Annotated in this window: 59 protein-coding genes, 1 pseudogene, 1 riboswitch and 1 other annotated feature (2 of these 62 only partly in view); of the genes and pseudogenes, 13 read left to right on the forward strand and 47 right to left on the reverse strand. The window is 43.1% G+C overall.

Going from position 1 to position 57,671, the window contains the following annotated elements; all coding sequences use genetic code 11:
• The 4 genes and pseudogenes from IGJ15_RS10420 to IGJ15_RS10435 all read right to left on the reverse strand — a co-directional run.
• Positions 1-1,952: the 5' portion of an alpha-galactosidase gene (locus IGJ15_RS10420; protein WP_142967149.1), read on the reverse strand. 241 nt of this gene lie to the left of the window's left edge; the window shows 1,952 of its 2,193 coding nt (coding positions 1-1,952); it begins with the start codon at positions 1,950-1,952; its stop codon lies off the left edge, out of view.
• A 40-nt stretch (positions 1,953-1,992) separates the two neighbouring features.
• Positions 1,993-2,808 (reverse strand): annotated as a pseudogene (locus IGJ15_RS10425) (carbohydrate ABC transporter permease); the annotation flags it as partial.
• A 2-nt stretch (positions 2,809-2,810) separates the two neighbouring features.
• Positions 2,811-3,686, reverse strand: a complete 876-nt coding sequence (locus IGJ15_RS10430; protein WP_005225588.1) for a carbohydrate ABC transporter permease — start codon at positions 3,684-3,686, stop codon at positions 2,811-2,813.
• A gap of 61 nt (positions 3,687-3,747) precedes the next feature.
• Entirely contained in the window at positions 3,748-5,037 is a 1,290-nt protein-coding gene (locus tag IGJ15_RS10435; protein ID WP_005234924.1) for an ABC transporter substrate-binding protein, read from the reverse strand.
• 168 nt (positions 5,038-5,205) lie between these two features.
• Between IGJ15_RS10435 and IGJ15_RS10440 the strand changes: the two genes are divergently transcribed.
• Both IGJ15_RS10440 and IGJ15_RS10445 read left to right on the forward strand, forming a co-directional pair.
• A complete protein-coding gene (locus tag IGJ15_RS10440; RefSeq protein ID WP_086294912.1) occupies positions 5,206-6,729 on the forward strand; it encodes a response regulator transcription factor in 1,524 nt (507 codons plus the stop codon).
• Entirely contained in the window at positions 6,726-8,429 is a 1,704-nt protein-coding gene (locus IGJ15_RS10445) for a sensor histidine kinase (protein ID WP_086294911.1), read from the forward strand. Before IGJ15_RS10440 ends, IGJ15_RS10445 begins: the two co-directional genes overlap by 4 nt.
• 106 nt (positions 8,430-8,535) lie before the next feature.
• On the opposite strand, the gene IGJ15_RS10450 is transcribed toward IGJ15_RS10445, so the two are convergent.
• From IGJ15_RS10450 to IGJ15_RS10490, 9 genes are all read right to left on the reverse strand, one after another.
• A complete protein-coding gene (locus tag IGJ15_RS10450) occupies positions 8,536-9,963 on the reverse strand; it encodes a 6-phospho-beta-glucosidase (RefSeq protein WP_121261845.1) in 1,428 nt (475 codons plus the stop codon).
• Positions 9,964-9,980: 17 nt separating this feature from the next.
• Complete coding sequence (locus tag IGJ15_RS10455) at positions 9,981-11,852, reverse strand: beta-glucoside-specific PTS transporter subunit IIABC (protein WP_121261847.1); 1,872 nt, start codon at positions 11,850-11,852, stop codon at positions 9,981-9,983.
• 116 nt (positions 11,853-11,968) lie between these two features.
• Positions 11,969-12,805: a BglG family transcription antiterminator LicT gene (licT, locus tag IGJ15_RS10460; protein ID WP_074535051.1), complete on the reverse strand. Its 837-nt coding sequence runs from the start codon at positions 12,803-12,805 to the stop codon at positions 11,969-11,971.
• Between the two features lie 227 nt (positions 12,806-13,032).
• Positions 13,033-14,079 carry a hypothetical protein gene (locus IGJ15_RS10465; RefSeq protein ID WP_185953266.1) on the reverse strand — a complete coding sequence of 349 codons (1,047 nt, stop codon included), beginning with the start codon at positions 14,077-14,079 and terminating at the stop codon, positions 13,033-13,035.
• A gap of 241 nt (positions 14,080-14,320) precedes the next feature.
• Positions 14,321-15,136: a carbohydrate ABC transporter permease gene (locus IGJ15_RS10470; RefSeq protein WP_015509354.1), complete on the reverse strand. Its 816-nt coding sequence runs from the start codon at positions 15,134-15,136 to the stop codon at positions 14,321-14,323.
• 21 nt (positions 15,137-15,157) lie between these two features.
• Positions 15,158-16,042 carry a carbohydrate ABC transporter permease gene (locus IGJ15_RS10475; RefSeq protein WP_185953265.1) on the reverse strand — a complete coding sequence of 295 codons (885 nt, stop codon included), beginning with the start codon at positions 16,040-16,042 and terminating at the stop codon, positions 15,158-15,160.
• A 30-nt stretch (positions 16,043-16,072) separates the two neighbouring features.
• Positions 16,073-17,383, reverse strand: a complete 1,311-nt coding sequence (locus tag IGJ15_RS10480) for an ABC transporter substrate-binding protein (protein ID WP_121261851.1) — start codon at positions 17,381-17,383, stop codon at positions 16,073-16,075.
• Between the two features lie 170 nt (positions 17,384-17,553).
• Entirely contained in the window at positions 17,554-18,666 is a 1,113-nt protein-coding gene (locus IGJ15_RS10485; RefSeq protein WP_010747833.1) for an NADH-dependent flavin oxidoreductase, read from the reverse strand.
• 172 nt (positions 18,667-18,838) lie between these two features.
• Positions 18,839-19,210, reverse strand: coding sequence for a MarR family winged helix-turn-helix transcriptional regulator (locus tag IGJ15_RS10490; protein ID WP_010747832.1), 372 nt, complete (start codon positions 19,208-19,210; stop codon positions 18,839-18,841).
• A gap of 308 nt (positions 19,211-19,518) precedes the next feature.
• Here IGJ15_RS10490 and IGJ15_RS10495 point away from each other — a divergent pair, with 308 nt between their 5' ends.
• Positions 19,519-20,175, forward strand: coding sequence for a hypothetical protein (locus tag IGJ15_RS10495; RefSeq protein WP_034868420.1), 657 nt, complete (start codon positions 19,519-19,521; stop codon positions 20,173-20,175).
• A 43-nt stretch (positions 20,176-20,218) separates the two neighbouring features.
• On the opposite strand, the gene IGJ15_RS10500 is transcribed toward IGJ15_RS10495, so the two are convergent.
• The 10 genes from IGJ15_RS10500 to IGJ15_RS10545 form a co-directional block, all read right to left on the reverse strand.
• Complete coding sequence (locus tag IGJ15_RS10500; RefSeq protein WP_121261853.1) at positions 20,219-21,595, reverse strand: TrkH family potassium uptake protein; 1,377 nt, start codon at positions 21,593-21,595, stop codon at positions 20,219-20,221.
• A 78-nt stretch (positions 21,596-21,673) separates the two neighbouring features.
• Positions 21,674-22,303: a V-type ATP synthase subunit D gene (locus IGJ15_RS10505; RefSeq protein WP_010747829.1), complete on the reverse strand. Its 630-nt coding sequence runs from the start codon at positions 22,301-22,303 to the stop codon at positions 21,674-21,676.
• Entirely contained in the window at positions 22,284-23,681 is a 1,398-nt protein-coding gene (locus tag IGJ15_RS10510; RefSeq protein WP_010747828.1) for a V-type ATP synthase subunit B, read from the reverse strand. Before IGJ15_RS10510 ends, IGJ15_RS10505 begins: the two co-directional genes overlap by 20 nt.
• Positions 23,665-25,452: a V-type ATP synthase subunit A gene (locus tag IGJ15_RS10515; RefSeq protein ID WP_121261855.1), complete on the reverse strand. Its 1,788-nt coding sequence runs from the start codon at positions 25,450-25,452 to the stop codon at positions 23,665-23,667. Before IGJ15_RS10515 ends, IGJ15_RS10510 begins: the two co-directional genes overlap by 17 nt.
• Before the next feature lie 15 nt (positions 25,453-25,467).
• Entirely contained in the window at positions 25,468-25,776 is a 309-nt protein-coding gene (locus IGJ15_RS10520; RefSeq protein ID WP_005225570.1) for a V-type ATP synthase subunit F, read from the reverse strand.
• Positions 25,766-26,752 carry a V-type ATPase subunit gene (locus tag IGJ15_RS10525; RefSeq protein WP_121261857.1) on the reverse strand — a complete coding sequence of 329 codons (987 nt, stop codon included), beginning with the start codon at positions 26,750-26,752 and terminating at the stop codon, positions 25,766-25,768. Before IGJ15_RS10525 ends, IGJ15_RS10520 begins: the two co-directional genes overlap by 11 nt.
• A gap of 3 nt (positions 26,753-26,755) precedes the next feature.
• A complete protein-coding gene (locus tag IGJ15_RS10530) occupies positions 26,756-27,340 on the reverse strand; it encodes a hypothetical protein (RefSeq protein WP_005225568.1) in 585 nt (194 codons plus the stop codon).
• Positions 27,341-27,353: 13 nt separating this feature from the next.
• Positions 27,354-27,824, reverse strand: a complete 471-nt coding sequence (locus tag IGJ15_RS10535; RefSeq protein ID WP_005225567.1) for a V-type ATP synthase subunit K — start codon at positions 27,822-27,824, stop codon at positions 27,354-27,356.
• Entirely contained in the window at positions 27,821-29,782 is a 1,962-nt protein-coding gene (locus IGJ15_RS10540) for a V-type ATP synthase subunit I (protein ID WP_142964363.1), read from the reverse strand. Before IGJ15_RS10540 ends, IGJ15_RS10535 begins: the two co-directional genes overlap by 4 nt.
• Positions 29,760-30,092 carry a hypothetical protein gene (locus IGJ15_RS10545; protein WP_015509344.1) on the reverse strand — a complete coding sequence of 111 codons (333 nt, stop codon included), beginning with the start codon at positions 30,090-30,092 and terminating at the stop codon, positions 29,760-29,762. Before IGJ15_RS10545 ends, IGJ15_RS10540 begins: the two co-directional genes overlap by 23 nt.
• 110 nt (positions 30,093-30,202) lie before the next feature.
• Positions 30,203-30,256: a sequence feature (sodium ion sensor (DUF1646 type); this cis-regulatory element may regulate processes involved in with the transportation of sodium ions), on the reverse strand.
• A gap of 675 nt (positions 30,257-30,931) precedes the next feature.
• On the opposite strand from IGJ15_RS10545, the gene IGJ15_RS10550 reads away from it, so the two are divergent.
• The 9 genes from IGJ15_RS10550 (at position 30,932) to IGJ15_RS10590 (ending at position 36,152) form a co-directional block, all read left to right on the forward strand.
• Entirely contained in the window at positions 30,932-31,144 is a 213-nt protein-coding gene (locus tag IGJ15_RS10550) for a hypothetical protein (protein ID WP_005225563.1), read from the forward strand.
• A 24-nt stretch (positions 31,145-31,168) separates the two neighbouring features.
• Entirely contained in the window at positions 31,169-31,696 is a 528-nt protein-coding gene (locus tag IGJ15_RS10555; RefSeq protein ID WP_074535043.1) for a GNAT family N-acetyltransferase, read from the forward strand.
• A 57-nt stretch (positions 31,697-31,753) separates the two neighbouring features.
• A complete protein-coding gene (locus IGJ15_RS10560; protein ID WP_121261859.1) occupies positions 31,754-32,239 on the forward strand; it encodes a tetratricopeptide repeat protein in 486 nt (161 codons plus the stop codon).
• A gap of 226 nt (positions 32,240-32,465) precedes the next feature.
• Positions 32,466-32,837 (forward strand): hypothetical protein, encoded by a 372-nt coding sequence (locus IGJ15_RS10565; RefSeq protein ID WP_074535041.1) that lies wholly within the window; start codon positions 32,466-32,468, stop codon positions 32,835-32,837.
• A complete protein-coding gene (locus IGJ15_RS10570; protein ID WP_231434972.1) occupies positions 32,780-33,289 on the forward strand; it encodes a YybH family protein in 510 nt (169 codons plus the stop codon). The genes IGJ15_RS10565 and IGJ15_RS10570 overlap by 58 nt, the downstream gene beginning before the upstream one ends.
• Positions 33,290-33,373: 84 nt before the next feature.
• Positions 33,374-33,958 (forward strand): AAA family ATPase, encoded by a 585-nt coding sequence (locus IGJ15_RS10575; RefSeq protein WP_060793076.1) that lies wholly within the window; start codon positions 33,374-33,376, stop codon positions 33,956-33,958.
• 103 nt (positions 33,959-34,061) lie between these two features.
• Complete coding sequence (locus IGJ15_RS10580; protein WP_074535039.1) at positions 34,062-34,484, forward strand: glyoxalase; 423 nt, start codon at positions 34,062-34,064, stop codon at positions 34,482-34,484.
• 223 nt (positions 34,485-34,707) lie between these two features.
• Positions 34,708-34,896, forward strand: a complete 189-nt coding sequence (locus IGJ15_RS10585; protein WP_005225554.1) for a hypothetical protein — start codon at positions 34,708-34,710, stop codon at positions 34,894-34,896.
• Positions 34,897-35,300: 404 nt separating this feature from the next.
• Entirely contained in the window at positions 35,301-36,152 is an 852-nt protein-coding gene (locus tag IGJ15_RS10590; protein WP_081116612.1) for an Rgg/GadR/MutR family transcriptional regulator, read from the forward strand.
• A 73-nt stretch (positions 36,153-36,225) separates the two neighbouring features.
• On the opposite strand, the gene IGJ15_RS10595 is transcribed toward IGJ15_RS10590, so the two are convergent.
• The 4 genes from IGJ15_RS10595 to IGJ15_RS10610 all read right to left on the reverse strand — a co-directional run bounded on the left by IGJ15_RS10595 (position 36,226) and on the right by IGJ15_RS10610 (position 39,953).
• The gene (locus tag IGJ15_RS10595) at positions 36,226-37,452 is read right to left on the reverse strand and encodes a glycoside hydrolase family 3 protein (RefSeq protein WP_194186024.1); all 1,227 of its coding nucleotides are present in this window, start codon (positions 37,450-37,452) and stop codon (positions 36,226-36,228) included.
• A 130-nt stretch (positions 37,453-37,582) separates the two neighbouring features.
• Positions 37,583-38,113 carry a folate family ECF transporter S component gene (locus IGJ15_RS10600; protein WP_121261863.1) on the reverse strand — a complete coding sequence of 177 codons (531 nt, stop codon included), beginning with the start codon at positions 38,111-38,113 and terminating at the stop codon, positions 37,583-37,585.
• 26 nt (positions 38,114-38,139) lie between these two features.
• A riboswitch (THF riboswitch) is annotated at positions 38,140-38,241 on the reverse strand.
• A 232-nt stretch (positions 38,242-38,473) separates the two neighbouring features.
• On the reverse strand, positions 38,474-38,656 hold the full coding sequence (locus IGJ15_RS10605; protein ID WP_005225550.1) for a hypothetical protein: 183 nt from the start codon (positions 38,654-38,656) through the stop codon (positions 38,474-38,476).
• A 31-nt stretch (positions 38,657-38,687) separates the two neighbouring features.
• Positions 38,688-39,953, reverse strand: coding sequence for an MFS transporter (locus tag IGJ15_RS10610; RefSeq protein ID WP_074932126.1), 1,266 nt, complete (start codon positions 39,951-39,953; stop codon positions 38,688-38,690).
• A 222-nt stretch (positions 39,954-40,175) separates the two neighbouring features.
• On the opposite strand from IGJ15_RS10610, the gene IGJ15_RS10615 reads away from it, so the two are divergent.
• Positions 40,176-40,832, forward strand: a complete 657-nt coding sequence (locus IGJ15_RS10615) for a Crp/Fnr family transcriptional regulator (protein WP_061054390.1) — start codon at positions 40,176-40,178, stop codon at positions 40,830-40,832.
• A 144-nt stretch (positions 40,833-40,976) separates the two neighbouring features.
• On the opposite strand, the gene IGJ15_RS10620 is transcribed toward IGJ15_RS10615, so the two are convergent.
• The 20 genes from IGJ15_RS10620 to IGJ15_RS10715 all read right to left on the reverse strand — a co-directional run.
• Entirely contained in the window at positions 40,977-41,582 is a 606-nt protein-coding gene (locus tag IGJ15_RS10620; RefSeq protein WP_430599067.1) for an SIS domain-containing protein, read from the reverse strand.
• 14 nt (positions 41,583-41,596) lie between these two features.
• On the reverse strand, positions 41,597-42,091 hold the full coding sequence (locus tag IGJ15_RS10625; RefSeq protein ID WP_121261871.1) for a PTS sugar transporter subunit IIB: 495 nt from the start codon (positions 42,089-42,091) through the stop codon (positions 41,597-41,599).
• Entirely contained in the window at positions 42,088-43,170 is a 1,083-nt protein-coding gene (locus IGJ15_RS10630) for a PucR family transcriptional regulator (protein ID WP_016608203.1), read from the reverse strand. The genes IGJ15_RS10625 and IGJ15_RS10630 overlap by 4 nt, the downstream gene beginning before the upstream one ends.
• Before the next feature lie 72 nt (positions 43,171-43,242).
• On the reverse strand, positions 43,243-44,139 hold the full coding sequence (gene dapA / locus IGJ15_RS10635) for a 4-hydroxy-tetrahydrodipicolinate synthase (RefSeq protein WP_121261875.1): 897 nt from the start codon (positions 44,137-44,139) through the stop codon (positions 43,243-43,245).
• 4 nt (positions 44,140-44,143) lie between these two features.
• Positions 44,144-44,536 carry a PTS sugar transporter subunit IIA gene (locus IGJ15_RS10640; RefSeq protein ID WP_228074079.1) on the reverse strand — a complete coding sequence of 131 codons (393 nt, stop codon included), beginning with the start codon at positions 44,534-44,536 and terminating at the stop codon, positions 44,144-44,146.
• Between the two features lie 21 nt (positions 44,537-44,557).
• A complete protein-coding gene (locus tag IGJ15_RS10645) occupies positions 44,558-45,484 on the reverse strand; it encodes a phosphoglycerate dehydrogenase (RefSeq protein WP_121261879.1) in 927 nt (308 codons plus the stop codon).
• Positions 45,485-45,496: 12 nt separating this feature from the next.
• Positions 45,497-46,330: a PTS system mannose/fructose/sorbose family transporter subunit IID gene (locus tag IGJ15_RS10650; RefSeq protein WP_016621554.1), complete on the reverse strand. Its 834-nt coding sequence runs from the start codon at positions 46,328-46,330 to the stop codon at positions 45,497-45,499.
• Positions 46,327-47,076 (reverse strand): PTS mannose/fructose/sorbose/N-acetylgalactosamine transporter subunit IIC, encoded by a 750-nt coding sequence (locus tag IGJ15_RS10655; RefSeq protein WP_016608209.1) that lies wholly within the window; start codon positions 47,074-47,076, stop codon positions 46,327-46,329. Before IGJ15_RS10655 ends, IGJ15_RS10650 begins: the two co-directional genes overlap by 4 nt.
• Positions 47,077-47,094: 18 nt before the next feature.
• Positions 47,095-47,574, reverse strand: a complete 480-nt coding sequence (locus tag IGJ15_RS10660; protein ID WP_016608210.1) for a PTS system mannose/fructose/N-acetylgalactosamine-transporter subunit IIB — start codon at positions 47,572-47,574, stop codon at positions 47,095-47,097.
• The gene (locus IGJ15_RS10665; RefSeq protein ID WP_016608211.1) at positions 47,571-48,221 is read right to left on the reverse strand and encodes a KDPG and KHG aldolase; all 651 of its coding nucleotides are present in this window, start codon (positions 48,219-48,221) and stop codon (positions 47,571-47,573) included. Before IGJ15_RS10665 ends, IGJ15_RS10660 begins: the two co-directional genes overlap by 4 nt.
• A gap of 178 nt (positions 48,222-48,399) precedes the next feature.
• Positions 48,400-48,792 (reverse strand): OsmC family protein, encoded by a 393-nt coding sequence (locus IGJ15_RS10670; protein ID WP_121261883.1) that lies wholly within the window; start codon positions 48,790-48,792, stop codon positions 48,400-48,402.
• The gene (locus tag IGJ15_RS10675) at positions 48,789-49,679 is read right to left on the reverse strand and encodes an ATP-binding cassette domain-containing protein (protein ID WP_002316738.1); all 891 of its coding nucleotides are present in this window, start codon (positions 49,677-49,679) and stop codon (positions 48,789-48,791) included. The genes IGJ15_RS10670 and IGJ15_RS10675 overlap by 4 nt, the downstream gene beginning before the upstream one ends.
• Entirely contained in the window at positions 49,679-50,557 is an 879-nt protein-coding gene (locus IGJ15_RS10680) for an ABC transporter ATP-binding protein (protein ID WP_194186027.1), read from the reverse strand. The genes IGJ15_RS10675 and IGJ15_RS10680 overlap by 1 nt, the downstream gene beginning before the upstream one ends.
• Positions 50,558-50,560: 3 nt before the next feature.
• Positions 50,561-51,391, reverse strand: coding sequence for an ABC transporter permease (locus IGJ15_RS10685; RefSeq protein ID WP_005225544.1), 831 nt, complete (start codon positions 51,389-51,391; stop codon positions 50,561-50,563).
• Positions 51,391-52,350, reverse strand: a complete 960-nt coding sequence (locus IGJ15_RS10690) for an ABC transporter permease (protein ID WP_002307597.1) — start codon at positions 52,348-52,350, stop codon at positions 51,391-51,393. Before IGJ15_RS10690 ends, IGJ15_RS10685 begins: the two co-directional genes overlap by 1 nt.
• 72 nt (positions 52,351-52,422) lie before the next feature.
• Positions 52,423-54,003 (reverse strand): ABC transporter substrate-binding protein, encoded by a 1,581-nt coding sequence (locus tag IGJ15_RS10695; protein WP_121261888.1) that lies wholly within the window; start codon positions 54,001-54,003, stop codon positions 52,423-52,425.
• Positions 54,004-54,054: 51 nt separating this feature from the next.
• A complete protein-coding gene (locus IGJ15_RS10700; protein WP_015509329.1) occupies positions 54,055-54,885 on the reverse strand; it encodes a MetQ/NlpA family ABC transporter substrate-binding protein in 831 nt (276 codons plus the stop codon).
• Between the two features lie 255 nt (positions 54,886-55,140).
• Complete coding sequence (locus IGJ15_RS10705; protein WP_194186028.1) at positions 55,141-56,235, reverse strand: aminotransferase class I/II-fold pyridoxal phosphate-dependent enzyme; 1,095 nt, start codon at positions 56,233-56,235, stop codon at positions 55,141-55,143.
• Positions 56,225-57,424 carry a MalY/PatB family protein gene (locus IGJ15_RS10710; protein WP_194186029.1) on the reverse strand — a complete coding sequence of 400 codons (1,200 nt, stop codon included), beginning with the start codon at positions 57,422-57,424 and terminating at the stop codon, positions 56,225-56,227. The genes IGJ15_RS10705 and IGJ15_RS10710 overlap by 11 nt, the downstream gene beginning before the upstream one ends.
• A protein-coding gene (locus IGJ15_RS10715; RefSeq protein WP_010747802.1) for a homoserine O-succinyltransferase crosses the window boundary here: on the reverse strand, positions 57,414-57,671 show its final stretch. Its footprint extends 711 nt past the window's final position; only the last 258 of its 969 coding nucleotides appear in the window; its start codon lies off the right edge, out of view; the stop codon is at positions 57,414-57,416. Before IGJ15_RS10715 ends, IGJ15_RS10710 begins: the two co-directional genes overlap by 11 nt.

Here is a 57,671-nt window from a genome sequence, read left to right on the forward strand (position 1 = left end):
AGCCAGGCGGCGTCATTGCCTTCATAAGGGCTGAGCAGTCGAACAAAGCGGCCCAACTGCAGCAGGCGCCGATGTTTTTTATAAAAAGCGATTTGTTCTTTGATCTGCGCTTTTTCTTCTTTTGTCAGCTGTGTCAAGTCAAGCTCATAGCCCAGCAAGCCAGACATTGCAGCATTGCCACGAATCGCTAGATCCGTTGCCCGTTGGGTCTGATGGTTCGGGATTGCTGAGACATGGGCACCCATGGTGGATGGCGGATAGACCAGACTGGTTCCGTATTGGATCTTCAGGCGGGCGATGGCATCGGTGTTGTCGCTGGTCCAAATCTGCGGCATATAATACAAGAAGCCAGCATCAAAGCGCCCACCGCCACCAGAACAACCTTCAAACAGGATCGTCGGATAGGCAGTGGTCAGTTTCTCTAGGAACTCATACAAGCCCAGCAGATAGCGGTGCGCGACCTCCCCTTGCTGGGCAGGATCGAGGAGCAAGGAATAGACATCCGACAGACTGCGGTTCATGTCCCATTTGATATAGTCGATGGCAACCGTATCAAACAGTTGGGTTAACTGGTGATAGAGATGGTCTCTGACATCTTGTCGAGAAAAGTCCAACACATACTGACTGCGGCTAAGTGCTGGCTTGCGATTGGGTACTTGTAACAGCCAATCGGGGTGCTGTCGGTTTAGTTCACTGTCACCAGAAATCATTTCTGGTTCCAGCCAAAGCCCGAATTGCAGCCCTTTGTCATGGACTTTTTGGGCAAATCCTGCCAAGCCAGAAGCTAGCTTGCCTTCGTTTTCAAACCAATCGCCTAATGAGGTTTGGTCATCTTCTCGCTGACCAAACCAGCCGTCATCCAAAACAAACAGTTCGATTCCCAGCTCCTTAGCTTCATCAACAAGGGCATCCAGTTTTTCTTCATTGAAATCAAAGTACGTTGCTTCCCAGTTATTGATCAGGATCGGCCGTTCTTGCTTTTTGTATTTGCCCCGAATCAAATGCTCATCATAAAAATCATGATAGGTGGCTGACAGCTGATTCAAGCCAGCCTCACTATAAGCAATCACGGCTTCTGGGGCTTGAAAGCTTTCAGTTGGCGGCAATTGCCAGGCAAATTGATGGCTGTTGATCCCCATGATCACACGGGTTTGTTGGTAAGGATCTTTTTCGATGATGGTTTCATGGTTGCCGCTATACAGCAAGCTAAAACCATAACACTCCCCAGCAAACTCCGTAGCATTAGGTTCCAGCAAGACGGCAAAGGGATTTTGCTGATGGCTGCTGGAACCCCGCTTGCTGTCTAAACGCTTGATGCCGCGATGGATGGGTTCTCGGGTCACTTGGCGTTCCTTCGCCCACGCCCCTGGCAAGTGGATCAAATCAAAGGGACGGTTAGGAAAATCCAGGGCTTGACTCGCCAGCTGTTCGATGGTAACAGGCTGGTTTCCGTGATTGATTATTTTACTTGAGCGGACGATCACTGCCGCCTCCTCAAAAATCGTGTAAAACAATTGCAGTTCGAGTCCCGCCACATCATCTTTTAAGGACAGAATCAGTGTTTCGATGCCGTCGTCGACCCCATGGGTCTGAGGCAATCCTGCTAAGGCTGGTTTGCCTTGTTGAATCTGGTAATCACTAAAGACAAAATGGCTGACTCGGCTGCCGTCAGACTGGCGAATCGTATAGGCGGCTTCTCGAAAGTCCCCGAAGCCATTACCAGGAAACTCCAGCATCAAGGTGTCTAATGAGAAAAGCCGATCGCTACTGTCTGGGGGATTAGGTGAAAAGGACCGATCAAGGCGTGGGTAGCGATAGCCACCAGAATAATGGGAAATTTTTTTTCCAAAATAAAGGTGCGCCACATTGCCCCCTTCCTCTATCTGTAAGAGATAGCTGATTTGATCGTTGCTTAAATGAAAGACGTTTAGTTGTTTGTCAAAAAGAATCATATCGTACCCTCTACTTTATAATTGTTCGCTGATGCCCCGATTATTTCACGGAGCCCAGCATCCCTTGGACAAATTGTTTTTGTAAAACGAAGAAAATGATGGCCGTTGGCAGTGTGGCGATCACAATGCCGCACATCATCATGCCATAATCAGGTGTATAAGAAGCACCCATAGCCGAAAGAACCAGTGGAACGGTCCGTTTGTCTGGTGATTGCAAGGCAACTAATGGCCACAAATAATTGTTCCAGCTGCCCATAAACGTAATGATCGCGGCAGCTGCATAAGTATTTTTAGCCGTCGGCATGTAGACTCTAAAGAAAATACTCAGTTCATTCAAGCCATCGATCCGAGCAGCTTCGACTAATTCTCTAGGGAATGCCTTGATGTTTTGGCGGAAAAAGAAAATCAAAAAGGCGGTACAGATCGAGGGCAAAATCACGACAGCGAAGGTATTGATCCCGATTGGTGTGCCGCTAAGCTTGCTGAACATCCGATAGAGCGGGATCATTAGCGCGGCAAAAGGCACCATCATCGACAGCAGTAGAATATTAAAGATGCGGTCTTTGGTTTTCGTCCGATAGATCTCAAAGCCATACCCTGCCATGGAGGAGAACAACAGCGCAAAGACGGTCGTAATCACGGCAATCACTGCGGAATTGCCTAATGCCCGAGTAAAATTCAAGTCGGAAGAAAAGAGATTTTGGAAGTTGATGACCAATTGATCGCCAATCATGATTTTTCCAGCAACGATATCAAAGGTTTGATTGGTCATCCCTAGAATCATCCAAACAAATGGAAAAATAGAGATGAAAGCCAAAATCGCCAGAAAGACGTATTTTAAAGTGAGTGAGATTGTTTTCAATTTTCTTTTCCTCCTATTTTCGTTTGGATGATCGATAAGATCACGATCGCAATCACGATAACAAAGGAGACCGCAGCGGCGTACCCAAAGTTTGGCGTGAATTTGTAACTCAAATTGTAGATATATTGCGACAAGGTCGTCGTAGCATTGGCTGGTCCACCGCCAGTGATATTTTGAACTTCATCGAATAATTGCAGCGTACCGATCGTTGAGGTGATCGTGGTAAATAGGATGATTGGACGCAAGTTGGGAATCGTGATTTTGAAGAACTGATCCCATTTTGAAGCGCCATCGATCTCTGCCGCTTCATAAATACTTGGATCGATATTCTGCATGCCTGAGATGAAAAAGATCATATTGTAGCCGGTCCAACGCCACGTGATGGCAAAAATGATCAGTACTTTTGCCCAAAAAGGATCTGTCAACCATTGGATCGGTGCATCGATCAAGTGTAGCTGTGTCAAAAAGTTATTGACTAACCCATTTGCCGAAAAGAGACTTTTCATGATCAAGGAATAAGAAACCAAGGATGTGATACAGGGTAAAAACAAGGCGGTGCGGAACAGCCCTTTAAATTTCAATTTTTTGTCATTCAATATGTTCGATACGATCAGCGCCAAAAAGAGCATGATCGGAACTTGGACTAATAAGTATAAAAACGTATTGCCAAAGGCTTTTTTAAAGGTTGAGTCGCTCAACATCCGCTGATAGTTGCCAAGACCGTTAAAGGTCATCGCTGTTGGTGGTCCTGATTGGAATGACGTGAACAATGCCGAGACCATCGGAATAAAGACCAGCATCGTGATCAAAATGACGGGTAAGGTAATAAAGGCATTGCCGTTTGCAAACCAATTTTTTGTTTTGTTTTTCATTGTAATTCCCCCTTAACACAGAAACTCGCGATCGCTCACGAGTTTCTGCAAAGTTGTTCGATTAGTTTGCAATTTGTGCTTCCACTTGTGATTGTGCTTCTTCTAATACTTTATCGATGTCTTCGCCGTTGATCACTCGTTGCAAGCTTTCAGTCAAGACAGATTCAATGGCATAGGTGTGATTGCCGTAGTTCACGGCTGGAATTTCTTGTGACCATTGAGAGAAATCTTGGAAGACTTTTTGACCGCCATAGAAATCAAGACCCGACGTATACTCTTCCGTTTCTTCTGCAGCATTCATGGTTGAAACCAAACCGATCTCGGTAGCTAATGTACCCATCAATTCTTTGTTTGAAGCAAAAGTATTGGCTAAAAAGTCTTTGGCATTTTCTTCGCCGTCAACCCCTTTGATCACGTACCAGCCTGCTCCGCCGATGCTGGAAGCATTGACTGAATTGCTGTCGCCAGCGATAGATGGGATTGGAGCGATCGCCCATTTGCCGCTTTGGTCTTCCGCGCCTTGAATCGTGCTGGAATACCACGCACCAGTTGGCGCAGAAGCGACATTCCCCGATTGAACGGCATTGACCCCGCCATCCCAATCAGAAACTTGTTCAACTAAGCCTTCATTCAACAATGTTGCTAAGACAGTTAGACCGGCTTTGAAGGATTCATTGTCTTTGATGGTTACGGTGGAGCCATCTTCACCGGTATACCATTCGCCTGCCGATTGCATAATGATTCGTGCCAAGCCAAGATCGCTTGGGTCTAACGACATCATAGCGTGACCCGTTTTTTCTTTGACGTCTTTGGCGATGCTGATAAAATCATCCCAAGTAATATCTTGGAGATCAGCCTGCTCATAGCCTGCATCGGTTAAATAGTCTGTGCGGTAAAATAGTCCTGCAACGCCACTGTCAAATGGCACCCCATAAATGACATCGTCGACTTTATTGACCGCAAATTTATAGCTGGAGAAATCCTCCTCATTCACGATATCCGTTAGATCACTAAACGCATCTGGATAAGAAGAAAGGTATCCTTGGATGCGGTAGTCTTCGATCAAAACGATATTTGGTAGTCCGTCCGTATTTCCAGATGCCAGACTCGTATTTAATTTTTGGACGATATCATCTTGCGACATCGTCACGACTTCCACATCGACATCTTGATTTTCATATACTTTTTTGGCTTCATTGACTGCCTTGATGTTGAAGGTCTCATCCCATGCCCAGACCGTGACTTTGTTTGAGGACTCGCCAGAATCCCCAGAGCTTGTGTTGCTGTTTCCGCAAGCCGCCAAAGTCAGCACTGCAGCCGCCGTTACCATCGATGCAAGTAGTTTTTTCATTTTTATCCCTCTTTCCTTTTATTTACATGGCTAACTATACACTGACTTTGTAACCGTATTCAACGATTATGAAAGAGCTTACTAAATTTGTCCAAAAATAGAAAAAAGTTACAATACCTTTCTTTTTTGAAAGCGTTTATAATAAAGAAGAGATATAGGGGGGATACCATGACTATTTTACGCACGGTCTTAGTCGTTGATGATGAGGCAACGATCCGAGATGGATTGAAACATATGATACGTTGGGAGCAAGAAGGGTTCCGTCTCTTAGGCGATGCAGCGAACGGGCAAGAAGCATTGGCGCTGATCCATGAACTGAATCCCGACATCGTGATCACAGATTTGAAAATGCCACAAATGGACGGTCTTCAACTCACAACGATCATTCAACAACAATATCCAGAAGTCCATTTTTTGGTCTTGAGCAGCTACGATGATTTCCAATACGTCAGTCAGTCTTTTAGAAATGGTGCCGTAGATTATCTTTTAAAACCGACACTGACACCGATACTCTTGTTGAAGACACTGCACAACATCTCACAAAAGCTGTCACATACAAAAGGCTCCGTGACTGAGGAGACGCAGCTGCAAGAATCGTTGAATCGCTATTTAGCAGGGTATGAAGAACCGTTGGCTCCTTTGGCGGACTACCTTGCATTAGATCAGTCGCAACAGCAAGCCCAAATTTTGACCACCAATTTTAGCGGCTTTCGTGCCAATGATCAGCTGCTGCACGCATTAACGGAATTTACTCAATCACAACCGCAAGTAAAGACGCTCTTTTTTCAAACCAGTAACAAAGATGCCGGCTTAGTGATTAGTTATCCCGAAGGAACGGATGTTTATTCTTCTTTGAAAGAAACGTTGGAACAATTGCGTTTTACCGAGCCAGACGCCTTCTTTACTCTCAGTGTGCCCTTTCAAAAGATTGAACAGTTGCGGGACCATTTTGTGACGCTTAAAGCCAAAAGCCAAGGACAATCGTTTTTTTATAAACGACAACGGCTGGTGCCAGAACAAGAACTCTTTTTGTACATTGAAAGTGATCGCTTTGATACGAAGAAGTTCTTACGGGCTTTGTTAGACAACAACTTTTTGTTAGGAATCACCAGAATCGAGGAATATTTTAATGACATGATCTTATCCAATGTCGATCCGACATTCTTAAAACAGCAGGCCAGCAGTATTTTTTACACGTTACTGTCCCGCTTGGAAGAAGAATTTCCCACTGCGCCACGCTTTAGCCGCTTAAAAGCCGAATTTTTGCATGCCATCGGTCACGTGCAGTATTTGGAAGATTTTTCTGATTTGTTGTTGGCGACCATTGATGATATTCGTCAACAGTTGACGACCTTATCACCGCTGGATGAAGATGATCTACTCGTTGCGATTCAGCGCTTTATTCAAGACAACTACACCAAAAGTCTGTCTTTGTCTGAACTAGCTGAAACCTTTCATTTTAGTTACACCTATCTTTCGGCTTTTCTTTCTGCGAAACTGAAAATGAGCTTTTCTGAGTATGTAAAGAAAACCCGCTTGGATAAAGCCAAAGAACTACTGACACAATCTGATCTGAATCTATCTGAAATCAGTGAAGCGGTCGGGTATTCGGATATCAGCTATTTTTCTCGCATCTTTAAGAAAGAATGCCAAGTCACCCCATCGAAGTATCGGCGGTTGAATCAATTATGAAAATCAACCAATGGATTCAGAAAAATGAATTATTCAGTCGGATCTTCCTCTTTGTTGTCGTCGGGGTCATTAGTGTTTGTCTGCTAACCGTCGTCGTAATCTATGGTCGCTCGAAAGATGCCTATGTTGCTTCGTACCAGAGTTCCAATCAGCTGCTACTGGAAAAAATCCAAGAAGATTATGAGCGTCTGAACGAGAATATCCATCGGATTTTTGATATCGTCGATGAAAGCAAAGCCGTTGAAACATACTTAGAAGGCGACATGAATCAAGGCCGTACGATTTTAGAATTAAACGAGCAATTAAAAGACACTCGCTCTTTGTTTCAAGACATCCCCTCGAATTTAGTGTTGATTGGGGTCAACGGGGGCACTTTCTTTCAAAACGATGCGGTTCGCAATCAATCAGTAGATGATTTTCTCGCCAGTGCCTTTATCCAGCAGATCAATGACAATGACGCCATCAGTCAGTATTATTTCTTGGACCAAGGCTTGAGCACCTCCACCAGCGACTCCCCTGGCTTGATGTACGTGCGCAAATTAATGAAAGAAGAAACGATTTTCGGCTATGCCCTGATTTTCTTAAAAGAATCCGATTTTTCTTCGATCTATCGTCAACTCTTAGATACCAGTCTCCACTCGATCTATATCGTCAATGAACAAAATCAAATTCTTTCTACTTCTGATCCGAGCCTTTTAGGCAAGCCGTTTGAAGATCGTCTCGTCACGGTCAAAAGAGATACTAGCATCAATCAGCTGCCCCTTTATTCGTATCATTTTACTTTTTACGATGTTTTGGATGAATCGCATCTAGTACGCAATATGAATCTGATCAAGCCAGCTCTTTTGATTTCTGTCGTCAGTATTTTACTCTTTAGTCTGCTGGCATTTTGGATCATCCGCAATATCACCCAACCGATTTATCAGCTGATTGCCAAGCTGCCGGCGGTCACACAAGGCGATTTCAGCGACAAGGTCACCATCAACGGGACGTACGAAACGCGAGAATTGGGGCGTGCCTATAACTTGATGCTAGAGGACTTAGAATCTTATGTCGATCATTTAATGGTTACAGAAGCCGAAAAACGCAAGTTCGAGATCCGCTCGTTGCAAATGCAGATCCAACCGCATTTTGTCTACAACACATTGACTGCCATTAAGTTTTTGATCTGGCAAAACGAACAAGAAGCCGCAACCCAAGCGATTGAAAGCTTTGTCCAATTGTTGCGGCACACCTTTAACCGCAAAGAGATCGTCCCCTTAAAAGATGAGCTAGCGATCGTGGAAGAATACCTCGTGTTAATGAACGTACGTTACGGCAATCGCATCCAATCGACGATTTTTTCAGAAGATGGCTGTGAAGATATTCTCGTACCGAAAATGATTTTGCAACCGATTATCGAAAATGCCTACCTGCATGCCTTTCCCGAAGAGGATTCAGGATTGATCCAGATTTTTTCTCGCGTCAGTAAGGAAGGCCTGAAAATTGAGATCATCGATACGGGCATCGGGTTCAATGAAGAGCACCCAACCAGCACCGCCAACCACTTTGAACACTATTCGGGTATTGGTTTAGACAATATTGATCAGCGTATCAAGCTGCTCTATGGGGAAAAATACGGATTGACTGTAGAATCACGCATCAACGAAGGAACCACCGTTCGCTTGCTGCTGCCGATCCAGCGGGAGGAATCAGAGTAATTTCTTTCATTAAATAAGAAAAGCGCCAACAGAACCAGACAGCTTCCAAGAGCAGTTCTGTTCCGTTGGCGTTTCTTTCCTTAAAAATAATCGTTGGTTAACTGGCTTAAGCCAAATCTTCTCCATTTGAGGCAATCACTTTTTTGTACCAATAAAAAGATTGCTTCTTGCTGCGGGCTAATGTGCCATTGCCTTCATTGTCGCGATCGACATAGATATAGCCATAGCGTTTCTTCATTTCTCCGGTTCCTGCTGAAACCAAATCGATACAGCCCCATGAAGTATACCCCAGCAGTTCCACACCGTCTTTATCAATGGCTTCTTTCATCGCTGCAATATGCGCACGTAGATAGTCGATGCGATACACATCATTGATTTTTCCATCTTCGTTTGGTGTATCCACCGCTCCTAGACCGTTTTCGACGATGAAAAGTGGTTTTTGGTAACGGTCATAAAGATCATTCATCGTGATCCGCAAACCAAGCGGATCAATCTGCCAGCCCCATTCCGACGCTTCTAAATACGGATTTTTAATGGTCGGGAACAAGTTGCCTTCCGTTTTTTCAACACCGGAATCTTCTGAAGCAGCGACCCGAGAGGCATAGTAAGAAAAGGAAATAAAATCGACGGTATGGGCTTTTAATAAAGCCGTATCTTCGGCGGTTCGTTCCAAAGTGATTCCTTTTTCCGCTAGCATCTTCAAACCATAATTTGGATATTCTCCTCGCGATTGCACATCGATAAAGAAATAGTTGCCGCGATCGCTTTTTTTGCTTTCCCAGACATCTTTCGGATTGCAGCTGTAAGGATAATAACTAGCCGCTGCCAGCATACAGCCTACTTTGTTTTCTGGATCGATCTCGTGGGCGATTTTTGTTGCCAACGCACTAGCGACTAACTCATGATGAGCAGCTTGATATTTGATTTGTTCTTCATTTTCGCCCTCAGCAAAGGTCAGCCCTGCACCGAGAAACGGGGCATGCAAGATCATATTGATTTCATTAAAGGTCAGCCAGTACTTCACCAATCCTTTGTAGCGAGTGAAGATCGCCCGACAAAGGTTTTCGTAAAAGGCAATCATCTTACGGTTGCGCCAACCGCCATATTCTTTGATCAGATGGATCGGACAGTCAAAATGCGTGATCGTCACCAAAGGTTCGATTTGGTATTTGCGACATTCTAAAAACAGTTCTTCATAAAAGCGCAAGCCTTCTTCATTAGGGGTTTCTTCGTCGCCCTTCGGAAAAATTCTTGACCAAGCAATCGATAAACGATAGGTTTTAAAGCCCATCTCCGCAAATAAGGCGATATCTTCTTTGAAATGATGGTACATATCAATCGCTTCTTTTACTGGATAGAAATACCCTTCTTCAAAGGCAAGCATCTCACGCTTGCCGGTAATGACTGCTCGTCGCTCCTTGCCAGTCGGAATCACATCGACATTGGCAAGTCCACGCCCCCCTTGATCAAACCCGCCTTCACATTGATTGGCGGCTGTTGCGCCGCCCCATAAAAAGTTTTCTGGAAATCCCATGTCTTATTCTCCTTTTTTTAGCCGATCACTTTGATGATTTGATCGCCAAACGTAATCGGACCACTGTTTGCCGTCAAAATGTCGCCCACTTCTGCACTGTTGGTGATAACGATCGGCGTGATCACTGGATAACCTTTTTCTTTGATAAACTCGATATCAAACGTAATCAATGGGTCACCAACTGATACTTTTTGTCCTTTTTCTACTTGATAGGCATAGCCTTCGCCATTCAATTGCACTGTATCGATCCCCACGTGAATCAGCAGCTCAATGCCTTCCTCACTGGTCAAGCCAATGGCATGCTTGGAATCAAAGACTGCTGTGACAGTCCCGTTGACTGGTGCTAGTACTTCTCCGACGGTTGGCTCGATCGCTACCCCTTGTCCCAGAATTTCTTCTGAAAACATGCCATCATTGACTGCTTGCAGGCTTTTTAGTTCCCCTTTTAAAGGTGCTTTGATCTCTGCACCGCTGATTTGATGGGTTGGTTCTTGCTCTTTGTCTGCTGGTGTTGCTTCAGGTGCTTCTTCTGTGACAGGGTCTTTGTATAAGAATAATGTCGCAATAAATGTGACTACGATACTGATTGCCGCACCGATACAGGCATTGGTCAAATGACGTAAGGTGTCATCGCCGATATAGCTTGGCAAAGTCAATAGACCTGGTGAGCCGCCTGAGAAATTGCGGACACGCATGATTCCCATAAACAGACCCCCAAATCCGCCACCGATCATTGCTGCATACAAAGGTGTTTTAAACCGTAAGTTGACCCCATACAACGCTGGTTCAGTGATGCCGAATAGACCTGTCAGACCTGCAGAAAATGCCAATTGTTTGATCGTAGAATCTTTGGATTTGAAACCAACGCCGATAGCTGCAGCTCCCTGACTGACGTTTGAAGCCAGCATGCCAGGATAGATCACTGTATCATAACCTGTGGTCATTCGGTTGTTGATACCGATAGGAACCAATCCATAGTGGGTACCCGTTGCCACGAACAATGGGGTGAAGGCACCGATTAATAACGGAACGATCCATGGGCTGACCGTTTCTAAGGCTTGGATCCCTGCGGAAATCGCTTCACTGATCATATAGCCTAGAGGACCTAAAGCAACTAATGCTACCGTCCCTACGACGAAGATCGTCAGCAACGGTTTGCTAAAGAATTTGATTGCTTTTGGTGAGACCTTATCAGCAATCGGTTCAACGTAAGACATGAACCAAACACTTAAGATGATGGGGATCACCGATGATGAATAGGTGACTGGTGAAATCGGCAAACCGAACAAATGGATGCCGCCACCTGACTCATTGGCTGCTGTCACCATACCGATGAAGTTGGGATGCAGTAAAATTCCACCCACCATCATCGCCAGATACATGTTGGCTTTGAACTTTTGCGCAGAAGAAGCAGCCAGTAGAATCGGTAAGAAGTAGAACGCAGCATCTGCCATAAAGTTTAGAATTTGGTAACTTTGACTTTCTGCCGTCAAGACATTGAAGACCACCAGCAACGAAAGGACCGCTTTTAACATCCCAGCTGCCGTGATGGCTGGCAAGATCGGGGTGAAGATCCCAGTGATCGTATCGATAATTTTCGCTACACGTCCCCGATCGTCTTCTTCTGTTTCTTGATCACTAGTCAAATTAGTTTGGGCAGTGATTTCGTTGTAGACATTGCCAACATCACTGCCGATGATCACTTGGTACTGTCCGCCCTTGTTGACCACACCCATGATGCCTGGTGTGTGTTTTAAAGTGCTTTCTTGTGGTTTGCTGTCATCTTTCAAGTTGAAGCGCAAGCGGGTCGCACAATGGGTCAAGCTTTGGATATTTTCTTCCCCACCAACATTGGTGATGATCGTTTTTGCTAACTCTTTGTAATTCATGTCGTTCCTCCTATTTTGGTCCTTCGTTTGCTTTTCGTGTGTCAAAACATAAAAAAATACCTAAACGAACCCCTTGGGAGTTCATTTAGGTATAGCCTGCCAATCCAGTAACAATCCTAAGCACTTGTTATTCGTTTGATGTGTATAGTTAAATAGATCAATTCGTCTTCTTCTAACGGTCTACCGAATTCTTTGTTGATGTAGTCGCTGATTTTCAGCGCACACGCATATTCCTTCATATAGCGGTCTTTCAACATAAAAATAAAACTGCCGGTTCCTGCATCATCGAGCTTTGTTCCGCTGAATAAGCGCTGGACAAAAAATTTCAAATGGGTCACAAAGCGTTCGTAGTTCAATGAATACTCATCAAGCTCCATTGAAAAATGATATTTAACGATGTTTAGGATATGCTGAATGATCTTCGCCATTTCCGATACTTGACTGACCTGCGCCATATCCAACTCCGCATTGACGATGTGCAATGCTATGAAGCCGGCTTCATCTTCTGGCAGCTCGATCGCCAAGCGATTTTTGATGATCGATAACGCTTCTTTGCCAATGAGGTATTCATGGTTATAAAACCGCTTGATTTCCCATAGCAAGGCATTTTTGATTTCCATGCCATTTTGATAGCGCTCGATAGCATAATTGATATGATCGGTCAGCGTCAGAAATAATTTTTCGCTCAATTTTTTCCCAAGGGAAACTTTTGCAAAACTGATGATCTCATTCGCTACTTGAATATGTTCGATAGGGATAGAAGAAAGTAATTGGGTTAGTTTTGTGACATTCCACTCTTGTGTACTGAGATAGACTTTTTCAATCTTGGTATCGTCGATCACATCGCCTGGCTTTTTCTTAAAGCCTAAGCCTTTGCCCATGACGACCAATTCTTGTTTTTCCTCATTCTCAGAAATCACAATGTTGTTATTGATCACTTTTGTTACGTTCATTTTAACGACCCTATTCTTCTTTAGATTTCTTCACACAAAAAAATAGGTATAGCCCGCCTAAAGCGGTAACAATCCTCAGAGCCAGTGTAGCATGAGAAAAATCACTCGTCAATGGGGATTTTTAACCGCTTGTTTAAAAGCAGAAAACAGCGCTGCTGCCATTTGAGTCTTTGGCAGAACGCTGTTCACTGGTTTATGGCTCACTAACTCTCTTTGTGAGAGATGAATTAGATACGATTTTCGTGGTCAGCAGTTTTGACTAAGTTTGCACCCACCATACCACCGATTGACGTAAGAACGAGTCCTAAGACCATTGCCACAAAGCCCCAAATGGATGCTTTGGCTGTTGCATCACTTGCTTCTTCCGCTTTTTGACGAGCGTCTTCCACTGCTTGGTCAATGTCTTGTTTGGCTTGTTCAAGATTTTGTTGCGCATTTTCGATTTGTTTTTGCGCTTCATCAGAAGCATCTTGTAAGCCGTTCACGATATTGTTCGTTGCTTCTTCTGCTTCTTGTTGGCTTAGATCTGTGTTTTGAGCCACTGCATTTGAGATTGCTTCTTTATCGACTGAATCACCGATCGTTGTAGCACGATCTTGTAATTTGCTTGCTAAATCATCAATGATTTTATCAGCATCATTTGGATTGGTTGCAATGTCTTTGCCAGCATCTTTGATATCATTTGTCGCGTCAGACAATTGGTTTTGCAAGTAGTCTGGTTGCAATTCAGGAACATCGGTATCTTGTAAAACATCATTGACGTTCGCTTGTAATTCATCTGTATTGACGTCTTCCATGTTTCCTGTTATTTCATCGAAGGCTTTTGAAGCGACATCGCCAGCACCAGAGGCCACTGTTTCAACACCACTACCGACAGCAGAAGCAACGTTTCCTAAAAGTGACCCGACTACAGAAAAAGCACCGATCGTTAAGTAAGAAAGCATAACCATCATCACGATCATACTTGTTGCCCATGTTAAGAAACCATGAACCAATCCGACACGTCGAGCAGCAACACCAGAAACAAAACCAGCACCGAATAATGCCAAGACGAAGGTAATCACTGTCCAAATCAATAATCCTGTCCCAACACCATCTAATGGGTTATTAGAGGTTGGTTCCACCATACCAAAACCGATTGCTGAGCCAATCATTGACAGTGTCATGAACAATGCGATAAATGTTACGACCCCTGCAAAGATAGACCCCCAAGACAAATTATAGCCTGCCTCCCGCTCATCTGAACCTAAATAATTTCTAAATCCTCTTTTCATCATTACATCCCCTTTTTGTTTTTTTAACCTGAATTAAGTCTAACAATTGATTGTTTTTTTATCAATCAACTCGACTTGCGCTATCTTTTTGTAAGAAAAATGAATGAATCTGAATTGTTTGACTATTTATTAAAATAATGCCTCTCAAGGCAATTGTTTTTTATCTGAGGAAAGCTATTTCACCCCCTGCGTCAAGCCTTCCCCAACCTTATGGAAAAGTAGCCAAGCTGGTTATTGCTACTTATAGTTTCAAAGAACCGGTCATGCCTTTCACAAAGCCTTTTTGCATAAACAAAAACAATACCAACGTTGGGATCGTTGCAATCACGATCGCCAGCATTTGAACGCCATAATTTGGTACGTAACTGGCTGACGATAAATTGGAAATCAGCAATGTCATGGTTTGACGACTTTCCGTTTGCAAAAAGACCAGTGGTAGCAAATAGCTGTTCCATGCGTTCATAAAGGCATAGATGGCAGCGGCAGCATAGGTCGAGCGCATCATAGGGAAAACGATCCGGAAAAATATCGTGTACTCTGTTGCCCCCTCGATGCGACTCGCATCTAAAATACCGTCAGGAAAAGACTTGAAGTTCTGGCGAAAAAAGAAAATCAGAAACAGGTTATTGACCAATGGCAAAATGACCGCCACGTGCTGATTGACTAGCTGCATTCCTGCCATCATTTTAAACAATGGGATCACCAAAGTTGCCAGTGGCACCATCATACATAGCAGAAAAACCGCATAAATCCCTTCACTCGCCCGCGTTCGAAACTTCTCAAATCCAAAGGCAGCCAAAGAAGTGACCAGTAGACTGACAAGGACGGTGATCAATGAAATCTTGATGGAATTCCACATGATCAATGGGATGTCGTAATTGCTGAACAGCACCTGAAAATTGCTTGCTAGCTGATTCCCAAAAGTCAGCTTCCCTTCGGCAACTTGATTGGCGGTATTGGTAGAGCCCACCATCATCCAGTAAAACGGAAAAATCGAAAAAAACGAGACGATCAGTAAAAAACCATATTTTATGCATCCACTTAAAGTAACTTTCATAGCTGCTCCTTTCTATCGCTTTTATTGATTCGTTTTCGAGAGTTTCAACTGGATTACAGATAAAAGAGCGATGATGATCACTAAGACCCACGACAGCGTAGCCGAATACCCAAAATTTGACGTATAGACAAAGGAGTGATTATAGATCAGTTGGGCGACAGTCAACGTCTCATTGGATGGGCCACCACCTGTTAGATTCACCACTTCATCAAAGAGCTGGATCGTCCCAATGGTGGAGGTGATGGTTGTAAAAACGATCACCGGCTTCAGCTGCGGGATCACTACGAAAAAGAACTTTTGAAACCCATTCGCCCCATCGATCGCAGCAGCTTCTAAAGTGTCATCCGAGATATTTTGCAATCCTGCCAAATAAAAAATCATGTTATAGCCTGTCCAACGCCAGCACAGGGCAATAATAACGGTCAGTTTTGCTAAAAACGGATTATTTAGCCAATCTAGCGGTTGCGTGATCAAGCCAATGTTCAGCAGCCCTTGATTAACGATCCCGCCAATTTGAAACATCATTTTAAATAAAACTGCATAGGAAACCAGCGAGGTGACACAGGGTAGAAACAACGCCAATTTAAAGAAGGAGCGTCCTACAAGCTTCGGCGTGTTCAAAACAAACGCTAGCAGAAGACCCAACAACACCATGATCGGTACTTGAAAGATCAGAAAGATAAAATTATTGAGTAAAGCTTTTTGAAAAATCGTATCATGCAGCATACGCAGGTAATTGCCGAAGCCGACAAAAACCGATTGCAGTCCCTGCATACGATGCAGGGAAAGGTATAAGGAATAGACGATGGGATACAGCAAAAAGACACTACTGAATACTAAAGAAAGGCCAATAAATCCCCAGACTTGTTGGTTTTTGGGGCGCTTTTTTCTGATCGTATTTTGCATATTCATCACTCCTTAAGCAACACAAGTCGGCTATTCGCCGACTTGCATCTTGTAGGTGTTTTCTGCTTCCGTCAACATATCATCTAAGGACATGGCACCATCAAAATAGCTTTGCATTCCCCCACGCAAGGCATCCACTGCCGCTTGGGTATTTACCCCGTAATCAACGGCGGGGATGTCCGCCATCCAACTGGAGAAATCTTTATAGATTGGGGCGTCATTAAAGAAAGGATCTTCATATTGATAAGCTTCTCCTTCTTGTGAGGGTAGGTAAGTCCCCACTGCCCCATTTTCTACTAAAATCTCTTGATAGAATTCATCATTCCCAGCAAATTCTTGTTTGAGAAAATCAATGGCCAACGCTTTATTTGGTGAGTCATTGAGCACCAACCAGCTAGAACCACCCAAGTTCGAGTAAGGTGTCGCTCCAGACACTGTCTCTAATTGAGGAAGATTCGTATAGCCCCATTTTCCTTTTTGATCTTCTGCGGATCGGATTGTCGCAGAAAACCAGATGGCTGAATTGACTGCTGCCACTTCTCCACTCGTCACTGCACCGATCCCTTCTGGCGCAAAATAATCTACTGGTTTTGCCAACTCTTTTTCTTCGATCGTCTTCAGGATCGGCAGCATTTCACGAATAGCAGGATTGTCTTTCAAGAATATGTTTCCGTCTTCATCAAAATACCATAATCCGGCTGACTGCATCGCCATCTGGATATAATGAGTGCCGCGATTTGGAATAAACGCGACGAACCATTTCCCCGTTTTTTCTTTGACTGTCTCACCAATCTCCACAAATTTGGACCAGGTTAGATTGGTGAGTTCACTTTCATCGATCCCCGCTTCACTTAAATAATCTTTGCGGTAGTAGAGTCCAGCAGAACCTGAATCAAAGGGAACCGCATAAACGCCGTCTTGATAGGTCGCATTCGTTACTTTGTAAGGAGCAAATTGGTCAAAGTCAATGTCTTCCGATAATTCTGCAAATTTTCCTTCGTAGTTCAGCAAATAGTTCTGCACGTCATAGTCATCCATCAAAACGATGTCAGGCAAACCTTCGGAGACCCCTGAAGTAAAGGATGAAACCATTTTTTGCTTGGTATCCTCGTTGGACATCTCGACGACATTAAGGTCGATTGCGTCATTGTCCGCATTGTAATATTCCCCGGCTTTTTCCATAATTGGAATATTAAAATTTGTGTCCCAAGCCCAAACAGTTAGCGTATTCTCATCTGTACTGGCAAAATCTTGTGAATCTGCTGTTTCTTGATTTCCTCCACAACCAGCGAACAACAACCCTGTGACAATTACTAGCAAGAACAAGCTACTTTTTTTCATTTTTCTCCCTCCAATATGATTCTCTCCTCATCCCCATCAGCATAAAAATAAAGTAAACGCTTACCTTTACGCCAATTATAAAGAATGATGGTCATAATTGAAAATAATCGGATTGTTCCTCTCCTTCTATCAAAAAACCACCTTCGCCCAAGGCAAAGGTGGTTGTCTGCTTATTTTTCTTCATTTAGGCGATCTGGCATCATGTTTTCCATAAAACCCCAAACGCCGTTTTGTAATACGAGTTCCTCACGTTCGTAAGTAGAAACCGTGGTGCGGATCAACGCATCTTGACCGTCTAAGACTTTTTGTCCCCAATGAGGATCGATCAACAATGCCCGCCCCACTGCAACAAAATCTGCATGTTCTAGCAATCCCGCGGCATCTTTCGATGTTCGGACATCCCCTACACCAATCAAAGGAACCCGCTGAGCGATTTTTTCATAGACATACGCCAACATCGATTTTTCTTGGTACGCTTTTGAAATCGATTTGCGGGTATAATCCGCAAGGGAGATGTGCAGATAGTCTAATCCTTTTTCTGCCAGTTGGTCCACTAAGAACAACGTATCTTCAAAGCGAATCCCTGGTTCTTCGAATTCTTCCGGTGAAAAACGATAACCGACGATAAACTCCTTCACACCTGATTGGTCCACTGTTTCCAATACTTCATCGACGAGCTTCTCAATAAAACGATAACGGTTCTCTAGTGAGCCACCCCATTCATCGGACCGACGATTTGAGTGAGGAGAAAAGAATTGTTGGATCAAATACGTATTGGCTCCGTGGAGTTCTACGCCATCAAACCCCGCCTTGATCGCCCGTTCGGTAGCTTTTTTAAAGTTTTCAATAATCGTTAAAATCTCATCTACTGTGACTTCTCGGGGAACCTGGGCATTTGGTCGTTCGGCAGCAACTGCGCTGGCAGAAATCGGTTGTGTTCCTCGTAGGACCGAGTCATCCGTCATCCGACCGGCATGAAAAATCTGTAAAATAGCTTTGGTCCCATTGGTTTTGATGGTGCTGGCTAATTTACTTAATCCAGGTAAAAAGGCATCGTCGTAAGCGCCTAATTCCCCTTCCCAGCCCTTGCCATCTTCTTGGACATTGGCTGCCGCTGTGATGACTGCTCCGACTTCCCCAGAGCGTAAGCCATAGTAAGCCAACTCATCTTTCGTAATCACCCCATCAAAGAAGGACATCTTGGTCGTCATTGGTGCCATAATGATTCGATTTTTCAACTGCAATCCGCGCTTAAATGTTGCTTTGTCTGTTACATTTCGCATGGGTTTCCCACCTTTTCCATTGGATTCATTTCGCTTTGTAGATCTGACTGGCTTAGTTGCCCAAGGAGATCCTTAAAACAAATCGGTGCATCTTTTTTCTTTTTATCAAAATATACATGCACATGCATCTATATTACAAAAGAATCAAGGAGAAAACAAGTGAAAAACATCATTAGTCCAGCATTTCCTCCAAGACTTTTTCAAAAACGACTTTTGAACGCTGCAGTTTCTTTTCACCTGATTGGGTCAAATCAATATAGATTCCCCGCTTATCATCTTGACAAGAATGCCGTTCGATCACACCGCACAGCTTGTCTTCCATGCGCATGATCATACGTGACATCGCACTTTGACTAAGATCAAAATGGGCGATCAAATCATTGAGGCGCATGCTATGATTGGGGGTCTTTTCTAAGTAATAAAGCACGTAATACTCATTCAAAGACAGATTGCTTTCTGCTTTGAGGGCTTGCTCCAAACGAGCCTCGATCGCTTGATGCTGATTCGTAAAGGCTAACCATTGCCCCATCCGTTCTTTTTCCATCCTCTTCACCACCCATTCTTCTATACCAAGGTATTTTAATCTAGATCCCTGCGTTACGCAAGTCGCCAGAAAAGGCTAACACTTTATTATACAAAATTAGCCAGCTACTGCGGGCGTTCATGAATGTTTTATGATAGAATTGACGAAAAATTCAGCAAAAACTTCCTGTTCTTTCTCAATATTCTATACTACAATAGCTTTAACACCAAAGAATATTTAAGCACTATATCAGCAAAATTGTGCATTCCGACACAATAATTTGCTTGTTTTAGATGTTCTAATATTCTAAGGAAAGGATGAAGCAAACGATGAAAAAAACATTTTCTTTGATTGGGGCACTAACACTCGTCAGTTTGGGGCTTTTGACAGGTTGTAACAACGAAAAAGATACTGCTCAGTCAACCAGCGAGCTAAGCCAGAGTCGTGTGTCTACTGAAAGCAAACAAAGTACGTCGACGCAAACGACTGAAAGCAGCTCCTTAGCGTCAACCTCTACTTCAAAAACTTCGACCACAAGCCAGCAATCGACGGACCACTCTGACACAATGCAAACGACAGCAAGCTCAGCTTCCAACGAGTTTCCATATGCCGTTGATCTTTCCCAATATGGCCCTACACTGACTTTTCACTTCAACGGTTTCAATGTACCAGATACTGTCACGATTCAAAATACGACTCCAATGATCATTTCGATTCCCGACAGAATTAGTTATGAAGCACAAGTCGATACGATCGCGACAAAGGAGATTCGCATCTTTTCAGCAAATGACAATGGGATTCGTACAGTAAAAGTGAATACCCAGTTGACCTTTGCAAAAGAGATCACACCCAATAGCAATCCTGATTTTAACCAAAACCTGTACCTATTTACAAATAAGGAGGGTGGTCTATCTTTGATCACGCCGAACTATGCGGGAAATGTCAGCGATGACCAACGAGATGTGATGTTAGAAGTACTTCAATAAACGAAAAACAGGGAAACGAAGCACGCTTCGTTTCCCTGTTTCGTTACCCGATCATCACGGTTTCATCAGGATATTTGTAGCCAGCTTCTTGTTTGTTGGCTTTTTTCATCAATGAAAAAGCAACGGTCATGATGCCGACTCGACCAATGAACATCAAAAAAATGATCAAAAGTTTGCCAAAAACCGACAAGTAAGGCGTCAACCCCATGGTCAATCCCACCGTTCCAAAAGCGGAAAAAACTTCAAAGGCAATGGTTGGCAACCCAAAGTTTGGGGTTTGCGGCATACGCTCAGTGATCGACAATAAGAAAATCGCTACGAAGCATAACGTCAAGGTAAGAAAGAACAACGTAAAGGCACGCGATACAGCAGATTCTTTGATCGTGCGACCAAAAACTTCCGCTCGACTGCGCCCTTTCAATAAGCTGCGGATCTTGATGATCAAGACCGCAAATGTCGTTGTCTTCAATCCCCCAGCAGTTGATCCAGAGGTGCCGCCGATATACATTAAAATCATCGTCAGCATCAGGCCTGCTTGACTCATTTGTCCGTAATCAATACTGAAAAATCCAGCGGTTCTTGGGGTGACCGCTAAGAAGAGGTATTGGAAAAAACGTTCGATGACCGAGTCACCCGTGATCAACTGTGAATTGGCTTCGGTCAAAAAGAACCCTGCCGTTCCAAAAACCACCAAAACGATCATAGCGATCCATGCCAAGCGGCTATGCAGGGACCTTTTTTTGGACGCCGTATGCAGGAGATCGAACCAAACGAGAAACCCCAGACCACCTGCGATGATCAAGAAACTGACGACCCCCAGCACAAATGGGTCGTTTTGAAACCCTACCATGCTGTTGCCGAACAAATCAAACCCAGCATTACAAAAGGCCGAGATCGCATGAAAAACACTGTACCAAAGGCCTTGCTCCCAACCAAAACGGGGCACGAATGCAAAAGCCAGCAAGATGATCCCACTGACTTGGATCAAAAAGGCGATCCGAATCAGGTACCATGCCAAATGGATTTCTCCAGACATTCGGTCCAGATTCAATGATTCCCGCAAAATCATCCGAGTACTAAGATGGACTCTTTTTCTCGCCAAGATGTAAAAGAAGACGGGAATCGACATGAAGCCGATCCCACCGATCTCAATCAGCATCAGCAAGATCCCTTGGCCCCACAGGTTGTAATGATCGGCTACGGTCAAGGTCGAAAGACCCGTCACGCAAACAGCCGATGTGGCAGTAAACAGCGCATCTAAAAAGTTGGTGCCTTCACCACTTTGGGTGACAGCCGGCAGCATCAGCAAGCCAGTTCCTGCCAATATCAGCAAAACGAAGACCAGTGTGACGATCTGCGGAATCAAAAAGCGTTGCGATGCCAGCTTTTTTTTCAAACGATTTCTTTTTTTCATTTTCATTTCCTTTGACCTTTTGCAAAAACCAATGTCTTAGTAATCCAAGTTTATTGCATTTGTTTTTTCTCTTATCATACCATTTTATTTTGATTTATTCTTCACTTTGATCATTCTTGTTACGTTTGCTCGTTCATTTTCTTCCAGCCGCATTTTGATTCCATAAATGGCTTCTTCCAGCTCGGGAATCGTCAAATATTCTAGGGCATTGACGCGTCGGCGCGTCCGTTCGATTTCCCCTGCCATCAATTGACAGGTCTTTTCGATTTCCGTTAGCTCCAACAGCTTCGGCATGACGTCAGTAAAACGGGCGACAGCATTATCTAACGGAACATTGGAATTCAAAAAGCCGTACTCGATCGGCGCTTGCATCACCGTATCGTCGTAATCAAAATGCATCACTGGCACTTCCACACTCATGATGTTTTTCGTGGACAATTCAAGGGAGACTTCAGTTGCTGGTAAAATAAACATTTCTTCAATGTATTTTTCATTGATTGTGGCATTGGCTAAGCGAAATGCCTTCATGGCACGCTGCAATTGTTCTTCGACTTCTTTACGCAAGCGGTCATTCTTTTTGATCAATTCAATAAATTGACGCATGAGTTCGTCTTGTTTGTCTTTTAATAATTTGTGTCCGCGTTTGGCTGTCGCCAATTGTTTGCTGAGGCGCGACAGCTCCATGCGGGTTGGATTAACGGTTTTTTGCGCCATTGTTCTCCTCTCCCGGTAAGTATTCCGCCAGTAGGGCATCGCTGATCCGCTTCAGCTCGACTTTTGGCAGCATCGCCAATAATTCCCAGCCTAATTCCAAGGTTTCGATAATCGAACGGTTGGTGCGATACCCTTGGTTCAAGTATTCATTTTCGAAGCGTTCCGCAAATTTGGCATAGGTTTTATCTACTTCCGACAATGCCGATTCTCCTAAAACGACTGCCAATTCCTTGGCTTGCTTTCCTTGAGCATAGGCAGAAAACAACTGGTTCATCGTTGCGGCATGGTCTTTACGGGTTTTTCCTTCACCGGTCCCTTTATCTTTTAACCGTGACAATGACGGCAAGACATCGATGGGTGGCTGGATGCCGTTTTTATACAAATCACGAGACAAGATGATTTGTCCTTCGGTGATATAGCCGGTCAAATCGGGAATCGGATGGGTTTTGTCATCTTCTGGCATGGTCAAAATCGGTAGCTGGGTCACTGAACCTTTCAAGCCGCGAATCCGTCCCGCACGTTCATATAACGTGGATAAATTGGTATAAAGATACCCAGGATAACCCCGACGTCCTGGCACTTCACGACGAGCAGAGGAGATCTCCCGCAAAGCTTCACAGTAGTTGGTCATATCCGTCATGATCACCAAGACATGCATGCCCTTTTCATAAGCCAAGTATTCGGCTGCCGTCAGTGCCATTCGGGGAGTAGCGATCCGCTCGATCGCTGGGTCATTGGCTAGATTCATAAAGACGACAGAATGGTCGATGGCGCCAGTTTGACGAAAATCTTCCATGAAATATTCTGCTTCTTCAAAGGTGATCCCGATGCCAGCAAACACAACAGCGAAATCGTCTTCCGAGTTCAACACTTGTGCTTGACGCGCAATTTGCGAAGCCAATTCTTTATGAGGCAGACCAGAACCAGAAAAAATCGGCAGCTTTTGTCCCCGAACAAGCGTATTCAAGTGGTCGATCGATGAGATCCCCGTTTGAATAAACTCATCAGGATAATCCCGCGCTGCTGGATTGATTACTTCGCCGTTGATGTCCATAAATTTTTCTGGGACGATCTCTACTCCGCCATCTTTGACCCGACCTAAACCGTCAAAGACTCGCCCGATCATTTGCTCGGAAACGCCTAATTCCAAAGGATGTCCTAAGAAACGCACCGCAGATTCCCGCAAATTGATCCCGCCGGTTCCTTCAAAAATTTGGACCAACGCTTTGTCTTCTTGGATCTCCAGTACTTGTCCTTGCCGCGTTTCGCCGTTTTGCATGCGGACTTCGATCAACTCTTCGTATTTGACACCGGAGACGCGATCGACGGCCATCAATGGTCCGACTACTTCTCCAATCGTTTTATATTCCTTGATCATCGGTGCGGTCTCCTTTCTGTAAAATTTCTTTCATCGTTGCTTTGATCTCTTGATGCAAAGCAGGAATTTTTGCTAATTCCGTTTCAGGCAGGTACTTCATACGTGCCACTTTGTCTCGCAATTCTTCGGTTCCTGCATAGATTTCTGAAAGATACGCACCTAGCGTCAACGCATCTTCCGCTTCTTTGTGGAGCAGCAAGATCGTTTCCAGCATTTTGAACTGCTTTTCACGAGAGGTAAACGTATCGACGTCGTCAAAAGCGTTTTGCTGCAAGAAATCTTCTCGCAATGATTTGGTGGTTTCCAGCAATAACTGATCTTTTTCGGATAAAGCGTCGATACCGACAAGTCGAACGATCTCTGACAACTCAGATTCTTTTTGCAGCATCCGCATGGCTTCTGTTACTTGTTTGGACCAATCCACTTGCATTTGTTGGTCCAAAAAGGCACCCAATTCGTTTTCGTATAAAGAATAGCTCTTCAACCAATCGATCGATGGAAAATGACGCTTTTGCGCTAAGGTGGCATCTAAGCCCCAAAAGACTTTTACGACCCGCAACGTATTTTGGGTAACTGGTTCTGAAATATCGCCGCCTGATGGTGAAACGGCGCTGATGGCAGTGATACTGCCTTCTTGATCAGAACCTAAGCAAATCGCTTTTCCAGAACGCTCATAATACTCTGCCAAGCGGCTGCCTAAGTAAGCTGGATACCCTTCATCCCCAGGCATTTCTTCCAGACGACCAGACATTTCTCGCAGTGCTTCTGCCCAACGTGAGGTGGAATCCGCCATGATCGCCACTGAATACCCCATGTCTCGGAAGTATTCCGCAATCGTGATCCCAGTATAAATCGACGCTTCCCGAGCGGCTACCGGCATATTGGAGGTGTTAGCGATCAACACGGTTCTCGCCATTAAAGATTCACCACTACGAGGGTCGATCAACTCTGGAAACTCGTTCATTACATCGGTCATTTCATTGCCGCGTTCGCCGCAGCCGACATAGACGACCAGATCGACATCCGCCCATTTGGCGATTTGGTGCTGAACGACAGTCTTCCCTGCACCAAATGGTCCTGGAACGGCTGACGCCCCGCCTTTAGCGATTGGAAAGAAGGTGTCGATCACTCGCTGGCCAGTAATCATTGGTTCGACTGGATTCAGTTTTTGCTTTACTGGACGGCTATGACGCACGGGCCATTTTTGCAGCATCGTGAAAGACCGTTCTCCTTTGGGTGTATCTAAAACATAAATCGTTTCATCGATGGTAAATTCCCCCGCATAAACAGCCTTGACTGTTCCTGAAACGCCATGAGGAACCATGATCTTGTGATTGATCAACGGTGTTTCTTGCACGGTGCCGATGACCATCCCGGTACTGACTACTGCACCGACTTCGACTGTCGGTTCAAAGGGCCACTTTTTCTCATGATCCAACGCAGGCAATTGCACCCCACGCGTCAAGAAGTTGCTTTGGGTGATAGACATGAAGGTTTCTAAGGGACGTTGGATGCCATCAAACATTTGTGACATGATCCCAGGCGCCAATTCGACGGATAGCGGTTCACCGGTGGTTTCGACTGGTTCACCAGGTCCGATCCCAGACGTTTCTTCATAGACTTGGATCGAAGCGACGTCGCCGCGCATTTCGATGATCTCACCGACCACGCCTAAATCTCCTACATAACAGATATCTTCTAAACTTGCATGGCCCATATTTTTGGCTAACACCAATGGACCAGATACTTTAATAATTGTTCCTTTTTCCACAACATCGGCTCCTCTCTATAGTATGTTTTGTCCAACTGCTTTTTCGACATTTTCTTGAATCATTCGCTTGCCGATTCCTCGGGAACCATCATAATCAGGAATCAAGATGACTGCAGGTGTCATTTTTTGTTGGACTTTTGCTAATTCATCGGGAATCAGCTCGGCACATTTTTCAGTCAGGTAGATGATCGTACTGTTCTTCATTAATTTTGCCAGCGCCTGCTTCACTTCTTTTTCTTCCGAGGCATAGCAGACCTGAAAGCCAAATAGTTGAAAAGGAATGACGGATTCTTTCTCGCCGATTACGCCGATTTTATGAGTCATAGTGCCGCATCCTTTCTCTGAGTTGTTCTTCCGTAAAGCCACTGCGTTTGCCTACTAGCAAGATACGCAGATTTTGTAGTTCCAAAACCTTAGCATTCAAAAATGCGAGTAAAGGCAGTGGTCCTAAAGCATCCGTTTGGGCTTGGCCATAGCTTTCTGTGATCAAATTGTCTTGCAAAAGTGCCAAGCCAGCAAAGTCGATCACATGTTCATGAATCAAAGGCCGCAACACTTCCTGATAATCACTTTCTAATAAGAAGGCTAAAAAGTCACTATAGGACGCATCCGCAAACGCTAAAAATTCTTCTTTCGGGATACTGCCGACACTCACTAAGACTGCCTCCATAAAACTGCGCGATCGTTTTTGAAGTACACAACGTGCGGCAATCGTTATATTGGTCAAATCGATCATCTTGATGACAGCTTCTTGTAGCTCAGGGATCTTGATTTCATCTGCCAGTCGCCGTTGTTCATGTAAATACCGGCGATCGTAAATGATATCGATGCCTTGCAGCACGGCGCCGCCTTCTAAGTACTCCCGCACTTCTTGGATCGTAGTCACGATTTTCTCAGGCAATACCTCTGAGGTTCCCGTTTTGATGGCGGTCCGACACTCATCGATCGTGTAAAAACCATCTTCGATCAGTAGATGATCATAATCTTTTCCAGTGACTGACTCTTTGGTCAAGACTTTTAGATTATGGAAAGTAAAAGGCATCATATACAGTCGGAGGATCTCTTGATCAGGAACCAGCTCGGCCAATTCTTTGATCGTCTTTAACAATTCTTCATCGAGATAGGTTTCGAATCGTTCATGAAAATCTGGCTTCAAATAGCGTTGATAATGGGTCTGCTGCAAGACAGCTTCGACTTCAGCAAACCCTTCTGCCGCAATCATTTGTTCGACTTCTTGCGGCTTTAGCAACGTCATCTCTTTCAGCCGAATGATTGGATTCAATTGATGATAGTTCCTCATGGATCAACCTCCTTGTTGTATGATCTGCAACCACCGTTCTCGGGTTTCTTTCTTGTATTCATCAAGCAGTACCTGATAGGTAAAATTGTATTGAATGCCGTTGTCATCCACCAAAAAGCCTGCTTCTGTCAATGGTGCGCCTGCTTTGATTTGATACGGTAGTTTTGATTGACAAGACGTAAGCCAAGCGGCATCTAGATGGGCTGCTTGCTCAGGACCAGCGTGGAAGGTCACCGTCCCGCTGATCGGCAGCTGTTGCAGCACATTTTCAGCAAATGACTGCAGCTCTTCTGGCGTCCAGGCAACCATTTGTTGATACGCTTGCTCAAAAAGTTGTGTCAGGTATTCGTTTTGTTTCACCATTTGCTGCTGCTTAGCGGCACTTGCTTGGCGATTCAGCGCTTGCTGATAATTTTTTTCGGCTTGCTTTTTTGCTTGCTGGGCACGAAGCTGCAAGTCCGACTCTTTTTTCGCCCAGTCACGTGCCATCGTTTCACTGATCCTAGCACGTTCAGCGGCAGCCAAACGTTCCCGTTTTGTCTGCGCTTCTTGGTCTAGTTCAGCAATCATTTTGTCGATTGCATCCATACCTTCGCCCCCTTTAAATCGTTCCTAAAAGTAAGAAAGAAATAACAAAGCCTAAGATGGCATACATCTCAACCATTACTGAGAACATAACCCCTTTAAAGAAATGCTCTGGTTTCTTCGCTAAAATTTGAATCCCAGCTGCAGCGACCTTCCCTTGGGCCATTCCTGAGAATAAGCCAGTAAAGGCAACTGGCAGTGATGCCATCAAGTACGCCATACCAGTCACTGTCGACATTTCACCACTTAAGCTACCATAGATCATAAACGCAATAACGAATCCGTATAGTCCTTGCGTTCCGGGAAGCAATTGTAAAATCAAGGCTTGTCCAAACTTCTCCGGCTGATTCGTCGTTAAGGCTGCCGCTGCTTCACCAGTTTGGCCCACCCCTTTGGCTGAACCGATCCCAGAAAAGATCGTAGCGATCCCCATTCCGATAATTGCAAACACCATACCACCATTATTATTAATTAAGTAATCAATCATTTATTGTCTCCTCCATTTTCTTTATCAAAATCAACGTATTTCTCACTTGGCTTAAAGGTTTCAAATTGGCGCCCCCCACCAGTGAAAAATTTTCCGAAAAACTCTACATATTGTAAACGAGCGGCATGCACATACGCACTCAGTAACGATAAAAAGATGTTTAAAGCTTGTAGGACAACCAATAAGAGAATGCCTACAGAAAAACGAGCGGCTGGCGGCAAATAGCTCACCAATAAGTTGAAGGCTGCTGCGATACTCCCACCAGAGATCCCTAATGCCATCAAGCGGCTATAGCTGACAAAGTCGCCGATGTAACTGGTCACACCGTATAAGTCATACAAGCCTAAAAAGAAGCCGCCCACTTTGGTTTTCCCTTTCAGAATCGGTACCACGATGATCAATAAGGCACTAAAGCCTGCTAAAATCAAGCCGACGGTTGTTAGTGCTGGGACATCGATCAAAAGATTGCCTGCGGCTGCCACTAAAAGACCACTCAAAAGTCCTAGCCACGCAAAGCCTTCGTTGACTGCACCTAAAAGATCCTTTTTGCGGATATTTTCTTTGGCTGCTAAATAAAGGCCTGTAAACAGTTGGATCCCACCAAAAATCATGGATAGACCAAAGATCGCCATAAAATCTTCGGAGGGCGATAAAAGTTGGAAGGGCAATGTAGCACCAAAGAAGGAGCCGTAGATTGCGCCCCAAATCATAGTTGGCACAGACAAAATCTGGAACAATTTCAGAAACCGTTTGGTCCCTTTGGGCAAACGCAAGGCGTGTAGCCCAATCGTGGTCGCGACAGCCATTAATGCACCATAACCTAAGTCAGCCACCATCATACCAAAGAAAACATAGTAAAAAGGCGTCATCCATGGGGTTGGATCGATCTCATCGTATTTTGGCAAGCTGTACATTTCCGTCAACATTTCAAAGGGTTGAATAAACGAGGCGTTTTTTAGTTTCGTTGGCACTTGATTGGCAGCGATCTCCTCTGCAGTGGGTTCTTCAAATGAATAGTAAATCTCGTTGGCAAAGGATTCTTGGACCATTTCCGCCACTAACGGCTGATCCTTTTCTTCGATCCAGCCGCGCAAGAGGGCAAAGGTCTGACCAGCTGCTAAGCGCTGTTGCATCATTGCCCGATTCTCACGAGTCAAAAACAGTTCTTCCGCTTGCTGCAGCAGGATCAGCCGTTGTTTGTGCTGACTGATTTCTGTAATCAGTTCTTTGCGCTGCTGCGTCAAGGAAGTCAAGGCTTGTTTCGTATTTTGCAAAACCACTTTTGGTGATTCGGATGTCAGGCCAGTTTCTTTCTTCACCCCATATCGGTGAAACAATTGGAACACTTGCTCTTCGATCGCTGTTAAAAACAGGCAGCTGAAATTGACTTTTTTGGGTTCAGAATAGATCACTTCGATATGAACCTCTTCCAATTGACGCAAGGCTTCAGCTAGATCTTCCCAGCGTGGACCTTCGACACTCCCAGCAAAAAAACTTGTATGTGCAGGCGCTTCGATCTCCAAGGGTACGTCAAGATTTTGCCATTGTGTCGCCCATTCTTCCGACTGCGTCGCTGCTTCGATCGCTTCGATCGTCTCTACCCAGCGCTCCTGCAAATTCTCGACTTCAACCAGCTCCGTTAATGCTGCTGCTTCATCGAAGCTTGTTTCAAAGTCCGACAGCCGCAAGGCATCTCGTTGCCATTCCGTGCCTTTTTTCGCATCACCATTTTGGCGAATAAAGCGGATCGCTTCTTGCAATCGACGAATCATTGGTTGATGAGAAGCACCTTCTGGGGTGGCTCCTGCAAAAAATTCCCGCAGCCAAGTTTCGTTCGCTTCCTGCTCAAATACGTTCTCGATTTCAACAAACTGCATCGTTTGCAGCTTCGTCAATAACCTTTCTTGGTAGTGCTTCGGGGTGATCAACGTTAGTTTATTTAGTTTGGTTACTGCCATAAGTCCCGATCACTCCTTCAACGATCTGTTGAACCGCTTGCTCTTGGAAGCTTTGCATATTTTTTTGGTAACGATCTAACACTTGCTGATTCTCTTTTGCCAGCTGCTGCTTTTGTGCTGCTAGTGACTGTTGCAACTGCTCTTCGATTGTTGCTTGTTCTTGAGCAAGCGCCTCTTCTAAAGCGGCTGATCGCTCTTGCAATGCTTGTTGCTGCTGCGCTTCTTCCGACTGCAATTCTTTTTTCAAAGCGCGCAATTGCTGTTCATTGGCTTCTTCTGCTTCTCGTAAACGAGTCAAAGCTTCTCTCATCGATTCCCCTCCTATAATGATTTGTATTCTCAACTGAAAAATAAACAAAAAAAGCATACCTCACGAAGAAGTATGCTGATATGAAAAAAGGCCAGCATTCCTCCAAGAATGTTTGCCTCACCCCTTGGCAAACCTGATCCTTGAAGCATAAAAAATGCTCAACCTTTGTCTATTTTATTTTTCAATTCCTGAACTATTATAGCAAAAAACGGCGTTCTATTCAAGTGAAATCATCTTTTGTGAGAAAAAAGTGTTTTTCACCTATTACTGATTCACTTGCTACCTGCCCAACTTTCCACCTAACATTTGCCAGGGATCGGATTGTTCTTACTAAATTGAAATCGGTCAAAATCAATTTAAGACTTAGAATGGTATGAATGAAGAACGTTGAGATTTTTTGAAAATGCTAGACATCATTTAATTGGTACCCAAAAGGAGATAACAGTTCCAACAACCCATTCGATCCCTGACAAATCTTAAGTGAGAAGTTCGCTTATTTCGCTTCTCTTTTTATCGGTGGCAGCGGTTGGCCCTTTTCTTCACAAATGAAATAACCGCCTCGATAAAGGCATGTGTAAATTTTACCTAGTTCCATTGTTAAAGGAAGCCCATTTTTTAAATACATCGGTTTTCTTTCCATTGTGCTCACCTTGTCTTTCGTGGGAAAATCAGTCAAAATAAAAAACAACAGCTATTTCTAATCTTATCTTCAAGATTACCAAAAATTAAATCAATTTCCTAGTTTTTTAATCAAAATATCGCAACTATATCGATTGTTTTATATAAAGATGGATATTTAACGAAATGTGTGTGTAAAGAATGAACAGGAGGAAAAAAGTATGTCAGATGAACGTTGGTTTCAAATTAGAAGAAAGCGAAACATCGAATTGGTTCTTTGTTTGCTTGTCGTCCTGCCGATGGTCTATGGCTTATGGTTTCAGCTCGCTTTTTTGATCCACTACATGTCGTTTTTGTTTCTGGTAGCTGTCTTCACTGCAATCTACGAAGGAATTCGTTGGATCTGGGCTTTTATTAGAAAAAAACGAGCGTGAAAAAGCTTGGCTCTGCTATAATAAATGAAACGAGCAGAGAGGAGTGCTTCTATGAAACGAATCATTATGGCTTGTGACTTACAACATGCCCCCAAAGCTTTACAAGAATCCGCCCTTTCTTTTGAGCCTTTTCTCCCGAATTCTCGAAGTGTCGCAGAGCTTTTTTATTCCGCCTATCATGAAACGTCAGATGACGAAGGGGAATCGCTTGCTGACTGGCAAAGAGAGCTGAGAGAGACCGCTGACGGAAAATACGGTCCCTTGATTCCAGAGCTTTCTTTTCAGTTACAAAAGGATGATCATCCTATCGGTGCCGTAGTAACCAGCACGTTTCAAGAGCTTCCCCTGCTATTATTTGTCGTTATGGACGCAGCCTTTAAAGGCAACGGCTTATCCAAGCTGCTGATGAAGGAAGTGATCCAACGAGCAAAAGGCATGGGACTCATTCACCTTTACTTGGTAGTGACAGTTGAAAACCAGCCAGCCTACAAGCTGTATGAAGCATGCGGTTTTTCTTTTGCAGGTGAAAGCTGGGCTGATCTTTCTCCTTAGCTAAGCTTGCAAGTTATCTAAGTCATTTTCTACTATTTGAAAAGGAGCTTCCAACCAATGAATGAACGAGTAGCTGCTGCGATCCAACTGCGGACTGAAAAAAAACTCCAACAATCAAATGAACAATTGATTCAATTAGCTGCCGAAAATCCCCAAGATGCCTTTGTGCAGTACCAAACGGCTTGGAGCTATGATCTTTTAGGGGAAGAACAACAGGCAATTCCTTATTATGAACAAGCAATCGCGTTAGGGTTATCAGAAAACGACTTGCCAGATGCCTACCTAGGTCTAGGCAGCACCTATCGTGCCCTCGGCAATTATCAAAAAGCCGAAGACGTGTTTTTACAAGCGATGAAGCAGTTTCCAAAAAATCATGCTTTGCAAACCTTCTATGCCATGACACTGTTTAATCTCGCCGAGTATGAGCAAGCCACTAAACGATTATTGACCCTGCTTGCCGAAACCTCTAGCGATCCAGACATCCAGTCTTACCGACAGGCACTTTTGTTTTATGCGGATAAACTCAATGAGACATGGGCATAAATATACCCTATGAAGCAACTCCTCCGCTCCCTTTTCTCGTAAAAGGGAGTCTTTCTTTTGGATATCTCGCGATCATCCTTTGCTACCACCGACTGTCCTTTGAACCTTTTCCTCCAAGCAACGCTACCCATCATTATCGAATTTTTCGATGAAAAACCAGTTGACGGCTCTCAATAAATCTGTTAGTTTATCTATGTTTTTTTAATAACAGATTGGAGGAATGACTATGCCCTTTATTGTCTATTTTTTCCTATCCTTATTGATCATTTATATTCCGACACCAACCCTTTTGTTGTTTTTTCAAAAACTCGCCTCGCAGCATGACAATCTGACGGCTTTCAGTAAACTTTTTCTATTATTGATGATCTTGCTAGATTATTACTTAAGCTATTATTGGTTAAAAAACTGCAAGGTCAAAAAAGCGCACTACCTTTATTTAGTCTTTGTCAATGTCTTCGAGTGGCTGATCCACTTCTATCTTTATTCACGATTTGAAACGATCAATCTACTAGTCATTTTGTTGTTCCAGACTGTGCTTTTGTGCTGCATGGTTTTCTTCCCTTTGTCGGAGAAGTTCCGACGTTTCTTATTTACATAGTCAGTGAGAAGAAGGGTTCACAGTTTTCGGTTTCCTTGATACACTATCCTTATCTATTTGCGAAAGGAAGTGCGCGTATCCACACACCGGAACAAGCTCTTGAAGGTTATATTCAAGCAACCAATACCCACGATTTTCGTCAAGTTCAGCCATTCCTTGGAAAACAGGCGATCTATTACTTTTCTGATGCAACCTGTCGAACACCTATGGAAATTTGCCAATATTTTGAGAATGCTTGGGACTTAATCAAAGACGAACATTATCATATTTCAGATGTACAATGGCTCCACAAATCTGCTCAATCCGCAGTCTGTCTTTATACGTATCACTATGAAGGTTTTCTGAATGAAGAATTTATTGAAGGCTCGGGTAGAGCCACGAATATTTTTGAAAAGATCGAAGGAAACTGGGTTTTGGTCCACGAACACTTAAGCTCCTCAGTTACCCCCTAGCCTACGTCATGATTTAAATGATCACAAGAACTGATTTACATTGCAAACCACCTTTGTTACGATTGATAAAAAGGATGTGTTGTGATGTCATTGATCGTCTTGATTGGCGCACAAGCCGCAGGGAAAATGACTGTGGGCAAAGAACTGGAAAAACGATTGGATGCAAAGCTTTTATTCAATCACCAGACCATTGATCTTTTTGCGAACTTTCTTGGCTATAGTCCCGCAGCATTCGCTTTGTCTAATCAAACACGGATCGAACTCTTCAAAGCCTTTGTTCAAAATGAAGCCAATAATACGACAAAATCAATCATTTTTACGGTCTTGATTGATTTCGATCAAGCGGGAGATTTAGCTTTTTTACAAGAGATCGCCCAACTATTTACCGATGCCCAGCAAAAGGTCTATTTTATCGAACTAGTGGCTGATATTGAGGAACGCTTAAAGCGCAATTGCCATGAGGACCGTTTAGCCGCAAAGCCGTCAAAAAGAGCGCTGGATTTTTCTAGAAACGAGCTTTTGTCTTCGTTTGAAAACTATCGCTTAGAAAGCCTGCCACAGGAATTAACTACCCTTTTTCCAACGATTCCTTCGCTGAAAATCAACAATACCCACTTATCACCTGATGAAGTGAGTCAAACAATTATTGCCCATTTTTCCTTGACTTAAGTGCCAAAGAAACGCCATTCTCAAGCTTTGCTTCAATACGAAATTGTCTATTGACTTTGACGCTGCGTCAAGCGGTATCCTCTAATTAAGAGGAGGTGTCAAAATGAAAGTATATGTTATGCCAATGTTTTATCAATTGAAGACAAAAGATATTGAACAATCATCAAAATGGTTTGCAGAAATCTTGGGTTTCCAGTCATTGTATCAGTTTCGCAATCAAGAAAATCAAGTGACGATGGACCATCTGCGTCTTGCTGACTACCAAGATTTGATGCTGATTGCCGCAGACTCGTTCACTGTTGGCGATGGGGCAATTTTGAATGTAGCGATGATTGATCTTAAGAATATCGCTCAAAAAATTCCCGAAAAGTGGATAGTGGAACCTTTGATGGAAAAGCCTTGGAATGCCCTTGAAATGACCATCAAAGACCCCAACGGTTATTTGTTTACCCTAACAGAGGCGATAAGAAAAAACGAATCAGACTTTCAAACCTTGATGGACCAAACCAAGGATTACTTACAATAAAAAGGAACCGAGTAAGAAGGATGGCTTTCTTACTCGGTTCCTTTTTTATAAAACTTGATTCTGGCAACAATGACAAAAACGAACGCTCCCTAAATTTTACTAGGAAGCCTTTTCCCCATCAGATATACCAATATACCTTTTTAGTATATTTTTAAATATTAAAGGTAATTATTAACACACTTAACTCAGAACATGCTACACTATTTAAAAAGGAGGAGTTCCTATGGAAAAGAAATCGCAGCTTCCGTGGTACAAGCGCAAAAAGTTCTACCTTCCAGTTGCCGTCGTCCTCGGCGTGATTGGGGTTCTTCCCAGTCTCGTCTCTCTTTTCGGGGTCTCGATCGATGATGAATTCAATCCTGATTACTATTCTGATCCGAATGAACCAATGTTCAAGAAAAAACAAAACTGACTGTTGGGATGCCGTATGCAGGTTTTTTGACCAACAAAAAAAGAGCAATCACTCGCTGTTGTGTTTGCTCCTTTTTTAAAAGGGATTCGGCAGACCTACGCACCTTGACAGGGTAAGCTGTTTGGGGAGAGGGCGTTTGAATGCGCGAATGAACAGTAACTTATTACGTGAAACCACTTATACTTTTTTCCTGTTAAAAAATCAATTGCTAACCAATCACAAAGGATCGATTATTTGAAGAAAGAAAAAACGTTAGCCATTAGTTCTACAACTTCCCAGGGAAAACTAAAAAAATCAAACATCCATTTCTCCTCCTTTAATTGACTTTCTTCAAGTTTACCCGCAAAATAAAGCTGTAACATATTTGGACTATTTTTCCGTCCACTTTTTTTAGGAGGGATTTTTTGAAGGCCAATGACTTGTTAAAAGAGTTACGAACGGAACGAAATATCTCACAGCGAAAATTGGTTGAGAACATTTCAGAACGCAGTACACTGGCAACCTTTGAACAAAAAGGGCACCGCATCGCCTTTGATATTTTGCACCAGTATTTGGACCGCTTAAATGTCACTTTGGAGGAATTTGAGTATCGCTTGGATGACAATCAAGTCAGCGAGAAAAAGCAGCTATCCAAACAGTTGACCACCGCTTACTATGAAAGCAAGTATTCTGAAGTCCTCTCTTTGATTAACAAAGCCCAAGCGCTGTATAAAACCACGAAGGATTTCTTCTATTATGTACTGTATAGTCAATTCTTTTTGATTTTAGAGAAAAAAGGCGTGGTTACCGACGAAGAAGAACGGCGCATCATCGAAGCGACCATCAAGAAATACTTGGAACGCATCGACACGTGGGGAAAATTTGAAATCTCCTTATTTACCAATCTGCTCTTCCTCTTTTCTGACGAGTACATCTTGTATCAAATGAAACACCTGAATAAAAAAATTTTTTACAGCAATGCATTAAGTATCAATTATCAAATCTACACAAAATTGCTGACGAATGCGGCTTTCTTGTTTATCGATCGCAAAAAACCTGCCGAGTTGGCGCATGTGCTGACGTATCTAGCCGATCACCTGCCGCCGGACAATGATCGTATCCGCTTGATGATTCGTTATTTCGAAGGCATCTACGCCTTGTTTCAAGGAGATCGTACGCTGGGAATGGCCACGATTGAAAAAGCACTGGATTATCTGCGTTTTATTGGGCAAGAAGCCTTTGCCAAAGAATTAGAGGCACTGGCTCAGAGTATCTAAAAAAAACCTGCTGCTTCCTCTCAGTAAGAGAACGACTCTCTTACACGGAGGAAACAGCAGGTTTATTTTTTTCTTAAAGTAAATGCAATGCTTCTTTCCAGAGCAAGACCCGTTTGACGGAAGCATTCAAATCAGCTTCTAAATAGCGGCCATCTTCAACCGCTTGTACCACAAAAGGAATCTGTTCTTGATAGGTAGAGGAGATCACTAGATCATTTCCCGCCTGCAACGCCTGTAGTGCGGCTTCTTTTTGCGGAATGAACTCAGAAAGTCCTGCCATATCCAAGTCATCCGTCATGATGACCCCTTTAAAATGCAATTCATTTCGCAGCAGCTCATGCACGGGTTTTGAAATAGAGGCGGGTACGGTCTTATCGATACTATTGACGATCGTATGGGCGACCAAAATACTATCGGCACCAGCTTTGATCCCTGCGGCAAAAGGCAGAAAATCCGTTTCCCGCAGTGCAGATAGCGGGCGGTCATCGGTGACGATTTCGACATGCGAGTCACGATTGTTGCCATAGCCAGGAAAATGCTTCAAGGTAGACCCAACGTGGTGTTTCTGTAAAACATGAACCACACGTTCTACAAACGCACTCGTGCCCTGCGCATCCATGCCAATGGTTCGGTCGTAGATAAAGGACTGCGGATCAGTGGAAACATCGGCAACGGGAAATAGCCCAGCATTGATGCCATAAGCTTTTAAAATTTCCGCTTTCGTTGCTGTATCTTCTTCGATCGCTGACCATCCACCTTGGGCATACAGCTGTTGTGGTGAGAGAAAACGCTGATCCGTAAGGTTCGGATTGCGGCTGATGCGAGTCACTGTGCCCCCTTCTTCATCCATACCGATCAACAGCGGAATGGCGCTGGCTGCTTGGTAATCTGCAATTTTGTTTTTTAAGCTCTCCGCCGTCTCATTTTCGGTATCACGGCCGAATAACAGATAGCCACCAAAGTGATACTTTTTAAGCTCTTCGATTTGATTGCTTTCAGGTACACGGACAAAAAACAATTGCCCGACCTTTTCCTCCAAACTCATCGTAGCGATTTTTTCTGCTATTGCCTCTTCTGACTGTTCTTGCGCGGAAGTTGAAACAGAAGTTGACGTGGAAACTGAGGTGGTTTCCTGACTTTCCCTGCTTTCTTCCTTTGTTTCGTCCCTCGAGCTGATTTGCTGGATCACGGCTGACTCCTCCGTTTGCTGTTTTTGCTGTTCTATCATCCACTTCATCCCTCCCATTGCTGCTAAGACCAAGAAAAGAAACAGTCCCATAGCGAGTCCTTTTTTATTCATAGGTTACCCTTCCCCTCTAAACAAGTTATTGAGAATGATTAAGCCAATCCTTAGAAAGAAAAAAGTGAACCACTGACGAAATATTCGCAGATGATTCACTTCAATGGATGTTATCGTTCTTTTTTACTCGTTAAACGAACCGTCGGATCAGCCGTTTGTATGGTACCGCACGCCCTACGATGTAAATCAACGCAGTTTGTATCGGGAACATGATGACTGCTTTTAGCAAGCGGACCGACCAGATCGCCCAGCTTGTCAAAGGAATATTCAGCATCATAGCTAACCAGATCGGTGTTAAGATCAAGGTTATTAAAAGTGTATTTAACAAGACGACCATCGCCGCTCGTTTTAATGTGACTTCTTTCCGATAAAAGAAGTAGCCATAAATCAGTCCACCAACGAAGGCATTGATGGTAAAGCCGAAAAAGTAGGCTGATTTTGGAAAAATCACCATTCCTGCGATATCGGCTAATGAGGAGCCAACTGCTGTCCAAAACGGACCAAACAGCATACCCATGATCAGCTGTGGTACAAAGGAAAATGTGATTTTGATATAGGAGGTTTCAAACCCCAAGATTTGCGACAAGACGACCATTAAGGCAATCAAAAGTCCCATGACCGCAATCATGTGTGCATCGACTTTTCTTTTCATAGTGAGCATCTCCTTTTAGAGTTGCTACAAATTCATGCAGCGAATGCGAAAATAAAACCGCGAACGAATGATCGTTCTTCGTCCGAAAGGCAACATCCCATCCTTTCAGCACTTAACGCTTTATTTCCTACTCTGATTTTTTTTAGGTATTGCTACCCAGACACACTATAGCATACAAGCGCGGACTGCTACAATTTTTCTTGCTTATTTTCTTGTACAAAATCTGCCAATGTTCGCTTTTCTTTTTTTGTGCATCAAAAAAACGCTTTTCTCATGTGAATCTTTCTACCACCAGCAAGTGAGCAGGAAACATTCTCAAAAAAAAGCGTTCATTCCTGTTTCTTGTTTCCTTTCAAGCCTTATGACAATTTACCCAATCAGATTGTCATTGATCAATACCGATTTGATGTCGCGTAATTGATGATCGATAGCAAGCTGTTCATGGGTCATTGTTGCGGTGACCTCTTTCATGGCATGCATTTCTTCATTCAATTCGTTGATATTCGTTACTAATTTGTTCAATGCTTCAATAATCAATTGATTGTTATCCATGGTGAAACACTCCTTTTTGTAATGGTTGAGGTTAGTCTTCTTCGTTGATTGGCTGCTTCATCGTACCAACGGCGGCAACTGCGCGTTTCGTTTTATAAAACAATTTGTATAAAACAAGGACGACGACTGGAATCAGTCCGCATAAGATGTAGATTTGCGAATAATCAAACAGACCGTGTAAGCTTCCTAATGCATAGGGACCTACGCCTAAGCCGAGATCCAGCCCGATGAAATAAGTGGAGAGCGCTACGCCGACACGGTGAGGATCGACTTCTTTCAGACAGACGGCTTGGCCATTGGACATGAAGGTGCCATAGCCCAAGCCGACAAAGCAACCCGCAAGCAACAACATCCAGCTGTTGCCGGTAATACTCAATAGGAAAAGACCAAGGGTCAAGAAAAGAAAGCTGGGATACATGACCGCATCTGCGCCATGGCGGTCAAATAGTTTGCCAGTCATTGGCCGTGTGAAGGTCACGGAAAGTGCATAGACGATGAAGAAAAAGGCACCGGCCGTTTCTAACCCAAGGTCACTGGCGTAGATCGACAAGAAGCCGAGAACGCTGGAATAAGCCAACCCGATCAAAAAGGCAATCCCAGAAATGAAAAAGACTTTTGGTTCGACAAAACTTTTGACGGACCATTTTTGCAGCTGTGCTTTGTGTTCTTCCGTCAATGGGATGTTTTTGACCGGGAACCAGAAACAAGCGATGGCTGTTGCGATCGATAAAATAGTTGCTAACCAAATAATGAAATCAAAGCCGACCGTCGGTAGTAATAGCATACCAATAAAAGGTCCGACCGCCGCTGCTAAACTAGTACTTAATCCATAGTAATTGATCCCTTCGCCATGTTTGGAAGCTGGGATATAAGCGGTGACGATCGCATTAGCCGCAGTCGAGACGGCACCATAAGCAAAGCCATTGAAAAAGCGCACCGCATCTAAAATATAAATGTTGACTGAGACCAAATAAGCAGCGGTGGTAATGACATAAAACAATATCCCCCAGCGCAAAACGGCTTTACGACCAACTAATTCTAAAATTTTTCCAACATACAAGCGAGCGATCAAGGTCCCGATAATGTAGATCCCCGCTGCCAAGCCAGCTTGTGCAGTGGATGCCCCTAACTCCTGCGTGGCAAATTTCGCGGTGATGACGACAAAACAATAATACACGAGAAAGACGATAAAATTGATCAAGGTAATCGTGATAAACCCTTTGTTCCATAGTTTTTCATTTTTAGTTGACGGCAACGAGCTGACGACTCCTTCTTGATTGGTTTCCCTATCTGACATGTTTCTTCCATTCCTCCTGTTTGTGCTGTGATGCGTTTTACTATACCGAAACTTCCTCTGCTTGAAATGCGCTTTTGCTGTTAAAAAAGAGCATTAACAAGAAACATTAACATTTGTTATTGCTTTTTCACCAGAAATGTCTTTTAATGAAGCATGAATAGAGGAAATTTCAGATTTTTTTCAGAAAATGTTGGGTTGGCATGAAGTGAAGGAGTAACGTGGGTGGAGAAACAGATATTACGTGATTATTTAGAAAAACAAGCAATACCGGTCGTTATCCGTAAGAAAAAGAGTTACTTGACATATGAAGGCATCCCGGATCGGTACGTCTATATTTTAAAAAAAGGCATCATCAAAACTAGCGTAGTGACCCATGAAGGGCGCGAATTCAACTTGCGCTATTTGACGGATTTTGAGATCGTCTCTTTGTTTAAAGACGAATCCTCTCAAGAAGTCGAAGCCCCTTTTAATGTGCGGGTTGAATCAGAAGAAGCCGAATTATACAAAATTGTGCGGGATCAATTTTGGGCAGATGTCAATCGTGATCGCCTGCTGCAGGATTATGTCAAAGAGTATTATCGAAGAAACTTGATGGATACGATGAAAAAGATGCAGCAAATGCTGATGAACGGCAAATTTGGTGCTGTCTGTACCCAAATCAATGAGCTGTATGAAACTTTTGGGGTTCAAACAACAGAGGGCGTCTTGATCGACTTTGAAGTCACCAATGAAGAGATCGCTCGCTTTTGCGGCATTACCTCTGCCAGCAGTGTCAATCGAATGATGCAAAAATTACGAGAATCTGGCGCCCTAAAAAGTGTCGATCGCAAACTATTAGTGACAGATATCGACTTTATTCGGGAGAATATTATTTATTGATTTTAGTGTGAATGAGCTATAGATGGAAACTAAATAGTAAAAGCATATAAAATGACAGGCACAACACTGCAATGAGTAAACTCATCATCGCTATGTTGTGCCTTGTATGGTATTTGTGTATCGCTGTATTTACTAATCAGTTTCTCAGTAGATACAAGATTCGCTCTTTTTCGATAAATGTTCCCCGATACTTCCAGCAGGATGCCATTTTAAATAAGTCTGAGCATCTAATTGCTTTTCTTCCTGCAGTAATATGGATAACTCTTGGATAACCATCATCTGAGCAAGAATCGAAGCTCTTGGCGGTTTTTTTAAATCATCCCCTTCTCTCACTACTTTTACAGTGATCGCATGTGTCGATAACTTAGCCATTGAAGAAGATGCATTACTAGAGATTGTTATAATCTTGGCATGATTATTTTTTAGCACTTGCAAAGTAGCAATCATTTCTTTCGTTTCTCCACTGTTTGAAATAGCGATCACTACATCATTTTCAGCAACCTGCCCACTTGAACCATGTACCGCCTCCGTACCATCCAAATAGTATGCAGGTGTACCAGTGGATGACAATAGTGATGCGCCATAGGCAGCAACATATGAAGGTTTTCCGATTCCTGTTAAATGAATACGTCCATTCTGCAATTCGCATCCCAATATTTCTTGGACAACTTTTTTCAAATCAGAATCATTCACGTTGCTAATCACACTGTTTATTGCCAGCTGGGCACTTTCTTTGTATTCCTTCAGCATCGTTGTTCACCTCCCTAAATTCTTATTTGTTCAAAAATACTATACTCCTTTACGTCCATTGGAGTTGTTTGGTAGTAAAAACGAATACCATTTTTCTGTAATTCGCGTATTTTCTGCAAATCTTTATCATCATAATAATAATCTAGCTTCTTAATCAAAAACCTACTTGCTGGATATGGTACTTGTACTTCTCTAAGCGGATAGCCGTTTTGATAAGCGGAATAAACATCAGAAATTTTTTTGAAAAGCAATATGATGTTTACTTTTCTCCCATCGGTATCCTTCTCTAATTCTTGATGAAAGGCTAATAACTGATCTGCAGAAAGTATCTTTACATTGATTGTTGAAGGTAAAGATAACTGAAGTACTTGTTCGAAAAATAGATCTCCTTTACTTTTTTCATCAACGATAATAATTTGACTCGCATTGACAAACCTGCTCCAATTTAACGCTACTGTCGCATGAAGCAATCGATTATCGACACGAACTAACTTTACTTTCCCGCTCATAGCTGCCCACCTGCCTGCTCTTGCTTTTGATCATTCTTAAACAGCTTAGAAAGCATGTAAAAAAGAACTTTCCCTTGGAACGTTCCCCTTATATCAAGTCCAAATTGTTCCTCGTATTTCTTTAGCTTATAAACGAGTGTGTTCTTATGAACAAAAAGTTTCTCTGCAGCCTGTGTGACATTATAGTCTGCTTGAAACAAACCGTCGGCAATCATCACCATTTCATCAATCTCACTTGTTGAAATAGTTTCGTAGTAATAGTTAAAGGTTTGATTTACTTTACTTTCAATTAAATATGAAACAAAAAAATCAACTTGATAGTCTTCAAAAAAGACAGTTTGATTGACCGCTATTCTTTTTTGATGGGTTAGCCACAAGCAAGCCTCATAACTCTGTTTATAATAGGAGAGTTTATTTTGAACAGATCCTACATAATACCTGCACTCTGCGAGTCCCCAATCTTTTAATTCCTCAATAAAGGAAGTAATTACTTCTTTTACCATTCCCATCTTGATTGATTGAGGTAAGGTTTTGAAAAGTAGGAGCCTTTTTGAATCTAATAACGCTAGAATCGTTCCTTTATGCTCTGTTCGATATTTCAGACGTTTCACTTCTTCTGCTTCAAACCCTCGGTTACTGCATATCAGTACTGCCACTCGTGGAAGCGTCCAGTCAATTTTCATTTCCTGCATCAATTCTTTTGTCGCTTGCAAATCCATCTTCTCTTCATCAAGCAATAATTTGATAAGCTGTTCGTCTAAACTAGCATTCATCTGTAAAAATTCGTCAGCTAGTTCATATTCTATTCGAGTAGCTAAGGACTGTGCGAGTAATCTACCGACAATTTCAATTTCGGAGTCTTCACTATAGACCCAAAGATAACCAAAATTCTGCTTTTTAACATGAACTTTGAAGAAGAGATTTCTCTTATCAGCGCTATGCAAAGGAATAATATTTCCAATCAAATTTTTTTCACTGCTGAATTTGATCCTTCCAGAATCATCTAGCAAGCCGATTACGTAATTGCGGTAGTCTTTGACGACTAAAATAAACTCATAAAAGATTTGTTCTAATTTCACTCTCGTCACCCTGTTTCATGAAATAATAGGTTTTAAACATTCTACCATTTTTGCAACAGTGTCTTGCTAATACTATAAAATATTTTGATTGCGAAATTCCTCAATCAACGTCTGGACTTTGTTCTGATCATCTGCGCTTAGTTCATTTACAGGTTTTCTTGCTGGGCCTACTTGTGCAATGCCTGCTTGTTCTACGGCATACTTCAATACCGAAGGAACACTTCCAAGAGGCAAAATACTTCTTAGTGACTCTATATGATTTTGATAGTTTCGGACTTTTGTCTCATTGCCTTCTCTTAAAGATTTATCTAACTGAACAAGGCTTTTTGTTAGAAGATTACTCGTTCCTGCAATAGCTCCTGATGCGCCTAATTGATACCCATCACTAATTCTCGAATCTGATCCCACTAGAACATCGATACCAGTTTCTTTACCTACTGACAGAAATGACTTTAATGTTTCTAAGTCCCCACTACTGTCTTTGATTGCTTGAATATTCCCGACAGCTTTCAACTCTTCGAGCAAGGAGGGAGAAATATTGCAGCCTGTATTCTTGGGAATGTTATAAAGAACGATAGGTATTCGAACCGATTGGGCAATCTCTTTAAAATAACCCAGTAACTCTTGTTGACTCGGTGTAATGAAATAAGGAGTAACAATAGATAATGCATCGACTCCTAAAGCTTCGGCTTCTCGGGACAGCCAGACTGCTTCTTTTGTTGCGCATGATCCAGTTCCAGCAAATACAGGAACGCGATGATCGGTTACTTCTACAACAAATTTTAGAAATGCTTTTTTTTCTTCCCTAGATAGTAGATGAAATTCACCATTGCTTCCTAAGGGAAAAATCCCTTGAACACCACAACTTATAAGATGCTCTATTAGTTCTTCTGCTGCCGAATAGTTAATCGCTTGTTCAGAATTTCTGTAAAAAGGGGTTAAAATTGGAGTGATGATGCCCTCGAACATAGTGTTAGTCCTCCTCAACTACTTGATTTGTATAGACAATGGCTTGCTGTGCCGATGCAATAAATTGCTGCATGATTTCAGTGTCTGACTGCTGATCCTTACTCATATACACTTCAATGAATAACGGCATACTAAGTCCTGCTATTACATGGTGTCCATATTTTCTGGTTAAAACAGTCAACACATTTGATGGGGTGCCACCAAACAAATCCACTAGAGCAATTGTGGTTCCAGACATTTTTCTTAACAAAGAATCAGCTTGATTCATAAAGTCTTCAAATGATTGTTGTGGAAGAAGTGAAATTGAATAAACATTTTCAAGATTACCTAAAATCATTTCTGCCGAATTTTTTAATTCTTCACCAAATTTTCCATGTGTTGCAATAATTATGTTCATTTCTTTCTCCTCTTTCATATATTACTGGAAATGATTAATAATCTTTTCTGCCGATAAATTACAGGTTCGTTTTTCTGCCTCTTCTGTTCGTGCTCCTATATGAGAAGTAAGATAAAAATTATCAAGTGTTATTAATTTATCTCCACATTGCGGGGGCTCCTTTGAAAAAACATCAAAGCAAGCTCTGCGAATTTTACCCTGTGTCAAGGCTTCATACAAGGCTTCTTCATCAACAATTCCTCCCCGAGCCGTATTTATTAAGCAAGCACTTTTCTTCATTTTTTCAAATGCCGTCTGTGAGAACATGTTTTTAGTTTCGTCTACGAGAGGAAGATGTAAAGACAGATAGTCCGCATGTAAAAGTATTTCTTCAAATGAAGCCTCATTAACCGCTGATTTTTTTAATTCATTTTCTTTGATTGGAAGAATATCTTGAACGAGGACCTTCATTCCTAAACTCAAGGCAATTTCAGCTAATCTTTTCCCGATCGCTCCATAACCAACAATTCCTAAAACTTTGCCTGAAATTTCATATCCTGTCGGCTTGTTCCAAAAACCGTCCTTGACTTCTGTGATATTTCTATAGAGATTTTTCGCATCCAAAAACATCAATGCAGCAACATGTTCAGCGACTGCATTCGTATTTGTTCCCAAAGTTCTTTCTACGACGATTCCTTTCTCCTTGCAAAAATCAGTATCGATATTATCAATACCTACACCAAATTTGCATATAATTTTTAGTCTGGGACAAGCTTCTAAAAATGAACGATCGATGTCGTCCACTCCCACAATTAACGCATCAGCGTCTTGGGATTTTTTTAGAAGTTCTTCTTTGGAATACGCTCTTCCAGTATCATTGTAATCCACGGTAAAACCAGCTTTTTCTAAAACTACTATTTCTTCTAAACCATAGGACGAAAAGCCTCTAGGCGTTATGACTAGCTTCATCTTGATTCTCCTTTATATAATTCCCAAAAATGTCAGTAAAATAGCAAATACCATTGTTACCAGAATGATCTGCAAATATTTTGGGCCGCGTTTAATAATATAAAAGTACATAGCCATTACTAAGAAAAACGGCAACATATTTGGCAAAATATCATTTAATAGCTCTTGTACTTTAACCGTCTCTGTGTCGCTGACAAATTCCAACGCTGTGGAGAAATTGACATAGGCTGCCGAAAGACAACCAATCATAAAGAGCCCAACAATACTTGCTATATCGATCACCTTTTTGATCATTCCAGAGTTTAAAATATTCAACACGGAATTCTTTCCAAATGTATATCCTTTGTTAAACAAAAGCCAAGACCAGCCAAACGACCAGGCAAGATAAATCAATCCTGGAATAAAAGCAGCAATAACTGAACCATTAAGAGCCATCGGAACAAAAATAGCTAATGGGATGGTTGCTACAATCCCTTGATCCACACTATCCCCAATACCAGCCAAAGGTCCCATCAATCCAATTTTTAAAGACTCGATGATTTCCGGTGTTATTTCTTCATTTCCATTTGCCCTTTGCTCTTCAAGAGAGATAACAATTCCATGAATTATACTTCCCCAGTCACAATTCGTATTAAACATTTGAACATGGCGTTGCATGGCAGCTTGCAATTCATCTGGATCATTTGCATATAGCTTTCTTAGAATCTTATTTAGAGAATAACTGAATGCTAATGCTTGCATCCTATCAAAACTAACAGGTACTTCTACTGCTAAGCACCATTTCCACCATGCCTTAAGCAGATCCATGCGGGTAATTTTCTTTTCAATGACTACATCTTGATTCATGCGTATTCCTCCTCATCAGAACTTTGTTTATATAACGAAGAAATCATTGCGATACATACAGCAAAAACGGCACCCGTCAGCATAGAAAAGCCCAAAACGGAATAAGCAAAGAAACCAATGACAAAAAATGGTAAATATTGCTTTTTCCCCATAACAACTAGCGTTAGCGCAAATCCTAATGCAGGTAGCATACCACCAGCATTTGAAAGTCCATTCATCAACCATTCGGGAATAATATTAATAAATGCTTGAACCACATTTGCTCCAAACATAGTCGCTACAAATACGGGAGTGAAATACAGTAAACCATTAGTCAACCAAGGAATGACGAATGAAAACAATGATAACCGTTCATATTGATGCTCAGAAACAAATTTATCCGCTTGGGTATTATAAAAGGAATTAATGGTTCTACGTACGTTATTTATCAACACACCCAGTACGCCAAAAGGAACCGCTAATGCAACCGCTGTGTTTGGATCTAGCCCATTTTGTAGAGCTGCAGGAATAGCAATACAAGCAGCTAAGGCACGATCACTGGGAATGTTTCCACCAGCCTCGATCCCTCCCATGTATAGAAGCTGGATCGTCGCCCCGTAAAGCAATCCAGCTGAAACATCGCCAAAAATCCAGCCAATCACTACTCCGAGTACAACTGGGTTTCTAAAAGCAAATGAAAAATAATACTGTGCTCTTCCCATTGCCAACCAATAAGTAAGACCTACTAAAATCGATGGTATCAACATTTTTTATTTCCCCCTAAGTCATAATTTTGCGACTGCTTTTTTTAGTGGTTCTGATGGATAATCTGGTGTGGTTTGCAAATAAATCGAAATCCCTTTCTTTTCTAAAGCCAAAAGTAGGTCTGCATCGGTCTGATCTAAAGTGATGGCATTATTCACTGCTTTTCTACCCGGACCTCCGCCTAAACCACCAATTTGAATTTCTTTTAAATCTAAGCCGTTCATCACTGTTTTATAAAGTTCTTGCACATTTTTAAATAAAAGCATAATCCGATTACGATCAAACTCCTTATTTTGAAAAGCAAGAACTGCCTGTTCGCTAGACAAAATTCGAATTTTAACACCTTTTGGTGCAGCCATTTTAAATACATCTTGCATAAAGGTATCTTGACTAAGCTGTGTATCAATCGTCACAATTTCATTAATGTCACATTGTTTAAGCCAACGGGTAATTACTTGTCCATGAATCAATCGAAAATCTACTCTTGTTAGTGCGATCATTTAAATCCCTCTTTTCGTATCTTTCTATTTGCTTCAATAATTTTGCAAATCTCTTTGGCATTTGTTTCGATTTCCTCAGATGAACCTTTCGTCAAAAGAGAACCAAAGCCGCAAACATCGACACCGTTTGCAAGCCAATCTCGCAAATTGCTCAAATCAATTCCCCCACTCGCTAGAATAGGCATATCGGGTAAAGGCGTCTTAAATACTTTGGGTAAACGTTCACCGTAAAAATCGGATATCGGAAACGCTTTAATAAATGAAGCACCTAATGTCAATGCTTCAACCGCTTCAGTAAAGCTTGTACAGCCAGGAGCATAAGGAATCTGGTATCGATTACATATTTTTGCGACTTCTTCACTATAATTTGGCGCTATGATAAACTGTGCCTCGTTTAAAATAGCATGACGAGCTGTTTCGCTATCCAGGACAGTCCCAGCGCCAACGATCAGTTTATCTTTGTATTTTTCACGTAACTGCCTTATCATGTTTCCAGCGCTATTTAACGTATAGCTCATCTCCATTACAGGAATTCCGCCACGAATACAGGCTTCGGCAATTTCGCAAGCCCTTTCAAAACTCTCAGTGCGAACAATTGCTAGTGCACCAACTTCAAACATACTTTTTGCGATCATTGTTTTCTTCATCTTTCTCACCTCTGATTAGTATTTTTCCATAATTTCATCAGAAAGAATATATTCATTGCACACAAAAAAAATTGGATTTTTTGTGTGTCAAAGGATATTTAAGAACACAAATCTTTAAAGAATAAAAAAAAACCTGCTTCAACTGTTGAAGCAGGTTTTCAAAAATGGATATTATTTTTTAAATAAACGTCACCGTTTCCGTCACTTCGATCGCTGGATCTAATGATTGGATCACGGGGCAATTTGGTGAAACGAGTTTTAGGCAACGGGTCGCTTTGTCATGGTCGGCTTCAGCGATTTTCGCATAAAACTGAATTTGGATGGCACTGACTGGTTGGGCTTTTTTGTTGTCGTCCCGGTCATAGCTGACTTCGATCTTTTCGATTTCTGCTGTGATTTTTGAATTCTCTAGGACGGATGCGTATACATAGCCGCCGCAAGCAGCGACCGCACTCACCAGCATTTGGACTGGCGAATAGCCTTTTTCCCGTGCTAATACCCAATTGCCAGTTGGGGTCGTCATTTCAAATTTGTCGCTTCCTTGCTGGATCGTCAATGTTTCTACTGTCATCGTTTTTCTCTCCTCACAAAATGATCTGGTTCAACTTCGACCCATTCATACAATGGTGTCAAAGTAATCGTGCTTTGAATCTCCGTTTGTTCCATCGCACCTCTTGCTAACACAGGATCAGCGATCGGCGCTGCTGCTAATAATTTCTTCGTGTAAGGATGCAGCGGATTGTCAAACAAACGGTCGGTGGGTGCCAATTCAACTAGTTTCCCTTGATACATGACGGCTGTTCGGTCACTGATATGACGAATCACGGACAAGTCATGGGAAATGAACAAATAGGACAATGAAAATTCTTTTTGCAGACGCAGCAGCAATTGGATGATCTGAGCCTGAATGGAGACATCTAATGCCGAAGTCGGTTCATCACACAAGACGAACGCCGGGCGATTGACCACCGCACGAGCGATGCCGATCCGTTGCCGTTGTCCGCCGCTGAAACTGCGGGGCAGTTTATGGACATCATCACCCGTGATCCCGACGATCGCTAAGATTTCTTTGGCTTTCGCTCGGGCAGCATCTTTCGTTTCATGATACAACGGCTCCATCACCAGTTCAAGTGCCGTCATGCGGGGATTCAATGATGAATACGGATCTTGGAAAATGATCTGCATTTGCTGATACGCTGCTTTGCGATCTTCTGCCGTCAATGCTGTTAGCTCTTTGCCTTCAAAGAAAATCTCCCCGCTTGTTAAGGTCTCTAAATTTAAAATGCTGCGTCCTAAAGTGGTTTTCCCACTCCCTGATTCCCCTACTAGCCCCAATGTCTCGCCCCGATGGATCGTTAGGCTGACATCTTCGACCGCTCGGACTTCACTGACAGTGCCGCGCCAGTTTTTGCTGCGAAAGGTTTTCGTCGCATGTTCTACGCGAATCAGTTCTTCCATTATTCTGTCACCTCCTGATTGCGCCAAACGCGATGGGTCTTAGATAGCTGCGTTTCTTGCAACTCATCTGCCAAAGTCTCATGATAGTCAAAGACTTTTAATTCGGCATGCTTGTCGCCTAAATGGGCCGCTTGCAATAATTGTTTCGTATAAGGATGCGCCGGTTGATAAAAGATTTCTTCTGTGGTGCCTTCTTCCACGACTCGACCTTGATACATCACTTTAATAAAGTCGCACATTCCTGCAACGACCCCAAAGTCATGGGTCACAAGGACGACGGAAAGCTGGTTCTCTCTTTGCAGGTTTTTGATCAATGCCAAAATCTGTGCTTGGATCGTCACATCTAAAGCCGTCGTCGGTTCATCTGCGATCAGCAATTTCGGTTGCGCCAATAAAGCCATGGCGATCATCACCCGCTGACGCATCCCCCCTGATAACTCGTGGGGATATTGTTTCATGCGTTGTGCTGGAAAAGGTATGCCGACCTTCTCTAACTCTTTGACGGCGATTTCTTGTGCTGCTTTTTTCGATACTTTTTGTGAGCGGCGAATCACTTCGATCAAATGATAGCCAATCGTGCGCAAAGGATTTAACGAAGTCATCGGGTCTTGAAAAATCATGGCGATCGGTAAGATTCGACGATCGGTCACTGCTGCTCCTTCAAATGTATAACTGGCATAGTGATCGGTCACCTTATCAGGCAAAAGATCCATGACACTTTTCATGGTCATACTTTTGCCACTACCAGATTCGCCGACGATCCCAACCACTTTGCCTTTTGGAATCACTAAATCCAGCTTTTTGACTAACGGTTTCGGACCGGTTTTGCTGTGAAACGTCACATTCAACGCTTCGATCGCTAATAATTCTGTCTTCATCGGTCACACCTCCCTTTGTAAGACATGTTTGATCATGTCGCCGATGTTGTTGAAGGAATAGATGGTGAAAATAACAAAGAGCCCTGGAAGGATCGCCATGTATGGTGCCCGCTGCAAGCTGTTTTGCGCATTTTGCAACAGACTGCCCCACGAAGCCATCGGTTGCTGTATTCCTAAGCCTAGAAAACTCAAAGCCGATTCGGTCATGATCGCTCCTGAAATACTTGCAGATGCCGCAACGATCAAGGTAGGAAGTACTGCTGGGAAAACATGCTTCACGATAATACTGAATGAAGAACGGCCGATAAATTTCCCGTAAGCAACATACTCCCGTTCTTTCGCTGCTAACGTTTCACCACGAATCAAACGAGCGATGTTCATCCAGGAGAAGCCGCCGATCACAATAATGATCGTGGTTAGTCCAGGACGTAAAAAGACGCTCAAAACGATTACTAACACCAGCCAAGGAATCGATGACAACACATCGACGAGCCGCATCAGCAAGTTATCGATCCATCCGCCAAAGTAGCCAGAAACAAGACCGACAAGGGTCCCGATAAACGTCGCAGTGATCATTGCCAACACACCTACAAACAAGGACACCCGACCGCCGTAGACGACCCGAATAAAGTAATCCCGCCCCACTTCATCAGTCCCAAACAAATGAGCCCAGCTCGGTGGCTGTGACATGTTGCTGACATCCGTTGCATTGGGATCGATCGGGATCAAAGGTGCAACAAGCGACAAAATAATCAATAACGTCAAGAAAACGACAGAAAAAGTATAGATGGGCGAAGCAAGCATGACTTCACTGATTTTTTTGAAACGTTTCATTACTTGCTCCCTCCTTTACGGATACGTGGATCAACCACGGAATATAATACATCCGCTAACAAATTCCCTAAGATGACCAGTGTTGCTGACAGCAGCATGATCGCCATGATCACAGGATAATCGAGGCTTTTCGTTGCACTCATCAAGTAAGGTCCGACGCCCGGCCAGCCGTAGATCGTTTCTGTAATGATCGCACCGGTAACTAACATCGGTAACGCCAAGCCAATTTGGGTGACAACGGGAATCAAAATATTTCGACTAATATGACGGCTGAAAATCTGCCATTTGCTGGCATGAAATGCCCGTTGCACCATCACGTAGTCTTCTGATACTTGCTGAGTCGCTGATGCCCGAATATACCTTGTCAAATCTGGGAAGAAGGCGACAGTCAATGTGATATAAGGCAAAATAAAGTGCTGCAGAAAATCGCCAAAATCCCCTTCTTTGCCGACTGTATACATGCCAATGATTGGGAACATATTCAATAAGTAACCAAATACATAAATCAAGATCATCGCAAACCAGAAGGTCGGCACGGCGATCCCTAGAGATGCCACAGCGTCAATGATCCGATCCCAAATCTTTCCTTTGTTGGCAGCCGCTAACAGACCCAAAATGATCGCCAGCAATAAAGCGGTCAAATATGCAGGGATCACTAGCCGCATCGTATTCGGGATCCGAGTCGCAAGTTCTTGTGAAATGCTGCTTTGAGAAACCAACGAAAAGCCAAGATTACCAGTAAGAACATTTCTGATCCAAAGAAAATATTGAACCAAAAAGGGTTGATCCAAGCCATAGCGCTGCCGCAACAGATCGATTTGCTCTTGTGACATATTCGGTGTCGTGATGGAATCGATCACATCATACGGGGCGATATGTATTAGTGAAAATACGATAAAAGAGATCACAAATAGCAAAGGGATTGCTTGCAATACTCGTTTTGCAATATATCGAAACATAATTGACCTTCTTTCTTTTTCATAGAAAAAAGCTGTGATAAAAAAGATTCCTCTTTATCACAGCCAATGGATTTACTTGATTGTCAATTTAGACATATCTTCGAATGTATAGATTGGGATCAAGCCTGCATCTTCTACATTACCAATTCGGTTATTGACCGCTAAGATTTTCTTGTTGTCAACGATTGGGTAAATGATCGCTTCGTCAGCAATGGCTTTTTGCAGATCATCGTACAATGCTTCACGCTTGTCTGTGTCCAATTCAACTGCTGCTTGCGCAAACAAATTGTCAATGGTTTCGCTATTGCTTTGGAAGTAGTTGGCACTGCCGCCAGTTTCGAATAAACTGCCGTATAAGTCAGGGTCATTCCCCATGATATACCCGCCAAGGAACAGGTTGTATTTCGTTGAATCAGGTTTTTTCAACTCAGTGAAGATCGCAGTACCATCGCCCCCTTCAAGGGTAACTGTAATGCCTGCTTGTTGCAATTGTTGTTGGATCAACGTAGCTTGGATCGTTTGAGCTGGGTCAGTTGAGTTGAAGGCCAAGTTCAATGACAAATCAGTGACACCTGCTTCTTGTAAAAGCTCTTTTGCTTTTTCAGCATTTGTTTCATATTTCTCGACATCTTCGGTAACGTATGGATTGTTCGGTGGTAAGAATGAATACGGTGTTGCATAATAGTCTTCATCTAAATACGCTGCTTGATTTAATTCATCTTTGTTCAAAGCATACAAGACTGCTTGACGAACCTTCACATCTTGTAATGCATCTGAATGAGTATTTAAGCCTAAGTATCCGATGCGGTTTTCTGTATAGGGATAAACAGAAATTTGCGTATCATCTAAGTCTTCAATATCTGAAGGCAAAACAACGGCTGCGTCAACTTCCCCTTTTTGCAAAGCAACTTTGGCCGTATCAGTACTTTCAATGATCCGCAAGGTCACGTTTTGAATCGAAGGCTTGCCGCCATAATAGTTTTCATTGGCTTCAAAAGTAAAGTACTCACCACGTTTGTATTCTTTCAATTGATATGGACCCGTACCAACTGGTTTTTCAGGCAGTTCACTGACCGAAAAGTCGCTAACATCTTTAAAGATGTGCTCTGGAATGATGTATGTTTCGGTTGCGATATTGCTGATTGCTGCTGCACTCGGTGTTGGCAACACAAATTTCACGGTGTATTCATCCACTTTTTCGATCGCGATCGGCTGGTCGTCGACCCAAAGCGAATCGGCATTGCCATTTTCTTTTTTGACTTTTTGTTCATACGTGAAAACAACATCATCGGCAGTAAAATCTTCGCCATCTGACCATTTGACATCTTGTTTCAAATGCACGGTCAATGAAAGGCCGTCTTCCGCCGGTTCCACTGATTCCGCTAACGCATTTTTCGTCGTTCCATCTGCTTCCACTGTAACGAGTGGAGAATAGATCATGTTTGTCACTGTCAAGCCCCAGCGATCACTGGTGTTGATCGGGTTGGTGGACGATGGGTCCCCGCTGATGGCATAAGTGAATGTTGCATCATCGCCAGTACCAGCTGCACTACTGGTTGCCGTTTCCTCTGTATTTGATCCACCGCAGGCTGCTAGAACGAATCCTAGTCCGACGACGGCAACACTTGCTAAACCTTTTTTCCAATTGATCATTTTTCCATCCTACTTCCTGTTCCTATATAATTATAGTAGATTTTTTGCTTTTTATTCCCAAACAGGGATACTTGATTTCTTGGTAACTTCGTCAATAATTGCTTTTACTTCATCGGTCTGGTAATACGCTACGACCGTTTGGTACACATCATTTTCTGCTTCGTCTGCTCGCGCAGCAATGACATTATAATAGGGCGTGGAGGAGTCAGCCACAGGTTCTAAGAAAATCGCATCTTCTGTAGGAACCAAGCCAGCATCGACTGCCATGCCGTTGTTGATCAAAGAGATGTCGACATCGGTCATTGCCCGAGCCGTTTGATTGGAATCAAGCAGCTCAAATTTCAAGGCTTTGGGATTCTCAGTGACATCACTCGTTGTTGGCAGTAACCCTTTTGATTCATCCAAAGTGATCAAACCGGCCGTTTGTAAGAGTAATAGTGCGCGGCTTTCATTTGACACATCATTGGGTAAAGCCACCGTAGCACCATCTGCCAATTCGCTGACATCAGTGATTTTATCGGAATAAATACCAAGTGGGTTTAATGTCGTATACGCAATCGTCGTGTTGGAATAACCACTTTCTTCGTTGACATTATCCATAAAAATTTCCGTCAATGCTGCGTGAAGATCGATTGACCCATCCTCTAGTGCGACGATTGGTTGGCGATAATCGGTGAACTTCACCAGTTGCAAGTCGATATTTTCGTTTTCCTTCAATTCTTCCTGCACATGTTCCCAAGCTTCATTTTGTTCGCCAACGACACCTAATTTGACGACGGTCGTTTCTTCATCCGCTTGGTTGGTGCCACAGGCAGCCAAGCTAAACAAGGCAAACAGCCCAATCACTCCTGTCGTCAACACATTTACTACATTTCTTTTCATCCCTTTTTTCCCTTTTGTTCCCTCCTCAGATCAATCGTCCTATTTCCTTGTCGAATGGCCCAACTAGACCAATTTCCCCTCTGTTTCTCAAAACAACCTACTTTTTCAAAGGAGAAATGGTTAATCCCTGTTGCCGTCAACCGAAAACATCGGACTCACTATTCATATGTAGTGTAACTTTATCCTATACAACTAAAACTGTCAATAAAATTACTCTACAAAAGTAAGTTTTTCACTAGCTGATCTGTGGTCGGGTTATTTGAATATCTTCAGTGCATTTTCTAAGTCATCGATCAAATCTTTACTACTTTCGATCCCAATGGAGATCCGTAAAAGATCCGGCGTCAATCCATAAGATTCTCGTACCTCTTGAGGAATATCTGCGTGGGTCTGTGTCGTTGGATACGTGATGAGACTTTCCACACCACCCAGGCTTTCCGCGAAGGTAAAGACCTTTAATGCCGCTAAAAAACTGCTGATTTTGGTTTCATCAAGCACCCGAATACTGATCATCGCCCCTGCATTTGGGTACAGCACCTCTTTGACCGCCGGATGGGCTCGTAAAAAGCGGCCGACTTCCTTGGCGTTGGCTTCCTGTCGTTCAAAGCGCAACGGCAGTGTCTTTAAGCTTCGGATAAATAACCATGTATCAAAGCTGCTCAAGGTCGGGCCCGAAGTATTGGCTAAATAATTCAAGCGCTCCCCTACTTGCGCATCTTTGGCGATGACGACGCCAGCCAAAATATCATTGTGACCTGATAAGAACTTGGTGCCTGAATGGATCACTAGATCCGCGCCTTCTTCTAAGGGCAACTGCCGTAACGGCGTCAAAAAGGTATTATCTACGATCAGTAGCGCCCCATGGTCGTGAGCAAGTTTGGCGGTTTCAGCAATATCCGTCACGGTCATCAAAGGATTCGTTGGGGTCTCTAAAAAGACAGCCGTTACCTCGTCAGTTAGTTTTTCACTTAATTCTGTTACAGTGCTGAAGGTATCGAAGAATGCCCGTTGGATTTTTTCCAATTCCGCAAAATAGCGAAAGCTACCGCCATACAAATCACGAGAAACCAAAAAGCGACTCCCGCTGGTAAATAAGTCAAAAATCAAAGCGATCGCACTCATGCCAGAGCTGGTCACTACTGCCCGAGCTCCTTTTTCTAATTCAGCAAGACCTGCTTCTAAGATATCACGGGTCGGGTTTTTGGTACGGGTATAATCATAGCCTGTACTTTGCCCTAACTCGGGATGAGCAAAGGTCGTGGAAAGATAGATCGGTGGGCTGATCGCCCCAGTTTGCTGATCCGAATGATTGCCTAATTGTGCCAGAAAAGTTGCTGTATCAATCGTCATGTCGTTCCTCCTTTTTGATTGCCTCGATCATGCGATCAAGGGCTTCTTGAATGATCGTCGGTGTTGTCGCAAGATTCAGACGAATCAAGCCCTGACCGTCTTGAGAAAACCATTCCCCATAGTCGACTGCCAGACCGGCAGTATCTTGGATCACGTGCTTGGTTCGTTCTTTGGCAATGACTTGCCGCAGATCGACCCAGAGAAGATAGGTTCCTTCTAATGGCAGGAGCTCAATTTTGGGAAATGCTTCTTGCAGTTGCTGGCGGACCATTTGTTCATTGGCAGCAATCACCAAAAGCAGGTCCGCTAGCCATTGATCCCCCGATTCATACGCGGCTTTCGCAGCCACCAATCCCAAACGATTGACTTCCGTCTGCTTGTATTGTCGGCACCACTCCTCATAGGCTCTGCGCATCTCTAAATCAGGAATCCAAACATGAGAGAGCAATAATCCTGCTAAGTTGAAAGTTTTTGAGGGCGAATCCAGAACGATCAGCTTCTCAAAGCCGACCCCCTGTGCCACTGTCACGGCTGAAACAAATTGCTGCTCACCGAGTATCAGCTCACGATGGATCTCGTCGGCGATCACGACAACCTCATGTTTTTGGCAAATGGCCAATAATTGATGCAGTTCTTTCTCTTGCCAGACCCGCCCTACTGGATTGTGGGGGGAGCAGAGAATAAATAGTTTCACTTTTTCTTCAATGATTTTGGCTTCAAAAGTAGCAAAATCGATTTGATAAAAATTCCCTACCTTTTGCAAGGGTGCTTCTATCAAGCGCCTTTTCGTCTCTTTGATGCTGTCAAAAAAGGGATAATAGACGGGCGGCTGGATCAAGATGCCATCGTCTGGTTCTGTGAAACAATGAAGCAAATCAACCAAAGATTGGACGACCCCTGTGGAAAACGAGAGCCATTTTTCCTCGAATTTCGTCCCCCAGTGGCGATCTTGCCAAGCTTGATAGGCTAAAAAATAGCCTGAGGGGGGAATCGCATAGCCAAAGGTTCCTTGAGCAACCAGTTGCTGCAAGGCTTCTTCCACTGCCTTTGGCGCAGCAAAATCCATATCAGCTACCCATAAAGGCAAAAGCTTTTCTCCTTGGAACCGTTGATCCACAAGATCCCATTTTAAAGAATCAGTGCCTTTTCGCTGTCTAGCATAGTGGGAGAGAAAATGCTCAATCGTCATTGATACTCACCCGACCTTCTGGCTCACTGCCAATTCGGTAACCTTCTTTCGTCGGCGTGACGGACAGGTCATACGGCGTTCGCAAGTAGGTTTCATTGATCCAATTGCTGAAAAACAAAGAGGCATGTCCCCGCCAACGGTTGGTAATTTTTCCGCCTAAACGGTCATAGGCAAAGTAATTTTTGGGCAATGCGGTAGCTAAGCCCCGTTCCATGTCTCGCAAGTACTCTTCATTCAAGGTAGTTGT

Origin of the sequence: Enterococcus sp. AZ079 (genome assembly GCF_050547255.1) — a bacterium.
Classification (GTDB): domain Bacteria; phylum Bacillota; class Bacilli; order Lactobacillales; family Enterococcaceae; genus Enterococcus_D; species Enterococcus_D casseliflavus.

Bases quoted from the DNA above. Each gene is read 5' to 3' on its own strand.
- IGJ15_RS10685 (WP_005225544.1), bottom strand. From the start codon at position 51,391: ATGAAACGTTTCAAAAAAATCAGTGAAGTCATGCTTGCTTCGCCCATC.
- IGJ15_RS10555 (WP_074535043.1), top strand. From the start codon at position 31,169: ATGAAACGAGCAGAGAGGAGTGCTTCTATGAAACGAATCATTATGGCT.
- IGJ15_RS10710 (WP_194186029.1), bottom strand. From the start codon at position 57,424: ATGACGATTGAGCATTTTCTCTCCCACTATGCTAGACAGCGAAAAGGC.
- dapA (WP_121261875.1), bottom strand. From the start codon at position 44,139: ATGTTCGAGGGCATCATCACTCCAATTTTAACCCCTTTTTACAGAAAT.
- IGJ15_RS10430 (WP_005225588.1), bottom strand. From the start codon at position 3,686: ATGAAAAACAAAACAAAAAATTGGTTTGCAAACGGCAATGCCTTTATT.
- IGJ15_RS10525 (WP_121261857.1), bottom strand. From the start codon at position 26,752: ATGAGGAACTATCATCAATTGAATCCAATCATTCGGCTGAAAGAGATG.
- IGJ15_RS10500 (WP_121261853.1), bottom strand. From the start codon at position 21,595: ATGAAAATGAAAAAAAGAAATCGTTTGAAAAAAAAGCTGGCATCGCAA.
- IGJ15_RS10575 (WP_060793076.1), top strand. From the start codon at position 33,374: ATGTCATTGATCGTCTTGATTGGCGCACAAGCCGCAGGGAAAATGACT.
- IGJ15_RS10475 (WP_185953265.1), bottom strand. From the start codon at position 16,042: ATGCAAAATACGATCAGAAAAAAGCGCCCCAAAAACCAACAAGTCTGG.
- IGJ15_RS10620 (WP_430599067.1), bottom strand. From the start codon at position 41,582: ATGCTGAAGGAATACAAAGAAAGTGCCCAGCTGGCAATAAACAGTGTG.
- IGJ15_RS10535 (WP_005225567.1), bottom strand. From the start codon at position 27,824: ATGATTGATTACTTAATTAATAATAATGGTGGTATGGTGTTTGCAATT.
- IGJ15_RS10465 (WP_185953266.1), bottom strand. From the start codon at position 14,079: ATGAAAAGAGGATTTAGAAATTATTTAGGTTCAGATGAGCGGGAGGCA.
- IGJ15_RS10480 (WP_121261851.1), bottom strand. From the start codon at position 17,383: ATGAAAAAAAGTAGCTTGTTCTTGCTAGTAATTGTCACAGGGTTGTTG.
- licT (WP_074535051.1), bottom strand. From the start codon at position 12,805: ATGAACGTAACAAAAGTGATCAATAACAACATTGTGATTTCTGAGAAT.
- IGJ15_RS10450 (WP_121261845.1), bottom strand. From the start codon at position 9,963: ATGGGATTTCCAGAAAACTTTTTATGGGGCGGCGCAACAGCCGCCAAT.
- IGJ15_RS10530 (WP_005225568.1), bottom strand. From the start codon at position 27,340: ATGGATGCAATCGACAAAATGATTGCTGAACTAGACCAAGAAGCGCAG.
- IGJ15_RS10560 (WP_121261859.1), top strand. From the start codon at position 31,754: ATGAATGAACGAGTAGCTGCTGCGATCCAACTGCGGACTGAAAAAAAA.
- IGJ15_RS10655 (WP_016608209.1), bottom strand. From the start codon at position 47,076: ATGTTGATACCATCGATTTTAGTAGGTCTTACTTATTGGTTGGCAATG.
- IGJ15_RS10660 (WP_016608210.1), bottom strand. From the start codon at position 47,574: ATGATCGCACTAACAAGAGTAGATTTTCGATTGATTCATGGACAAGTA.
- IGJ15_RS10695 (WP_121261888.1), bottom strand. From the start codon at position 54,003: ATGATCAATTGGAAAAAAGGTTTAGCAAGTGTTGCCGTCGTCGGACTA.
- IGJ15_RS10600 (WP_121261863.1), bottom strand. From the start codon at position 38,113: ATGCTCACTATGAAAAGAAAAGTCGATGCACACATGATTGCGGTCATG.
- IGJ15_RS10545 (WP_015509344.1), bottom strand. From the start codon at position 30,092: ATGAGAGAAGCTTTGACTCGTTTACGAGAAGCAGAAGAAGCCAATGAA.
- IGJ15_RS10495 (WP_034868420.1), top strand. From the start codon at position 19,519: ATGAAAAAAACATTTTCTTTGATTGGGGCACTAACACTCGTCAGTTTG.
- IGJ15_RS10520 (WP_005225570.1), bottom strand. From the start codon at position 25,776: ATGACTCATAAAATCGGCGTAATCGGCGAGAAAGAATCCGTCATTCCT.
- IGJ15_RS10585 (WP_005225554.1), top strand. From the start codon at position 34,708: ATGGAAAAGAAATCGCAGCTTCCGTGGTACAAGCGCAAAAAGTTCTAC.
- IGJ15_RS10680 (WP_194186027.1), bottom strand. From the start codon at position 50,557: ATGAAGACAGAATTATTAGCGATCGAAGCGTTGAATGTGACGTTTCAC.
- IGJ15_RS10665 (WP_016608211.1), bottom strand. From the start codon at position 48,221: ATGAAGAAAACAATGATCGCAAAAAGTATGTTTGAAGTTGGTGCACTA.
- IGJ15_RS10625 (WP_121261871.1), bottom strand. From the start codon at position 42,091: ATGAGCGGGAAAGTAAAGTTAGTTCGTGTCGATAATCGATTGCTTCAT.
- IGJ15_RS10705 (WP_194186028.1), bottom strand. From the start codon at position 56,235: ATGACGATTGATACAGCAACTTTTCTGGCACAATTAGGCAATCATTCG.
- IGJ15_RS10565 (WP_074535041.1), top strand. From the start codon at position 32,466: ATGCCCTTTATTGTCTATTTTTTCCTATCCTTATTGATCATTTATATT.
- IGJ15_RS10670 (WP_121261883.1), bottom strand. From the start codon at position 48,792: ATGACAGTAGAAACATTGACGATCCAGCAAGGAAGCGACAAATTTGAA.
- IGJ15_RS10690 (WP_002307597.1), bottom strand. From the start codon at position 52,350: ATGTTTCGATATATTGCAAAACGAGTATTGCAAGCAATCCCTTTGCTA.
- IGJ15_RS10595 (WP_194186024.1), bottom strand. From the start codon at position 37,452: ATGAATAAAAAAGGACTCGCTATGGGACTGTTTCTTTTCTTGGTCTTA.
- IGJ15_RS10675 (WP_002316738.1), bottom strand. From the start codon at position 49,679: ATGGAAGAACTGATTCGCGTAGAACATGCGACGAAAACCTTTCGCAGC.
- IGJ15_RS10700 (WP_015509329.1), bottom strand. From the start codon at position 54,885: ATGAAAAGAAATGTAGTAAATGTGTTGACGACAGGAGTGATTGGGCTG.
- IGJ15_RS10640 (WP_228074079.1), bottom strand. From the start codon at position 44,536: ATGAACATAATTATTGCAACACATGGAAAATTTGGTGAAGAATTAAAA.
- IGJ15_RS10605 (WP_005225550.1), bottom strand. From the start codon at position 38,656: ATGGATAACAATCAATTGATTATTGAAGCATTGAACAAATTAGTAACG.
- IGJ15_RS10435 (WP_005234924.1), bottom strand. From the start codon at position 5,037: ATGAAAAAACTACTTGCATCGATGGTAACGGCGGCTGCAGTGCTGACT.
- IGJ15_RS10610 (WP_074932126.1), bottom strand. From the start codon at position 39,953: ATGTCAGATAGGGAAACCAATCAAGAAGGAGTCGTCAGCTCGTTGCCG.
- IGJ15_RS10650 (WP_016621554.1), bottom strand. From the start codon at position 46,330: ATGAATCAAGATGTAGTCATTGAAAAGAAAATTACCCGCATGGATCTG.
- IGJ15_RS10550 (WP_005225563.1), top strand. From the start codon at position 30,932: ATGTCAGATGAACGTTGGTTTCAAATTAGAAGAAAGCGAAACATCGAA.
- IGJ15_RS10505 (WP_010747829.1), bottom strand. From the start codon at position 22,303: ATGGCGCAAAAAACCGTTAATCCAACCCGCATGGAGCTGTCGCGCCTC.
- IGJ15_RS10470 (WP_015509354.1), bottom strand. From the start codon at position 15,136: ATGAAAGTTACTTTAAGTGGATGCATAAAATATGGTTTTTTACTGATC.
- IGJ15_RS10445 (WP_086294911.1), top strand. From the start codon at position 6,726: ATGAAAATCAACCAATGGATTCAGAAAAATGAATTATTCAGTCGGATC.
- IGJ15_RS10645 (WP_121261879.1), bottom strand. From the start codon at position 45,484: ATGAAGCTAGTCATAACGCCTAGAGGCTTTTCGTCCTATGGTTTAGAA.
- IGJ15_RS10510 (WP_010747828.1), bottom strand. From the start codon at position 23,681: ATGATCAAGGAATATAAAACGATTGGAGAAGTAGTCGGACCATTGATG.
- IGJ15_RS10455 (WP_121261847.1), bottom strand. From the start codon at position 11,852: ATGAATTACAAAGAGTTAGCAAAAACGATCATCACCAATGTTGGTGGG.
- IGJ15_RS10490 (WP_010747832.1), bottom strand. From the start codon at position 19,210: ATGGAAAAAGAACGGATGGGGCAATGGTTAGCCTTTACGAATCAGCAT.
- IGJ15_RS10540 (WP_142964363.1), bottom strand. From the start codon at position 29,782: ATGGCAGTAACCAAACTAAATAAACTAACGTTGATCACCCCGAAGCAC.
- IGJ15_RS10440 (WP_086294912.1), top strand. From the start codon at position 5,206: ATGACTATTTTACGCACGGTCTTAGTCGTTGATGATGAGGCAACGATC.
- IGJ15_RS10580 (WP_074535039.1), top strand. From the start codon at position 34,062: ATGAAAGTATATGTTATGCCAATGTTTTATCAATTGAAGACAAAAGAT.
- IGJ15_RS10485 (WP_010747833.1), bottom strand. From the start codon at position 18,666: ATGCGAAATGTAACAGACAAAGCAACATTTAAGCGCGGATTGCAGTTG.